The organism is Pseudoalteromonas sp. ASV78 (assembly GCF_047806705.1).
In the GTDB taxonomy this organism is placed as follows: domain Bacteria; phylum Pseudomonadota; class Gammaproteobacteria; order Enterobacterales; family Alteromonadaceae; genus Pseudoalteromonas; species Pseudoalteromonas prydzensis_A.
The window spans coordinates 3,473,357-3,531,027 of record NZ_JBLOPA010000001.1 but is presented as its reverse complement, the minus strand read 5'-3'; the positions used below and the strand labels follow the sequence as shown (position 1 = coordinate 3,531,027).

Annotated in this window: 44 protein-coding genes and 1 tRNA gene (1 of these 45 cut by a window edge); 2 read left to right on the top strand and 43 right to left on the bottom strand. The window is 37.9% G+C overall.

Going from position 1 to position 57,671, the window contains the following annotated elements; genetic code table 11:
- Positions 1–405 precede the first annotated feature (405 nt).
- The gene (locus tag ACMVDV_RS16045) at positions 406–1,785 is read left to right on the top strand and encodes an MBL fold metallo-hydrolase RNA specificity domain-containing protein (protein ID WP_416158788.1); all 1,380 of its coding nucleotides are present in this window, start codon (positions 406–408) and stop codon (positions 1,783–1,785) included.
- Positions 1,786–2,018: 233 nt separating this feature from the next.
- Here ACMVDV_RS16045 and ACMVDV_RS16040 read toward each other — a convergent pair whose 3' ends face one another.
- The 38 genes from ACMVDV_RS16040 to ACMVDV_RS15855 form a co-directional block, all read right to left on the bottom strand.
- Entirely contained in the window at positions 2,019–3,608 is a 1,590-nt protein-coding gene (locus tag ACMVDV_RS16040; RefSeq protein WP_416158787.1) for a hypothetical protein, read from the bottom strand.
- 241 nt (positions 3,609–3,849) lie between these two features.
- Positions 3,850–6,006 (bottom strand): YjbH domain-containing protein, encoded by a 2,157-nt coding sequence (locus ACMVDV_RS16035; protein ID WP_416158786.1) that lies wholly within the window; start codon positions 6,004–6,006, stop codon positions 3,850–3,852.
- Between the two features lie 472 nt (positions 6,007–6,478).
- The gene (gene galU / locus ACMVDV_RS16030) at positions 6,479–7,390 is read right to left on the bottom strand and encodes a UTP--glucose-1-phosphate uridylyltransferase GalU (protein WP_416158785.1); all 912 of its coding nucleotides are present in this window, start codon (positions 7,388–7,390) and stop codon (positions 6,479–6,481) included.
- A 584-nt stretch (positions 7,391–7,974) separates the two neighbouring features.
- A complete protein-coding gene (locus ACMVDV_RS16025; RefSeq protein WP_416158784.1) occupies positions 7,975–8,979 on the bottom strand; it encodes an NAD-dependent epimerase in 1,005 nt (334 codons plus the stop codon).
- Between the two features lie 313 nt (positions 8,980–9,292).
- Positions 9,293–10,459 (bottom strand): nucleotide sugar dehydrogenase, encoded by a 1,167-nt coding sequence (locus ACMVDV_RS16020; RefSeq protein WP_416158783.1) that lies wholly within the window; start codon positions 10,457–10,459, stop codon positions 9,293–9,295.
- A 659-nt stretch (positions 10,460–11,118) separates the two neighbouring features.
- Positions 11,119–13,074 carry a polysaccharide biosynthesis protein gene (locus ACMVDV_RS16015; RefSeq protein WP_416158782.1) on the bottom strand — a complete coding sequence of 652 codons (1,956 nt, stop codon included), beginning with the start codon at positions 13,072–13,074 and terminating at the stop codon, positions 11,119–11,121.
- A 268-nt stretch (positions 13,075–13,342) separates the two neighbouring features.
- Complete coding sequence (locus ACMVDV_RS16010) at positions 13,343–13,726, bottom strand: four helix bundle protein (RefSeq protein WP_416158781.1); 384 nt, start codon at positions 13,724–13,726, stop codon at positions 13,343–13,345.
- Positions 13,727–13,889: 163 nt separating this feature from the next.
- A complete protein-coding gene (locus ACMVDV_RS16005) occupies positions 13,890–15,065 on the bottom strand; it encodes a DegT/DnrJ/EryC1/StrS family aminotransferase (protein WP_416158780.1) in 1,176 nt (391 codons plus the stop codon).
- A 39-nt stretch (positions 15,066–15,104) separates the two neighbouring features.
- Positions 15,105–15,731: an acetyltransferase gene (locus ACMVDV_RS16000; protein ID WP_416158779.1), complete on the bottom strand. Its 627-nt coding sequence runs from the start codon at positions 15,729–15,731 to the stop codon at positions 15,105–15,107.
- On the bottom strand, positions 15,724–16,320 hold the full coding sequence (locus tag ACMVDV_RS15995; RefSeq protein WP_416158778.1) for a sugar transferase: 597 nt from the start codon (positions 16,318–16,320) through the stop codon (positions 15,724–15,726). The genes ACMVDV_RS16000 and ACMVDV_RS15995 overlap by 8 nt, the downstream gene beginning before the upstream one ends.
- On the bottom strand, positions 16,317–17,474 hold the full coding sequence (locus ACMVDV_RS15990; protein WP_416158777.1) for a glycosyltransferase family 4 protein: 1,158 nt from the start codon (positions 17,472–17,474) through the stop codon (positions 16,317–16,319). The genes ACMVDV_RS15995 and ACMVDV_RS15990 overlap by 4 nt, the downstream gene beginning before the upstream one ends.
- A 38-nt stretch (positions 17,475–17,512) precedes the next feature.
- Positions 17,513–18,514 carry a glycosyltransferase family 4 protein gene (locus ACMVDV_RS15985; RefSeq protein ID WP_416159105.1) on the bottom strand — a complete coding sequence of 334 codons (1,002 nt, stop codon included), beginning with the start codon at positions 18,512–18,514 and terminating at the stop codon, positions 17,513–17,515.
- Between the two features lie 89 nt (positions 18,515–18,603).
- A complete protein-coding gene (locus ACMVDV_RS15980; protein ID WP_416158776.1) occupies positions 18,604–19,539 on the bottom strand; it encodes a hypothetical protein in 936 nt (311 codons plus the stop codon).
- Positions 19,490–20,863: a lipopolysaccharide biosynthesis protein gene (locus ACMVDV_RS15975; protein ID WP_416158775.1), complete on the bottom strand. Its 1,374-nt coding sequence runs from the start codon at positions 20,861–20,863 to the stop codon at positions 19,490–19,492. Before ACMVDV_RS15975 ends, ACMVDV_RS15980 begins: the two co-directional genes overlap by 50 nt.
- Positions 20,856–22,097: an O-antigen polymerase gene (locus tag ACMVDV_RS15970; protein ID WP_416158774.1), complete on the bottom strand. Its 1,242-nt coding sequence runs from the start codon at positions 22,095–22,097 to the stop codon at positions 20,856–20,858. Before ACMVDV_RS15970 ends, ACMVDV_RS15975 begins: the two co-directional genes overlap by 8 nt.
- 173 nt (positions 22,098–22,270) lie before the next feature.
- Entirely contained in the window at positions 22,271–23,512 is a 1,242-nt protein-coding gene (locus ACMVDV_RS15965; protein WP_416158773.1) for a nucleotide sugar dehydrogenase, read from the bottom strand.
- 743 nt (positions 23,513–24,255) lie between these two features.
- The gene (locus ACMVDV_RS15960) at positions 24,256–26,490 is read right to left on the bottom strand and encodes a polysaccharide biosynthesis tyrosine autokinase (RefSeq protein WP_416158772.1); all 2,235 of its coding nucleotides are present in this window, start codon (positions 26,488–26,490) and stop codon (positions 24,256–24,258) included.
- A 14-nt stretch (positions 26,491–26,504) separates the two neighbouring features.
- Entirely contained in the window at positions 26,505–26,939 is a 435-nt protein-coding gene (locus tag ACMVDV_RS15955) for a low molecular weight protein-tyrosine-phosphatase (protein WP_416158771.1), read from the bottom strand.
- An 8-nt stretch (positions 26,940–26,947) separates the two neighbouring features.
- Entirely contained in the window at positions 26,948–28,066 is a 1,119-nt protein-coding gene (locus ACMVDV_RS15950; RefSeq protein ID WP_416158770.1) for a polysaccharide export protein, read from the bottom strand.
- A 1,057-nt stretch (positions 28,067–29,123) separates the two neighbouring features.
- On the bottom strand, positions 29,124–29,612 hold the full coding sequence (gene rfaH / locus ACMVDV_RS15945; protein WP_416158769.1) for a transcription/translation regulatory transformer protein RfaH: 489 nt from the start codon (positions 29,610–29,612) through the stop codon (positions 29,124–29,126).
- Positions 29,613–29,764: 152 nt separating this feature from the next.
- Positions 29,765–31,171 (bottom strand): phosphomannomutase, encoded by a 1,407-nt coding sequence (locus ACMVDV_RS15940; protein WP_416158768.1) that lies wholly within the window; start codon positions 31,169–31,171, stop codon positions 29,765–29,767.
- Positions 31,172–31,174: 3 nt separating this feature from the next.
- Positions 31,175–32,587, bottom strand: coding sequence for a mannose-1-phosphate guanylyltransferase/mannose-6-phosphate isomerase (locus ACMVDV_RS15935; RefSeq protein ID WP_416158767.1), 1,413 nt, complete (start codon positions 32,585–32,587; stop codon positions 31,175–31,177).
- A gap of 99 nt (positions 32,588–32,686) precedes the next feature.
- A complete protein-coding gene (locus ACMVDV_RS15930) occupies positions 32,687–33,286 on the bottom strand; it encodes an acyltransferase (RefSeq protein ID WP_416158766.1) in 600 nt (199 codons plus the stop codon).
- Positions 33,268–33,780, bottom strand: coding sequence for an acyltransferase (locus ACMVDV_RS15925; protein WP_416158765.1), 513 nt, complete (start codon positions 33,778–33,780; stop codon positions 33,268–33,270). Before ACMVDV_RS15925 ends, ACMVDV_RS15930 begins: the two co-directional genes overlap by 19 nt.
- Positions 33,781–33,812: 32 nt before the next feature.
- Complete coding sequence (locus tag ACMVDV_RS15920; RefSeq protein ID WP_416158764.1) at positions 33,813–34,637, bottom strand: NAD-dependent epimerase/dehydratase family protein; 825 nt, start codon at positions 34,635–34,637, stop codon at positions 33,813–33,815.
- A gap of 3 nt (positions 34,638–34,640) precedes the next feature.
- Entirely contained in the window at positions 34,641–35,195 is a 555-nt protein-coding gene (gene rfbC, locus ACMVDV_RS15915; RefSeq protein ID WP_416158763.1) for a dTDP-4-dehydrorhamnose 3,5-epimerase, read from the bottom strand.
- An 8-nt stretch (positions 35,196–35,203) separates the two neighbouring features.
- Entirely contained in the window at positions 35,204–36,067 is an 864-nt protein-coding gene (gene rfbA / locus ACMVDV_RS15910; RefSeq protein ID WP_416158762.1) for a glucose-1-phosphate thymidylyltransferase RfbA, read from the bottom strand.
- 2 nt (positions 36,068–36,069) lie between these two features.
- Positions 36,070–37,134, bottom strand: coding sequence for a dTDP-glucose 4,6-dehydratase (gene rfbB, locus ACMVDV_RS15905; protein ID WP_416158761.1), 1,065 nt, complete (start codon positions 37,132–37,134; stop codon positions 36,070–36,072).
- Position 37,135: 1 nt separating this feature from the next.
- Positions 37,136–38,149 (bottom strand): glycosyltransferase, encoded by a 1,014-nt coding sequence (locus tag ACMVDV_RS15900; RefSeq protein ID WP_416158760.1) that lies wholly within the window; start codon positions 38,147–38,149, stop codon positions 37,136–37,138.
- On the bottom strand, positions 38,146–39,342 hold the full coding sequence (locus ACMVDV_RS15895) for an O-antigen ligase family protein (protein ID WP_416158759.1): 1,197 nt from the start codon (positions 39,340–39,342) through the stop codon (positions 38,146–38,148). The genes ACMVDV_RS15900 and ACMVDV_RS15895 overlap by 4 nt, the downstream gene beginning before the upstream one ends.
- Positions 39,339–40,292: a hypothetical protein gene (locus tag ACMVDV_RS15890; RefSeq protein ID WP_416158758.1), complete on the bottom strand. Its 954-nt coding sequence runs from the start codon at positions 40,290–40,292 to the stop codon at positions 39,339–39,341. The genes ACMVDV_RS15895 and ACMVDV_RS15890 overlap by 4 nt, the downstream gene beginning before the upstream one ends.
- Before the next feature lie 101 nt (positions 40,293–40,393).
- Complete coding sequence (locus tag ACMVDV_RS15885) at positions 40,394–41,869, bottom strand: oligosaccharide flippase family protein (RefSeq protein WP_416158757.1); 1,476 nt, start codon at positions 41,867–41,869, stop codon at positions 40,394–40,396.
- 1 nt (position 41,870) lies between these two features.
- Positions 41,871–42,974 carry a glycosyltransferase family 4 protein gene (locus ACMVDV_RS15880; RefSeq protein WP_416158756.1) on the bottom strand — a complete coding sequence of 368 codons (1,104 nt, stop codon included), beginning with the start codon at positions 42,972–42,974 and terminating at the stop codon, positions 41,871–41,873.
- On the bottom strand, positions 42,974–43,981 hold the full coding sequence (locus tag ACMVDV_RS15875; protein ID WP_416158755.1) for an exopolysaccharide biosynthesis polyprenyl glycosylphosphotransferase: 1,008 nt from the start codon (positions 43,979–43,981) through the stop codon (positions 42,974–42,976). The genes ACMVDV_RS15880 and ACMVDV_RS15875 overlap by 1 nt, the downstream gene beginning before the upstream one ends.
- A gap of 85 nt (positions 43,982–44,066) precedes the next feature.
- The gene (locus tag ACMVDV_RS15870) at positions 44,067–45,035 is read right to left on the bottom strand and encodes a Wzz/FepE/Etk N-terminal domain-containing protein (RefSeq protein WP_416158754.1); all 969 of its coding nucleotides are present in this window, start codon (positions 45,033–45,035) and stop codon (positions 44,067–44,069) included.
- A gap of 54 nt (positions 45,036–45,089) precedes the next feature.
- Entirely contained in the window at positions 45,090–47,759 is a 2,670-nt protein-coding gene (locus tag ACMVDV_RS15865) for an SLBB domain-containing protein (RefSeq protein ID WP_416159104.1), read from the bottom strand.
- Positions 47,760–47,884: 125 nt separating this feature from the next.
- A complete protein-coding gene (locus tag ACMVDV_RS15860) occupies positions 47,885–48,661 on the bottom strand; it encodes a DUF481 domain-containing protein (protein ID WP_416158753.1) in 777 nt (258 codons plus the stop codon).
- A 32-nt stretch (positions 48,662–48,693) separates the two neighbouring features.
- Positions 48,694–49,512: a mechanosensitive ion channel family protein gene (locus ACMVDV_RS15855; protein ID WP_416158752.1), complete on the bottom strand. Its 819-nt coding sequence runs from the start codon at positions 49,510–49,512 to the stop codon at positions 48,694–48,696.
- Positions 49,513–49,794: 282 nt separating this feature from the next.
- On the opposite strand from ACMVDV_RS15855, the gene ACMVDV_RS15850 reads away from it, so the two are divergent.
- Positions 49,795–49,870 (top strand) — tRNA-His (locus ACMVDV_RS15850).
- Positions 49,871–50,501: 631 nt separating this feature from the next.
- Here the strand turns inward: ACMVDV_RS15850 and nagP are convergent.
- The 5 genes from nagP to hscA all read right to left on the bottom strand — a co-directional run.
- Positions 50,502–51,797, bottom strand: a complete 1,296-nt coding sequence (nagP, locus tag ACMVDV_RS15845; RefSeq protein ID WP_416158751.1) for an N-acetylglucosamine MFS transporter NagP — start codon at positions 51,795–51,797, stop codon at positions 50,502–50,504.
- Positions 51,798–52,053: 256 nt separating this feature from the next.
- Positions 52,054–54,702 carry a family 20 glycosylhydrolase gene (locus tag ACMVDV_RS15840; protein WP_416158750.1) on the bottom strand — a complete coding sequence of 883 codons (2,649 nt, stop codon included), beginning with the start codon at positions 54,700–54,702 and terminating at the stop codon, positions 52,054–52,056.
- A gap of 301 nt (positions 54,703–55,003) precedes the next feature.
- A complete protein-coding gene (locus tag ACMVDV_RS15835) occupies positions 55,004–56,431 on the bottom strand; it encodes an NAD-dependent succinate-semialdehyde dehydrogenase (RefSeq protein WP_416158749.1) in 1,428 nt (475 codons plus the stop codon).
- A 178-nt stretch (positions 56,432–56,609) separates the two neighbouring features.
- On the bottom strand, positions 56,610–56,948 hold the full coding sequence (gene fdx, locus ACMVDV_RS15830) for an ISC system 2Fe-2S type ferredoxin (RefSeq protein WP_016710654.1): 339 nt from the start codon (positions 56,946–56,948) through the stop codon (positions 56,610–56,612).
- An 11-nt stretch (positions 56,949–56,959) separates the two neighbouring features.
- Positions 56,960–57,671, bottom strand: the 3' portion of a protein-coding gene (gene hscA, locus ACMVDV_RS15825) for a Fe-S protein assembly chaperone HscA (protein ID WP_416158748.1). The gene runs 1,151 nt beyond the window's last position; 712 of the gene's 1,863 nt are visible here — the last part of the coding sequence; the start codon falls outside the window, past its right edge — the gene reads right to left on this strand; the stop codon is at positions 56,960–56,962.

The window sequence follows — 57,671 nt, the reverse complement described above, 5'->3', positions numbered from 1 at the left end:
CACAGCACCTCGCGCAGCTCTTGGTATTTAACCAACCTCAATCGACGACGTAGGAAATGGCTTTAGCCATGAATTTTATAAACCGCGCAGCATAAAGCCGCGCCTACGCAAATCCAAACACCCATGTTAACCCGTAGGCGCGAGTTTACCTCGCGCAATATTATGTTCACCACAGAGGCGCTTCGCGCTACACCGAGAAATAAAAGGCTAAAGATTAGCTCCACCTGAAATCTAACATCTATAATCTAACGTCTAAATACAACAGCGCGTATAAAGCCGCGCCTCCCCTAGTACCTAAAACCTAGCACCTAGTCACTTCCCTAATACCTTTAACCTTTTAATTTTGATACTTTTATCCTAACCTTGTTGCTAATTTATATAATTTTAAATATAGCAGGATCAACTATGAGAATTATCCACCATGGAGCGGTGAATGGCGTTACAGGCTCTTGCCATCAACTAGATTATGACCAACACTCGTCGGTGTTGATTGACTGCGGGTTATTTCAAGGTGAAGACGCAGGGCCAAGCTTAGCTATCGACTTTGATATATCGACCGTCACCGCGCTTATCGTTACACATTGTCATATTGACCACGTTGGCCGCATACCTTACTTATTTGCAGCTGGTTTCGCTGGCGCTATTTTTACTTCAAAGGCATCGGCAAGTCTATTGCCACTTGTGATTGAAGATGCACTTAAAGTTGGCGTCACGCGGGATCAAAAAATCATCAATGCTTGCTTAAGTTTACTCGCAAAACGTATTGTCGCTATCGAATTTAATTGTTGGTTTAATCTACCCACCACCAACAAAAAACCAACGGCTAAAGCACGCTTGCAACGCGCTGGGCATATTTTAGGCTCAGCTTATGTTGAAATCGATATAGTAACTAAAGCTAACAAGGAAAATCCCCATCGAGTGGTGTTTTCTGGTGACTTAGGAGCACCGCATACGCCATTATTACCGTCACCAAAAGCGCCTTATAAAGCGGATACTCTGGTGATTGAATCAACCTATGGTGATAAAAACCATCAGGGCCGCAAAGAACGCACCCAAACACTGAAAAAAGTAATTGAAAAAGCAGTGGCCGATAATGGCGTGGTATTAGTGCCGGCATTTAGCATTGGCCGCACGCAAGAATTACTTTATGAGCTAGAGCAAATAATTCACAACGCAGCTAAAAACTCACCTTGGCACAGTTTAGAAGTTATTGTAGATTCCCCCATGGCGGCAAACTTCACTACTGAATATCGTAATTTCAAAGCACTGTGGGATGATGAAGCTAAAAAACGTCTAGCCAAAGGCCGTCACCCATTAAACTTTACACAGCTGCATACAATTGATAGCCACAAAGAGCATATCGCCGTGATTAATTATTTAAGCAACCGCAAGCAACCAGCAATTATCCTTGCAGCCAGCGGCATGTGCACCGGCGGACGAATTGTTAATTACCTAGAGCGATTTTTACCTGATGAAACTACCGACGTTATTTTTGTTGGCTACCAAGGCCGCGGCACGCTTGGCCGCGATATTCAAACCTATGGACCAAATAATGGTTATGTGCATATTAATGACCGCAAAATCACCATCAACGCCGCAGTTCACACCATTAGTGGCTACAGTGCCCACGCAGATCAAACTGGGTTAATAAAATTTGTAACGGGTATGCGTAAAAAGCCAAACTTGATAAAAATAGTGCACGGCGATGATGATGCAAAGCAGGCATTAGCGCAGAAGTATCGAGAGGTACTAGGAGAGGGAGTTAAAATTGAAATTGGGGAATAAGTTTTAAGTTTTAAGTTTTAAGTTTTAAGTTTTAAGTTTTAAGTTTTAAGTTTTAAGTTTTAAGTTTTAAGTTTTAAGTTTTAAGTTTTAAGTTTTAAGAAATTATTTATTACATCATTAGTTACTTCAAGTTCAACGGACTAAGTTTTGTCAAATTACATGTAATTTGACTCATAAAAAAAGCCGCATAAATGCGGCTTTTAGGCTTAATCCCTATAAGGAACTAACAAAAATTAGTTACCGCCAGTACCACCAGTACCGCCAGTGCTTGTAGGACAAGTAAACTGGAATTCTTGGGTTAATGCGTCAGCATTTGCATCTTCGATAGTGAATGTGTTGTCACCATTAAGAGGTAAACCACGGAAGTTAACTGTCACTTCGTAGTTCTCACCTTCGCGTAGGTTAGTAAGCTGGAAGTTACCATCTGCATCTTTAAGAGCAGCCTTGATACCCTTACCAGCGCGGCGATATTTAACAGTTGAGTTACTCACATCCACTGCAACATCAGTATCGTTAGCACACACACCTGATAAAGTTAATTCTTTATTTACTAAGGTAAAAGGTGCAGTAACAGTAACATCTGTAGTACCACAAATATTAACTTCTGTTTGCGAATCATACCATACACCACCTTCACGGTCCGATACTTTCACACGAGCAGTTGCACCAGCATAAATACCAAATCGCGTAGCTTGATTAGCTTTAATGAATGTGCGTGTAGTAGATCCAGGAGGTAGAATGCCCGATAGTGAACCATCACTTGATATTGCGGTGTATAGCAAACCACCTGCAGGAACAGTTCCAGTCACATTAGTAGCAATATCACTAGCGCACACAGCTGCATTACGAGTTACTGCAAACCAAGTTAAGTGATCAGTGTCAAAGCTTACAGTGCCAGTACCTTGAGTTACAGCAAAGCTATCTTGAGCCCACTCACCAGTGTCTTCATTGAATGAACTAACAGCTAAAGTTTCACCAGCAGCTAAATCTGTAGGAGCAGCAAGCGTTACACTTAGTGTATCACCAGCGAACTTCTTAACTGGAGTTTCACCAACTAGCAGGTTGATATCAGCTAAAGCAACAGGAACAGCAACATTTGTACTAGTGTTATTAGCATTTAAGCCTTCAGGAATAACGGCACCTTTAGTTGGTGACGCAGGATCCGTACCTAAAACACTTAGCGTTACAGAATCACCAGTAATCGCCTCACCCGCTGCATTTTGTAAAGTAATACCGCTAGGTAAAGTTGCAGTGGCAAGAGATGTTCCACCTGTAGGTGTAGCATCAGCAGAGATTGCAGCAGTAGTTGTTGAACCACTGATAGCAGTAGACGTTTCAGTATCAGCAGCTAAGCCTTCTGCGTCTGTACCAGTAAGTACAAATTGAGCTGTTAAAACATCAAAGTCATCTTCATTAGATAGATCAAGATTGAATGCTTTAGTAGAATAGCCAGCGGCAGAGACAATTGCAGTTACATTTGTAGTTGCTGAGCCATTCTTAAGAGTAACAATGAAACCACCTTCTTCAGCAGTATCTATTGTTTGCGCATCCTCACCGTTAACATCAACAATATTAGTTGATGGCGCGCCACCTTCCAAAAACTTAACAGTCGCACCGTCAATTACATTCGCTTCACTATCAACAACAGAGCCACTTACAACAAATGTAAGCGCAACTGGCGCTTCAGGTGGAACAACTACTTCAGGATCAGGCCCTGGTCCAGGTGGTGCATAATCGTTACCATCGTCGTCACTAAAACAACCAGATAGAGCAAATACAGAAGCTATAGACAATGCTAATAGCGATTTTTTGTTAGTAAACATAGGGAGTCCTTTTATTCCTTTATATAAACAATCAATAAATAAATAAGGTTTTTTATACTCGTTACAATATTAGCGGTTACTTTAGAAAAGTATAGCCATAACGCAACAAAAAAGAGCAAAAAAACAACATTTTTTACTTTTTGCCAAAAATAGAGCTAAGCGCTCTATAGTAATTAATCAGTTCGTTACATAATATAGACTAACTACATATTTGTACAATAGTTAGTCTAATAAAAATTTGTTACCGATATTTTAAATACACTTCTTTTAACCTTGGTAGATGTTTATAAACGTAATCGCTCGATAAGCGACCTTGGTTAAAGAATGTTTTATCTAGGTCAACCGTTGAACTTGGTGCGTATAACTGGTTAAACACTAATCGGTTTTTTGAGTTACCCACTTGAGTACTAATACTATGGCGATAAGCCTCAGTGCCTCTAACTTGCCCAAAGCGAGTAACAGACATATCTTTTCGTGGTGATAATGGAATACTAAACGCTGCGCCGGCTTTTTGAGCGCTAGAATCTTCGTAAAAAACAGCGAGGTAGCTATCGCCAAACCAAAAACGAGATTCTAACTTGTAACCACTGTCTTCATACCAAAAATCACCAGCTTGGGCATGCAAGGTAATATCTTGTTCTACCCAGTTATATTGATAATTAAACATTTGGTAACTGCGGCTGCCGCGGTAATCTTGGTACTGGAAGGAGCCAAATTTAAAGCTTACTTTATGTCGACCCGCTTCACTTAACCAAGCTGTTTCATTACTAATACCTTGGTAATCATAAAAATCTTTGATATAGCCAACTTGGGTTTGGTTGTAAAAACCAAACGGTAGCTCAAAAGTTTGGTAAAACAAAGCGCGATCAAACTGAGTTTCTTTCCGGTAGTTTTTAAACGGTTTATTTTCAGCGTAATCATCACTGTTGGCAACGTTAACTTGGCCACCTAAAATAACGCCGCCGCCCTGCCATAAAGGCACCTCTAAATCGGCTCTAATTGCAACAGAATAATCAAATACTCCAAGCTCAGTTGCATAGGTATTACTTATGGTTGGCGCTATCGTTAAACGCGGCTTAAAGTATGGCGAGTTAGCATCTGTCGTTCCTACCCAAACCAAACCATTTGGCTCTAGAGCTGCCCCTTGGGTAATTAATAAATCAGGCGAAATATTGTTAGTAATAAATTCTTTGTAATTATCAACGGTACCAACAACATTAAGTAATGCTAAATCATATTTGTTCAGTTGTACGCTAAATTCAACACCCTCAAGTGTTATTAGCTCAGCAACACGCCCTAACGCCAATCCTAAGGCATCAATATCGTTACGGTTAAAAATTGAGTTTTCAAATTTAACAAATAACTGATTATTATGGTTAAAGGCAACATTAACATTTTCAAAACCATCTTCCACTAATGCTAACTTCAAGTTAACAGATTGAGAATTCAACTGGCTTAATTCAGCTTGTTGCCCTGTATTATTTGTAATCTTTGCAGTAGTACCTACTTCAGGCTTAACGGTAGGTAAAGTGTAATCATTTCGCGTTTGTATTTTTACAGCATCAGGATTAATAGATGCCGCGGTTTTAGTTGCAACAGGTCCATTAGCAGTATTATTTTGCACATCGGGTGCAGCTTTAACGGGCTGCTGGTAACCTACCTCATCACTCAGTGGTAAGGTAAAGTTGATACCCCAATAATTGCTGGTATCTTCAGAAAATTCAGTATTGCTATAAAAACGGCTGGTTAGAGTAATTTCACCAATATCATATAACCACTCTTTTGGTATGGTTAGTCGCGCTGCTGCATTAACAGCCTCAGAGTCGTATTCAGTGAGTACACTAAACCATTTAAACGGTTGCCATTCAATACCTGCAAAAGCACCGTCCATCTGGCCAGTAATACGATCGCTTGACCCAACCCCCGCACTAAATCTAAAATCCCACCACTCTTTTGAGGCAACAGCGTAAATTGTTTTATAGTTATTTGCCGCGCCACCAATATCTTTCATACCAATAGCAACACTCAACCAATCTTTTGGTATGTAAGGTAGTTGGTATTTAGCATTAAAGGATAAATCACGAATTTGGCCTCTACCCTCAGAATAAAATAAATTATCGTGGATAGAGTTAGATCCAACTTGGCCACTAACTTCAAGGCCTGTAAACAAGCCGGCTGAAAAGATGAAGTTATGACCATCAATATACTCTCGGCCACGCAAGTCAAGTTGGTTATTGTAACCAACATCTACCACGCCAGCATCCATTACTTCAGCATTAGGAGTGTTAACCAACCCGGTATAACCTGCGAAAGACTGGAAATGCTTTACCTCATCAGCGGCAACAGGCAAGCTCAATGCAGCAGCACAACTTAAAAACAACGTATTCAATTTAGGCATGGTGTGATCCGAGTTAGTATTATTAAATCCATCAATTCCTAGGTTCTAGGTTCTAGGTTCTAGGTTCTAGGTTCTAGGTTCTAGGTTCTAGGTTCTAGGTTCTAGGGCAAAGTTTAAAGGGGAAAGGTGAAAGTTACAAGAATTTAGGTTTTAACATTTATCAACTATAAATTAAAACACCAATCCTAACCGCGCGGCACAACTCCGCTAACAAGACTATTTTGCACAAAGAGAAGACAATGAGGGTAAATGAGAAAACATACCTATTTATATCTTCCTCTAAAGCGCAGCGCCTCTTAACCTCTTTGTGAATAGATCGCTAAAAAAGATTACCACCGAGAAGACATTAAAACCACGCGGCATAAAGCCGCGCCTACAATAAGCCCAAGCACCAATGCTACCTCGCGCAGGTTTAGGGGCTAAGTGTTCCCCGCAGCCCGACGCCCATAGCCCGCAGCTCTTAACCTAAATCTTACACTGCCTTTAAATGGCTTGGTTTGTTAGGGTTTACTAACTCTGTTACAAAACTTGTAAAGTCAGTGCCTAAGTTTTCATCGCGCATGCTGTATTCAACAATCGCTTTTAAATAACCTAATTTATCGCCACAGTCATGGGCGCGGCCACTCATGTGAAATGCCTCAACCGTTTCAATTTTCATCAGCATATCAATAGCGTCAGTTAATTGAATTTCACCACCGGCACCAACAGGAGTTTTACTAAGTAATTGCCAAATAGTTTTTGAAAGTACATAGCGGCCAACTACAGCTAAGTTTGATGGCGCGTCACCAACACTTGGTTTTTCAACCATAGTTTTAATTTTCGCACTTTCACCAGCTGTAATTACAGCACCATCGATATCCGCAATACCATATTTACTAACATCTTGCTCTGGCACTGGTTCAAGCATAATTTGGCTAGCTGATGTTGCTTTAAAACGTGTAATCATCGCAGCTAAGTTTTCGGTTTTTTGGTTCGCTGTATATGCATCAAGGATTACATCGGGTAATAAAACTACAAAATCATCATCACCAATGATTGGCTTAGCACACAATACAGCATGGCCTAAACCTTTAGCTTCACCTTGGCGCACATGTAAAATAGTTACATCAGGCGGGCAAATAGAGCGTACTTCATCAAGTAACTTACGTTTTACGCGTTTTTCCAGTGTTGCCTCAAGCTCAAAGCTAGTATCAAAGTGATTTTCAATCGCATTTTTAGAACTGTGAGTTACAAGTACTATTTCTTTAATACCCGCCGCAACACACTCATTAACGATATATTGAATAAGTGGCTTATCAACCAAAGGGAGCATTTCTTTTGGAATAGCTTTAGTCATTGGCAACATACGTGTACCAAGACCCGCAACAGGGATAACAGCTTTCATAATTAGTCCTTTATTTAATGTTTAATCAATTAGTTCCAATCTAACAGCACAAAGCTTTATAGGGAGTGAATGAGGGGGCTTCGGGCTTCGGGCTTCGGGCTTCGGGCTTCGGGCTTCGGGCTTCGGCAAAATTATAAACACTAGTTGCAAAAAGAAAAGAGAAAGCCGCGGGCGACGGGTTTCGAGCTTCGTGCTATGAAAACACCTAGCTTCTAGTCACTTCCCTAGAATCTTCCCCCTCTAAAGCGCAGCGTCTCTTAACCTCTTTGTGAACCAAGTCACTTAAAAACCATTTTGCACAAAGAGAAGACAAATGCAGCGGGCTTCGAGCCACGGGCTAATTGCACCTAGAACCTAGTTTCTTCCCTAAAACCTAGAACCTTTAAAACATTTCGCGGCTGAAGCCGGCTCCTACGATAAATTTAAACCCTGTAGGAAATGGCTTTAACCATGAATTTAATAAACCGCGCGGCATAAATTTAAACTCCGATGCCAACCCGTAGCCGTAGACCGGAGTTTACCTCGCGCAGCTCTTAGCTATATTGGTCAAAGCCCACGGCTCTTATATCTAACGTCTTTATCTTTTAATTATAAAAATCTTTATACCAGTCGATTAGGTTTTTAACACCAAGCTCAACGCCTACGGCTGGTTTATAACCTGTTGCTGCAAATAAGTCTTGCGTATCAGCATAGGTTTTATAAACGTCACCAGCTTGCATTTCACGGAAGTTCTTTTTAGCTTCAATACCTAACGCAGACTCAATAGATGAAATAAATTCCATTAAATTAATAGGGCTTCCGTGACCAATATTATAAACCTTAAATGGTGCCGAGCTTGTTGCTGGTGAACCAGTTTCAACTTTCCAATCAGCATTAGCTGCAGGTACAACATCGGCAGCTCTAACTACCCCCTCAACAATATCGTCAATATAGGTAAAATCACGCCACATATCGCCATTGTTATTAATATCAATGGTCTCACCAGCAAGTATTTTTTTTGTAAAAATGTAAGGTGCCATATCTGGGCGACCCCAAGGGCCATAAACTGTAAAAAAGCGTAAGCCAGTTGTTGGTAAGTTATATAAATGCGAATAACTGTGTGCCATTAACTCATTGGCTTTTTTAGTTGCAGCATAAAACGATACAGGATGATCAACACTATCCGTAGTTTCAAATGGTGTTTTTTCATTCAACCCATAAACAGAGCTAGATGATGCATAAACCAAATGTTTAACCTTGTTATGACGACAACCTTCAAGAACATTTAAATGACCAACTAAGTTTGAATCTGCGTAAGCGTCAGGGTTCTCTATCGAATAACGTACACCAGCTTGTGCAGCTAAATGGATAACTCGGTCAAACTGCTCTTCTTTAAAAAGTGCAGTCATCAAAGAGCGATCAGCAATATCCATTTTGATAAAAGTAAAATCGTTATGGTTTTCAAATTGGGCCAAGCGAGCAAATTTTAAGTTTACATCGTAATAATCATTTAAATTATCAATACCTACTACAGTATGATTAGCTGCTAATAGTTTTTGACATGTGGCTGCTCCTATAAAGCCTGCAGCGCCCGTTACTAAATACTTCATATTAATCCTTTTGAAAATAGGGTCTAGGGTCTAGGTTCTAGGTTCTAGGTTCTAGGTTCTAGGTTCTAGGTTCTAGGTTCTAGGTTCTAGGTTCTAGGTTCTAGGTTCTAGGTTCTAGGTTCTAGGTTCTAGGTTCTAGGTTCTAGGTTCTAGGTTCTAGGTTCTAGGTTCTAGGTTCTAGGTTCTAGGTTCTAGGTTCTAGGTTCTAGGTTCTACAAAAATTGCAAACAACAATATATGTGTCAAGCTTAGCTATAGCCTAGTACCTAGTCACTTCCCTAGCACCTAATTCCTTTAACCTTTGACCTCTATTTTAATCACTACCAAATAAATCACGAGTATAAACTTTATCTGCAACATCAAGTAATTCATCAGCCATACGATTAGACACAATCACATCAGCCAATTCTTTAAATTCATTAAAATCTTTGATAACGCGTGAGTTAAAAAATGCTTCGTCGCTTAAAGTCGGCTCGTAAATAACAACTTCAATCCCTTTCGCTTTTATACGCTTCATAATACCTTGGATTGCGGATGCTCTAAAATTATCTGAACCTGTTTTCATAACTAAGCGATACACACCAACTATTTTAGGGTTACGCTTAATAATTGAATCGGCAATAAAATCTTTACGGGTAGTGTTAGCATCAACAATGGCACCAATCATATTATTTGGCACATCTTTGTAATTAGCTAACAACTGCTTGGTATCCTTAGGTAAACAATAACCGCCATAGCCAAATGAAGGATTATTATAATGGTTACCTATACGTGGGTCTAAACTTACCCCTTGAATAATCTGCTTCGCGTTTAAACCATGGCTTTCGGCATAGCTATCAAGCTCATTAAAGTAAGCAACACGCATTGCTAGGTAAGTATTTGAGAATAACTTGATTGCTTCAGCTTCTGTTGAGTCAGTAAACAGAATCTCAATATTTTGCTTTATCGCACCTTGCGCAAGCAAGTTAGCAAACGTTTTAGCACGTTCACTTTGCTCCCCTACAATAATGCGAGATGGATACAAATTATCATGCAATGCTTTACCTTCACGTAAAAATTCTGGCGAAAATATTACATTATCAGTGCCAAACTTTTCTTTAACCGACTGCGTATATCCAACTGGTACGGTTGATTTAATAACCATGGTAGCCATTGGGTTAATTTTCATTACATCTTTAATAACCGACTCAACACTATTGGTATTAAAATAATTAGTAACCGGGTCATAATCTGTAGGTGTAGCAATAATGATAAATTCAGCGCCAACCAGTGCTGACTCTTTATTTGTGGTCGCGGTAAAATTTAATTGTTTATTTTGTAAAAAATCACTTATTTCAACGTCAACAATCGGTGATTGTTTATCTTTTAAAAGCGCAACTTTATTTTCATCAATATCAAGAGCTACAACATCATTGTGTTGCGCAAGTAATATTCCATTAGACAGGCCTACATAACCTGTACCTACTACAGCAATTTTCATTTTAATATTCCAATACATCTCAACTAAGGCATTTTAACACAAAGAGGAATGAATGAGAGAAAATGTGGAAATGGCTTTATGTAGGAGTTCTCTTACTACAGCCCTTACGTTTAGGCAATCTAAACCGCACAGCGTAAAGCCCCGCCTACGCTTTAAAATATAGGTGCTAGGTTTTTGGCTCTAGATCCTAGTCACTTACCTAGCTCTTACAACCTCTGTGGTAAATAAATCACTTAAAAACAAGTTTACCACCGAGAGCACAGAGGCGCCTCCCGCTACACCGAGAAGGTAAAGTTAAGCCTAACCCCAGTCAATTCCCTAGCCCCTAGTCACTTCCCTAGTACCTTCAACCTTTAATTTCTTCCTCTGTGAACTTAGTGCCCTCCGTGGTGAATAAATCACTTAAAAACCATTTGCACAAAGAGAAGTGAATGAGTGTAAATGAGAGGAAAAAATGCCACGGACTTCGAGCAACGAGTACCCAATACCTTCCCTAGCACCTTTAACCTCTAAAGCGCAGCGCCCTCTTAACCTCTTTGTGAATAAATTACTTAAACAATTTTTACCACCGAGAGCACCGAGGCGCTTCGCGCTACACCGAAAAAGTAAAGTTAAGTCTACAACCTGTGTTTTTAGAACCTAGAACCTTTAACCTTCCTCTAACCCTTCAAATTAACTACATTCGCTTGAGGCTGATTCTCAAGCTGTGCACCTTTTTTAGCATTCCATACCAAATCACAAATACCATCGGTAGGGTTAAAGCCAGTTGGGGCATCAAGTAATAGTTGGCGTATCATTTCGTGGTCAAAATTATGGCAAGCAATATCAAAGGCTTCTAAAAACACATTTAGTTCTGGTAATGGGAGCATAGCTTCATTTGCAGTCATAATACGCTCGTGCGGTGTTTCACCCACGTTATCGCCGATTAATAGCTCTTCATAAAGTTTTTCGCCGGGCCGCAAGCCTGTACATTTTATTTCAATATCACCATGAGGATTGTTTTCGTCTTTAACCTCAAAACCGGACAAACGTACCATTTTACTAGCAAGGTCTTTAATTTTTACCGAATCCCCCATATCAAGCACAAATACATCGCCGCCTTTACCCATGGAACCGGCTTGAATAACCAATTGTGCAGCCTCGGGAATAGTCATAAAAAAACGGGTAATATCAGGGTGAGTCAGGGTAATTGGCCCACCCTCTTTGATTTGTCTGCGGAATAACGGCACCACAGAGCCACTTGAGCCCAACACATTACCAAAACGCACCATACAAAAACGCGTACGGTGCCCTTTACCTTTGGTTTGCGCTAAACCCTGTAGCACAAGCTCTGCCATACGTTTAGTTGCGCCCATTACATTGGTAGGGCGTACAGCTTTATCTGTTGAAATTAATACAAAAGTTTCAACCCTAGCATTTACCGCGGCTTTGGCAGCGTAATAAGTACCAAATACGTTATTACGAACACCTTCAACCACGTTGTGCTCAACTAAAGGCACATGTTTATAAGCAGCAGCGTGATAAACCGTTTGTACACCAAACGCCATCATCACTGTTTCAATACGGTTAATGCGCTGTACAGAACCCATAATAGGGATTAATTCTAACTCGATAGCATTGTGAGTTATATATTCACATAGCTCTTTTTCAATTGAATATAAACCAAATTCAGATATTTCAAATAACACTAATTTTTTAGGTTTTTGCCTAACAATTTGACGGCAAAGCTCTGAACCAATAGAACCACCGGCGCCAGTCACCATGACTATTTTACCAGTAATGTTGGCAGCCATTAGCTCGGGTTTTGGTGTTACAGGATCGCGGCCTAATAGATCTTCAATTTCAACTTCTCTAAATTCAGAAAGCTGTGCTTTCCCCTCTACTACATCAGCCATACCAGGGATAGATAACACTTTAATTGTGAGCGGTTCTAGTTGGGCGAGTACTTCTTTACGGCGCGCGCGGCTGGCACTTGGTAGTGCTAACAATACTTTAGTAACTTTGCCTTTATTAATAAGTTCATAAATATCTTTAAAGTTTATTACCGGAATCCCTTGCACGATCGAACCTTGCTTGGTTACATCGTCATCAATAAAAGCACGAACATAATATTCAGGCCCCGCACCAAGCGCAGTTGCAAGCTGCCTACCTGCAGAACCTGCGCCATAAATAATAACCGACTCTTTATTAGCAGTAGTAAGTTTACCTATCATTGCACGTACCAAAATACGTGCTCCACCCACAGTAAGTAAGCACAGCCAAGCAAAAATAAAAGGCATAGTACGGGGGATTTCAATACCCATAAAAAAGGCAAGCAACACCAAACTAACAGTTGTGATAAAAGTGCCTAAAACAATAGCCCACAACGCTTGCGAGTTCATATAGCGCAATACGGCACGATATAAACCAAGATTAATAAATGCGAAAAGGCTAGTAGGTACTAACAAGGCAAGTAACAACCAATTATCGGCTTTGCTAAATGGCGCTAAACTATCTAAGCGAACGATTAAGGCAAGCCAAAAGGCTGAAATAATAAATAACGAATCAATAAATAAGGTAATAGCGCGTTTTGTTGCGCGCGATGCATTTAATATAGAGCGAATGTAATTATCCACAACAAGTTCCCTTTTTTTGCATTCGACGTAATGCAGATTGTATTAAAATTTTGCTCATAGCAGTGGCACCATGCTATCAGGCGAACCTGACAGCAAGCTTAACGATTGTTAAAATTTTATGAATTATAGCTGATAACCCCATTCGCTGCCACAAACTAATACATAATCATTAATCATTGTTTTTAAATGTAATTATTGCTAGGAGCTAGGAGCTAGGAGCTAGGAGCTAGGAGCTAGGAGCTAGGAGCTAGGAGCTAGGAGCTAGGAGCTAGGAGCTACCAATATCATAATCAGGCTCTAGCTCTTTAACAAAGCCCTTTCTGCGCTTTATTAACGCCGCGATCATTGCTGCAACTTCTTTTGTTTCAGCAACTAACTTTAAGCCCTCATCTTTAGCTATAAAACCTATTTCTATTCCAATATAAAGTTGCGTAACTAACTCACCAGCAGAGCCTTTAGCATAATATAAAAACCGAGATTCATCGTTTGCAGTTTCGCGCTCTATCCCCTCCGCTATATTAGAGGGGATAGAAACGGCTGAACGCGTAACCTGATCTTTAAACCCAAAATCCTTACAATCTTTAGTAACTTTATAAATATCACAAGCTAACCGAGAAGCTCTTTTCCAAACATCCAGTTTTTCAAATTGCATAAAACTTCCCTCTTTAGTTTCCTAGTCCCTAGTCACTTCCCTAGCATCTAGTCACTGCCCTAGTCTCTTCCCTAGAACCTGTTACTTACCCTAGAACCTGTTTTTTCCCTAGCACCTAGTGTCTTCCTAGAACCTGTTTCTTACCCTAGAACCTAGTTACCTTTTACTTACTCGCTAACTGAAAAACTTCTTTCATTACCTCTGTTGTTTTTGCAATTTCTGCAACAGTAAGTGTAGGGTGAACCAAAAACATAAGTGATGTTTCGCCAAGTTCCACAGCATTAGGCAGGCGTTTTTCAGGGCGCCAAGGGGTGTTATCAAAGGCTTTTTCTAAGTAAACCTCTGAACAGCTCCCCTGAAAACAAGGGACACCTCGTTCAACAATTTCGTTAATAATACGGTCACGATCCCAACCGTTAGCTAATTGTTCAGGCTTAATAAACATATAATGTTTGTATTCTGCGTGTTCAATGTAGTTAGGAACCTCAACTAAACGAATACAGCTAAAGCTAGCAGCAGCTTGATCAAGTTGTGCACCATAGGCTTGGCGTTTTGCTGTCCAATCGTTCATGCGGGTTAATTGAATACGACCAAGTACCGCTTGCATTTCAGTCATACGCCAGTTAGTACCAAAGCTTTCGTGTAACCATCTAAACCCTGGTGGGTGTTCGCGGTTATAAATTGCATCAAAGCTTTTACCGTGGTCTTTATAACTCCACATTTTTGACCATAACTCTTTTGAGTTAGTGGTTACCATGCCGCCTTCGCCGCCAGTGGTCATAATTTTATCTTGGCAAAAACTCCATGCGCCAATGTGGCCAATACTACCAACCGATTTACCTTTATATTTTGCACCATGAGCTTGTGCGCAATCTTCAATTACATAAAAGCCATGTTCTTTACTGAGTGCCATTATGTCGTCCATTTCAGCAGGCATACCCGCTAAGTGTACAACAATAACGGCTTTCGTTTTTGGTGTAAGTACCGCTTTAATACTGGCCGCAGTAATCGCTTGGCTATTTAAATCAACATCAGCAAATACAGGCGCAGCACCCGCAGTAACAATACTTGAGGCAGACGCTAAAAAAGTTCGCGGCGTAGTAATTACTTCATCACCCGCCCCTATATTTAACGCTTTAAGCGCTATATCAAGCGCTAAAGTGCCATTACCAAGTGCGATTGCGTACTCGCTATCTGCCCAAGAGGCAAATTCTTTTTCAAATTCGCGACCTTCAATGCCAGTCCAGTAATTAACTTTATTTGACAAAACTACGCGGCTTACAGCATCGGCCTCATCAGTAGTGAAGCTAGGCCAAGGAGAAAATGGGGTGTTTAACATGATGTTCCTATTAATCTTATATAGAAAATGAGATAAAAATTATGCTTTACTTGCTTTTGCAATTGCAGGAGAACCAAACGCAGTTACATTATCAGGTATATTTTTTAAAACTGTACTACCAGCACCAATCAAACAATTGTTACCAATTGACACTAACTGTTTTACTTGGCTACCAATACCAACCCAGCTTTTACTACCAACTGTAACTCCACCAGCTAAAGCCACATTCGGGCAAATATGGGTAAAGTCACTAATAATACAATCATGCTCAACAACTGCAGCTGTGTTGATAATACAACCAACACCAATTTTCGCAAATGCATTAATAACAGCACCAGCAAAAATAACTGTCCCTTCGGCTATTGCAGCGTATTGACTAATAACTGCGGTTGGGTGAATTAATGAAATAAGGCTAAAGCCATGTTGCTGCAATAACAATGCTTTGTCTTTTCGTATTGTATTATTACCAATGGCTATAACAACGCTCATATTATTATTTAAAGCAACTAAGTCAGCACATGTACCCTGTATTGGCCAATGCTCAATGTGGGTTTTACTTGGGTAGACATCATCATAAAATTTAACAACAAAGCCAAGCTGCTCGGCAATATCGGCAATAACCTTACCATGCCCGCTTGCGCCAACTATGGCTAACTCTTTAGTCATTATTAGAACCTTTAAACGGATCAATCGTTACATGCCCGTCAGCACTGATGCCTTCACGAACAAAAACTTTTTTAACCGTGAGTAATAATATTTTGAAGTCGAGCAAAAAACTTTGGTTATCAACATACCAAACATCAAATTTAAACTTTTGCTCCCAGCTAATTGCATTACGACCATTTACTTGTGCCCAACCAGTAATTCCAGGTCGTACATTATGGCGACGCGCTTGTTGTTTATTATAAAGCGGTAAATATTGCACAAGCAGTGGCCTTGGCCCTACTAAGCTCATATCCCCTTTTAACACATTAAACAAACCGGGTAGTTCATCTAAACTTGTAGAGCGTAAAAAAGCACCAAACTTAGTCATACGCTCATTATCTGGCAGTAAGTTACCCTGCTTATCTTTGCCATCGAGCATGGTTCTAAACTTCATCATTTTAAAAATTTTACCATTCAAACCAGGGCGGTCTTGAGTAAATAAAATAGGCGAGCCCAATTTAAAATGAATAAGCACAGCAACAATAATAATTACTGGTAATAAAGTGAGTATTGCACATAGAACTACTAAAAAATCAAAAAGGCGTTTCATTCAGCTTCTACCTCAATCACTGAGAGTAACTCTTCGAATAGCCTCTCTCTGTTATATTCATTCTGCCCAAGAGTTAATGAAGCCTCGCAAGCCTCATTATACCGCTCTTCAGAGAACAAAAAACCTCTTAAAGTATAAAAATCATCTACTGTTGGATCGTTACTGATTGCAAGTCCACATTTAGATCTTTCTATTAACTCTTTAATCCAACCATCATGATTAATTAATAATGGTGTTCCTGCAGCGAAAGCATCAAAAACTTTATTCGCAGAATTTGCATAGAGAGCGTCTATTGGTAAAACAGTAGAAGTTGCCATATCAAAGGTACTATGCACAAATGAAAGTTGATTTTTGTTTACACTAGGTAAAAAATAAAGCTTCTTATCTAATACCGAAAGCTCCTTAGCATATTCTTTTAACTCACCTTCCTCTTTACCTTGACCAATAATAACAAATCCAATTTCACCATCTGAAAATGAAGATAGCTTAATAAAGCTACGTAGATTATTAACTAAGCCAAAGGCTCCAGTATAAAAAACAACTTTTTTGTGATTTTCTTTAATTTTATTCAGTTTTCGTAAAAATACATCATTACTAGGTAATGACAAATTAAACAAATGACAATCAGCTGCATTAGTGATCACAGTAACAGTGGCGTTACCACATCGCTCAAGTACGCTATTTTTCATATCTGGTGAAAGAGCAACTATATGTTCTGCATTTTTGTAAGCCAGCTTTTCTAGTAGAAAGGCAACTTGTATTAAAACTTTGTTTTTAATTATACCTAAAGCTATTGGAACTTCAGGCCAAACATCTCTTACCTCAAAAACATAAGGCTTTCTCTTAACTAATTTATATATAAGAGCTGGTATAGCAACGGTTAATGGGGTACTAGTGACAAAAAGCTTATCACTCTTCAAGGTGCATATATGAATACTCGCAAGTACTAAAAACTTAATAAAAGCCCAAAGGCGCTTTAAAAACCCATAACTATTGTCATATTTAACCGATACCCAGTGCACCTCAAAACCATCTAACTTCTCAACTTTCCAACCAGAAAATTTATTCTCATTATCAGATGTAATCATTACAACTTCATGTCCTGAAACTGCAAGTCGCTTTGCAAATTCGTAAGAACGAATTCCACCATTCATAGAGGGCTTTTTAAAGTACTGATGTAAATATAATAATTTCATTTGTAAATATCGCTATTGTACTTCGAAGCAATGCTTGACCAGGAAAAACCTTCTGCAGGATTAACATCAAATGGGCCTAATCCAAGTGGGAAGAAACTTAAAGTTTTAGTTATCGCGTGGGTAATTGACTCAATGTCATTTGGATCTGATCTGAAACCATAATCACCATCGTTAAAATAACCATCAACACCTTGCCCTTGGCTATAAATTATAGGTAAGCATTGAGAAATAGCTTCTATATAAACCAACCCAAAAGTCTCACTTTTTGAGACCATTACAAATAAATTAGACATTCTAAGGTAATCTAATATGCACTCTTTACTTAAATGACCTAAAAAAGAAACCCTTGCTTTTATTTTAGGATCAATTTCACCATAAACATTAACGTAATCTCGATAAGTACAACCAATAATGTAGAATAGAGCATCACTTTGTTTATTTGCTCTAAAAAAAGCAATGATTGCATTTTTAATATTTTTATTTCTAAAAGCTGCACCTACATAAACACCTTTTACAACTCCGTCATCTACTCTTTCGCTCTGGTTTAAGACTTTCTTTAAAAAATATTCATCAACTCCATTTGGAATAGTTATTAGCTTGTCATCAAATTCATCACCAAAGTAAGACTTGAATAATACCCTGTGCGTGGGAGAGATAAATATAACTTTACAGGCTTTACGTAAAGCAAGCTTTGCAAGCCATTTATAGTGCCAAAAAAATTTAAACCCTAAATTAACATCAGTCCCTCTTACTGTTAGTATCAATTTTTTATCGAATATAATAGAGAATAAATAAGCGCAAATACCATCTGAAAAAATAGTATGCGCATGCACAAAGGTGATTTCATTTACAAACTTTTTCAAGCATCTTATAGCAGAAGTAAGGACTAGACACAATTTCAATAAAAAACTAAGCCGAGTAAATATACTTAATACATTACTATGTATTATGTTGTCAGCGTCCTCATTTACCTTCCTTAACCTAAATTGCTGAGGCACAAATATTATTTGTTCTCGAACGAGGTTGCTAAATAGATTTTCGAAAACTCTAGAGCTATGGTAATAAGAACAAAAATGAAGAATTTTCACTATTTAACCCCATCTATATTTTCAATTAATCTGGTAACCAAGATACTTTCATCAAGTGTATTATTGACCCAAGTTACTGCGCTGTCATTTATATTTATGTCGCCTGATAAATAGCTTCTTTTTAATTTAACTATGTTGTTTAATACATCTTGGAAATCAGGCCTTACATTAATTGTATGCTCATGGGGAAAAGTGTAAATAACATAGCAACCATTGGCTAATGCTTCTCTAACAGTTCCGCCCATCGCATCATGTTCAACAACCCTTAAGACCACGATGCTTTCAGCATAAAGTTTTGTTGTATCAGTAACCCAACCCAAAAACGTTAGATTTTTTAGATGCTCTTTAACCCACCCCCCATTACCACCCATTACTTTAAAGGCTACATCTGGTAACGCTTTTGCCAATTGGATCACTGTTTCGCCATGATAATTACTATAATTAGAGTCTGGTATATAAGTTAACACTTCAAACTTTTCCCGTTTTCTAAAAGAGCACGGCTTTTTTAAATCCACAGGAAAGGGAAGAAACTTAGCACTAATACCAATACTCTCTAACTCATCTACTAGCCATGGCGCAGCTGTAATATGTGAAAACCTCTTACCAGCAAATACTTTTAACATAGAAGAGCTATAAAAAGAGCTTTCAACTGCTTTTTGTGTTCTTTGAATGTCAGAGCCTGTCCAATAAACAACAACTTTTTTATTTTTTATTAATGAAAAGGCAAAACAGTATAAATCTAGTAAAATGCAATGTAGTTTTAAGATACCTACTCTGTAACCTACACGAATTAAAGTATCACTTTTAAAATGAAGAAGCTTAAACACAGCCGAAAGTGATACGTACTCTAAGTAATTAGATTGTATACCAAAGCGGTTAAAACTATCAGAAAGCCATTTTGGCCAATTTTTTGAACCTATTATAAAATATGACATGATAAAACCAGATAAAGTATATAACAACGTTTAAAGAAGAGATTAATAGTAGATGATGCTTTTCCAAACCGTAAAAAAAAGAAGTGATAGACACAGAAAAAAGCAGTAGACACTTTAAAAAGCATCTAATAAATATAAAAATAGATACATCAAAATAATACAAAATACGCCAAAGAGTACTAAAATAAAGCAGTGATGTCAAAAGAACGTATGCCTTAAGAGTAATAAATTCATCAGAAAATAAAAGCCCTAAACAAATGGCTAAAACTTTAATTCCAATATCTAAAAAAGTTATACACAACCCTGTCTTTTGCTTATTACAATAAAAAAGCATTGAAGATAATGGTGTAACAAAAGCCCAAAACATCATAACTAAAGATAACAATCTACCCACTGAGCCAATCTCTTGCCAAGTACTTCCAAACAAGGTTGTAAAAAGTAAGTCGGCGTTAACGAATACATATAAGTACACAGCGACTGACATAATTGTAATGTGTTTGAGGTATAAAACTAATATATTTTTTGACTCACCTTTAGATTTACAGTTATTTACTTCACTTAATAATGTATCACTAATAGGTTTAGATACTAAAGAAACAGGCATAGAGAGCGTTTTAAAAACGAAAAAATACATAGCTACAAAGTAAGCAGATAAATAGAAATTAAATAGAAAAACGTTTAAGTGTATTGCAAGTGCCCCTAACAAGGCAGTAAGAAAAAACACTTTATATTTATTAAGTAGCTCTATTGTAAATATTAAATCACTATTTATAGCGCTTTCATCCCTTAGATAATCAAAACTACTCGGCTTAACAAAATAGATAAAAAAAATGGCTAAAACAATCAGCCTCGAAAATATTTCAATCCAAATTAATTGTTCACTAATATTAATAAAGTAGGAAAGAAACACTAAGGCAAAAAAAACACCACCTTGGCCAAGCCTGGAAAAAAAAACTAAATTCAAATGGTTTTTTTTCAAAGACAAGTAATAAAAAAAGCTACTAACAGAAACTATCCAGCCAGAGAGAACACTGTATACATATACATTTGAAGCAAAAAAAATGGTAGCAATAAGGATAATACTAAATATTACACTCGATAATACAACACCACCAAAAAAAAGAGATTTATAATTTTTTACCTGTAACAGATGCAAATCAAGTCTGCCAGTAAAAAAAATGGCCAAGACGCTAAACAAAGAAACAAAAAATATATAGTTGCCAAGTGCCTCTTCTGAAAATAGTCTTGATATAACAGGCATAGTCAAAAATTGAACTAAAGCTAGAAACGCACTCCCTCCTAATAACTTTAAAACTTTATTCATAAACCGGCTTTTTAGGTAAAATAGCTGTTATAATTAGCCCCATGAATACATAGATTACAGGTATAATCACCAACCAAAGTGCGTTTGACAAGGCTGCCGATTCCACTTTTGGAACTATAAAAAAGAACCTGAACAATAAAGCTGAATATATAATCAGAGCAATGTAAGTTCCCTTCGTAAAACAAAGTTTATAAATCAAGGAAAATACACCTCCTAAAAAGAAAGAAGCAAAAACTCCTACAACAGGGCCAAAGTTCGCGTATAACTCTCCCATAATAGTAGGTGGGATACCTCCTACATTTGATGGATACCACTTGTCACTTATAGAGTGACCGAGATACTCAATCTCCACGTTAGGTATAAACGCATAACTCCAGTAAATAAATGATTCACCATAAAGGTAATCTTCATAATTACCATAATAAAAAATAACCGTTGATAGAGCAGGAATATTTGGGATATTTCCTTTACCAATAATTAAGTGCGCAACATCTCCAAGTAAAGTACCTATGCTAGCAAGCCACTCAGTCATACCCCAACCACCAGAGTCTATATATGATTGGTTGCTTGCTATTCTCAAAACATACAAAGAGACGCAAAGAAAAGTACCAATTGATACTGCAAATGGTAAATAATTGATAAATTTATTTCTTAATTGCTCTGTGGATAAAAAATAAAAGAAAACAAAAACAGTTGCCATAGTAGAAAGCGTATTAAAAATACGCCCTGTTGATATAAATAACATAAACGTGAAGAAACACATCAAATAAAAAGAGAGCCCGAGGCTAACATTAATTCTCTTTGCTTTAATTATGTATAAAAACACAGCACCTAGTAAAAACTGATAACCTAAAATAGTATAACCATCAATATCATCAGCTCTATGATTTCTTGCACCAAAATCTAGTAATAATTGAAATACATTCCCGCTGTTATAACTAATACTATTGTAAATAAAATTCACAGCCCCAAGAGCAATACCTGCGTAGATCAAGATTGACAATACTCTAGAGTCTATATTTCTTATTACCCCTTCATTAAAATTAATTTTTACCTTATGACTTCCTCTTACATAGAAGTATCCAATGGAAAATAATAAATATGAAAATATCAAGTATACTAATGAGTAATTGAGAAGGTTAATAGCATCACCTTCATTAAATAAATTGTGCTCAGCAAACTCAAATCTTGTAGAAATTAGATATATTGAATTAACGGATAACAAACTAAACATTGCAGAGAACCATACCCAAGGCTCAAAAGGACATAGGCTTTTTCGGTATATAACGTAAAACTTGAAAACCAAAAAATTTAAAGTTATCGTTAAAAATATGGGCAGGGAATACGCCGCATTTCCTAGAAAAAAAAGTGGAAGCAGCGTAAAGCAAAACAGCAAAACAGCCATAATTATAAAGTGAGACCTTTAAAATCATACAAATATTTACCGTCAGGTAACTTCAAACAAATATCAATTAATTCTGAATGCCCAACGGCAAGAATAAAAGAGTCATATTCGTTCACATTAAATGTTTCTAATATGTTAACTTCATATTCTTTATATACATCCTCAGAATCTGCCCATGGGTCAATTATCTCTACACTTAATGACAAGTCAGTTAAAGCTAAGTACAAATCGTATACCTTGGTATTCCTTATATCTGGGCAGTTTTCTTTAAAAGTAAAACCTAGCAAAGCAACTTTACAATCAACTGGGTTTATTTTCTTTTTAATTAATTTCTTTAAAAAATCCTGTGCAATATAAGTTGGCATAAAGTCGTTAATTTCACGGGCTTTACGCATTAAATCTGGAACATAGCCTGATGTTTGTGATTTATGAAGTAAATAGTATGGATCAACACCTATACAGTGACCACCAACCAGACCTGGTTGTAGCTTCATGAAGTTCCATTTTGTTCCTGCAGCCTCTATTACTTCTTTAGTGTTAATTCCCAGTTTTTCAAATATCTGATGTAACTCATTCACTAAAGCAATATTAACGTCACGCTGAACATTTTCAATCACTTTTGACGCTTCCGCTACCTTTATTGAACTTGCTTTATGTGTACCAGCAATAATAATTGATTTATAAAGTTGATCTACTTTCTCAGCAATTTCAGGAGTAGATCCTGAAGTTACTTTTAAGATATTAGTTACACGTCGTTCTTTATCACCTGGGTTAATACGCTCTGGTGAATAGCCGGCAAAAAAGTCTTGATTAAACTTAAGGCCTGACACTCGTTCAACTACAGGCAAGCATTCTTCTTCTGTCGCACCTGGGTATACAGTTGACTCATAAATAATAATGTCGCCCTTTTTAACCACTTTACCTAGCATTTCGCTGGCTTTAATAAGCGGCGTTAAATCAGGTTGTTTATGTTCATCAATAGGGGTTGGTACGGTGACAATATACACATTACAGCTTTCAAGGTCTGATACTGTACAAGAATAATTTAAATGCGGAGATTCTTTAAGCTCTTCGTCGCTTACTTCAAGTGTAGAATCGTGGCCCGATTGTAGTTGCGCAATTCGGCCTTGATTTATATCGAAACCTAAAACCGGGAATTTTTTACCGAATTCAACTGCTAATGGGAGGCCTACGTAGCCTAAACCTATGATGCCAATCTTTAGGTCCGTTAATGAATCGTGCATTTTTAATACTCTCTTGATGTTAAATTTAAATTACTATCAGCTATCAGCTATCAGCTATCAGCTATCAGCTATCAGCTATCAGCTATCAGCTATCAGCTATCAGGGTAACGCTACTGTGTTGCATTACGGTGTCAAATTTTAGGTTCTAGGTTAATCAGTTTTAAGGTAGAAGGTTAAAGTCTTTCGCGGCTAAAGCCCGCTCCTACGTTTTAAGACATAGGTGCTAGATTTTAGGATCTAGGTCCTAGCTCCTTTTGCCTTTCACCTAGTACCTTTAATCTTCGAGCCCTCTGTGGTGAACCTTCCTATTTTTCGGGCTAAAGCCCGACCAACATAAACCATTTACACAAAAATAAGTGAGCGAGGGTAAACGAGAAGAGATTAACGTATGCTTTACAACTTCTCTTAACGCAATGCCGCTCTTAGCTTATTTGTGTATATTCTTAATTACAACTGCGCGGCATAAAGCTTCGCTTACATTTGAAACCAAAGGTTTTAGGTTTTAGGTTTTAGCCCCTAGGTCCTAGTTACTAAATAACTTAAACCTTTCGCGGCTAAAGCCGACTCCTACGTTTTAAGACATAGGTGCGAGGTTTTAGGTTCTAGTCACTATCCTAGAACCTTTTACCTTTTTGTCGCGATATAAAATCGCTGCTACGTTTGAAACCAAAGGCGCTAGGAGCTAGAACCTAGTTCCTTTAATCTTTTACCTTTTTGTCGCGGGGTAAACCCGCTGCTACTTTTTATTTATCACTTTTATATTCGTAGTTGTAGTAACCGTAATAGCCGTAGGCATTACTGGCTTTTTTAACCACACCGTTGAACACTACACCTTTAACGTCAGTGCCGTTTTGTTCAAAGCGGTTACGGGTCAGCTCTATTTCTTTAATATGGTTTTGGCCAAAGCGGGTTACTAACAAGGTAGTACCGGTGTGGGCGCTAACAATTGCTGGGTCGGTTACCGCTAAAATAGGTGGCGTATCTACAATTACTATATCGTATGCTGCGCTTACCTCTGCAACTAACTTACTAAAGTTGCTGTGCATTAATAGCTCTGATGGATTTGGTGGTATTTGCCCGCGGGTAATTACGCTTAACCCGTCAACTGCGGTTGGCTTAGTTACTTGTTCAAGGTTTAACCGCCCTGATAAGTAATCACTTAGGCCATCGTCCCATTTTATGCCAAACTGGGTTTGTAGGTAACCTTTTCGCATATCGGCATCGATGATCAGTACTTTTTTACCACTTTGTGCCAATACCGCCGCTAAATTAACTGATACAAATGATTTACCTACACCTGGGCTTGGGCCTGAAATGGCAATTAGGTTATTTTTAGCTTCCATCATCGCAAAGTGTAGGCTAGTACGTAAGCTGCGCAAAGCCTCAATTGATAAATCGGCTGGGTTATCAAGGGCTAATATTGATTTAGCTTTATTATTACCTTTACGGGCTTTACCAAACCCAGTGAGTTTTTCTTGATAATCTGAATACGGGACGCTGGCGTAAACAGGTAGGCCAATTGCTTCAATGTCGTTGGCATCTTCAACGCCTTTATGCATGGCTTTTTGTACCAATACAATGGCCACAGCTAACATGCCACCCAGCATTGTCGCCATCACCACAATTAAGGCTTTTTTAGGCTTCACTGGCTTTGAAGTATTAACCTCGGCGTAGTCAATAACGCGTACATTACCAACAGTGCCAGCGCGTACTATATCGAGCTCTTGGGTTTTGCTAAGTAGTAACGTATAAATTTGGTTGCTTACTTCAACATCGCGCCTTAAACGCAGCAGCTCTTGTTGCGTCTCTGGTAGGTTACCTACCTCGCCAACTAGTGCTTTTTTCTGCTCATTAACCGCACTAATTTGCTCAATTAAACCTTGGTAACTTGGGTGGTCTTTTTTAAACTTACGGCCTAATTCTAAGCGTTTTAGCTCAAGTTCTTGTAGTTTAGTTTCAAGCTTAACTACTTGCTCAAGCACTCCCTGAGTTTCAAGGGTAATATTGATTGACTGACGCTGTATTTGGTAGTCGTTAAAGCGTTGCTCGGCAAATTCTAGCTGCTTTTTGATCTCTGGTAGCTGTACTTCTAAAAACTCAAGGGATTTTTGCGCTTCAGCACTGTTGCGCTCAACATTACGGCGTACATAAATACCCGCTACTTTATCGAGTACTTTTTCAGCGTAATGTGGTTTTTCGCTTTGCAGGCTTAAATTAATAATGCCTGAGTCTTTACCCTTTTCACTGGCGCCAATAGCAGCTTGTAAATCTAAAATGGTATTTAGGCGGTCTTTACGTAGTATTGTAAACTCAGTTCCCACACGGGCATTTAAACTACGAACTGTTAAGTTAAATTTACCATTGGTGAGTTCTTGGCCAACTTTACCTGTTAATATTTGCTCGCCTTCGCCATTTAATAACGATAGATTATTATTTTCTTCAGCTATTAATGTAAACCCTGTACCAATCGCAGAACGTGGTACATCAAACCTAAATACATCAATACTTTCACCACCCCATGCGTATGAACTAGCACCAAAGCTAGGCTCTGCTAATTCACCTGCATTCATCGGGCTGAAATTACGAAACGCACGACTACCAATAAGTGGGAATAATTTTGGCTCAGCTATTACATCAAGCTTTAATGTATCAACCGCTTCACCAATTACTGAACGTGATTTAAGTAGCTCAATTTCTGTAACTGCGGCTGAGGTACTTTCAAACATACCTGCCATGTCATCAAAACCAGGGACTGAGCCGCCACTTTCTTCAACTTGGATCATGGCCGTCGCTTGGTATACCGGGGTCGAAAACACCGCGTAAATTACACCAATAGCCATAAATGCTGCTGTTAAGGCAATTATAAAATATTTACGATCAATTAATGCGCCTAACAGCGCCATTAAATCTATTTCTTGGCTTGCTTGTGTTTCATTATTTTGTTTGTTTGCTGCTAACGCAGTGGGCTGAGCATTCATGTACTAGCCTATCCTTATAAATACTTTTGCCAAGCGCTACAGGCGCTGTCGATTAATGCATAAACGTGTTCAAACGCTTCAAGACTCTGCCTATATGGATCTGGCACTTCTTTATCGCCCAACCATTTACCGAGTAAAAAGGTTTTACCGCGTGCTTCTGGGTAGCGACTACAAAGGTCAGTTAAGTGGCGTTGTTCCATCACTAAAATAACACTATTTTGTGCAACTAGACTTGATGTTAACTGCCTAGCTTTATGCTCCTCCATAGTGATACCGTGCGGCGCCGCAACTTGCTTTGCAGTTGCATCAGCAGCTTTACCTTCAAGAGCCGTTAAACCAGCCGAAGATACTTTAATATTTTTACCCACTAATTTACTTTTTAATACGTATTCAGCTGTTGGGCTGCGGCAAATATTACCTGCACACACCACTAAGATAGAATCAAACATCGTAATCCTTAGTTTGTTGCAGCTAGGTCATCAATTGAATCAACCGTCGCGATTGACGGTAGTAATAAGCTTATTACGCGGTTCCAACGAGCAAGTGGTGCTGATGTTACATATACAATATCATGCGGTTGTAGTTCAAATTGCTCGGCTAATACTAACGCTGCTACATTTTTTGCATGCAACTGATATACATCGGCAATTACACCGTCGGTTTCTAAATTACGTTTACGTAGTACAAACACACCATTTGCATCGGCGGTGTTTTCGTTTAAACCACCAGCATCGCTAAGCGCTTGCGCCAAGTTTAAACCGTAACGATTAACCCCCACTGTACCTGCGCGTTTAACATCGCCCAATACAAACACTTTTTGTAAATCATTACGATTTACGTGCACTATATCGCCGTGTTGTAGTAAACGATTTTGTGAAATATCACCATGGGCATAAAAGTCATCAAGTTTAATAATTTCGGTTTTATCACCACGGGTAAAAGTAACGGTACGCCAATCAGCCGCCGCGGTTAAACCACCGGCTTGGTTTAAGGCATCAATCAATGTAAGTGGAGTTTCAGTTACTGGGTACACACCTGGTTTGGTAACCTCACCTGTTACGTATGCTTTTTGGCTTCTAAAACCAACAATTTTTATATCAACTTGCGGATCTTCAATTACGCGACTTAAACGCTTAACTAACTCTGCATGTATCTGTTGTACAGTTTTACCTGCTGCTTGAATATTTGGTGCATAGGCATAGGTAATTGTACCGTCTGCTTGCACACGGAAACCGTCAAATTCAGCGGTACGCTGAACAGCTGCTGGTATGGTTAATTCTGGATGATCCCATACACCAATGGTAAGTACGTCACCTACTCCGAGTTTGTATTCATAATCACTAACATTTAAACCATCAAGGCTCGAAGGTGGCTTCGTTTTTTTACGCGCTTGGTTTTGCAGGCTAATTAAAGATGAGTCAATAATTTGAATATTTACTTTTTCAAGGTCTTGTTCTAGGTTTTTTGTTTGTTCACCCGATTCGATTCCTTCGAAATGGCTACCGGGGATGATTGTACAACCTGTCATTGTTAGCAACGTGAGTGATGCTACAAGTGTTTTACAGCTTAGCGCCATTGTTAATTCCCAAATAATATTAAATTCTAAAACTTTCAGCTTATTTTAAATAATTTGCTGTTATTTTTGCTGGCTAATTAAAGCATGGCTACCCTTGCTTCGCAAGGTTGACTGCACGTTTAGTGTGCAAGCAGTTAACTTTTTTGTTAATTTAGTGTTCTAGGTTCTAGGTTCTAGGTTCTAGGTTCTAGGTTCTAGGTTCTAGGTTCTAGGTTCTAGGTTCTAGGTTCTAGGTTCTAGGTTCTAGGTTCTAGGTTCTAGGTTCTAGGTTCTAGGTTCTAGGTTCTAGGTTCTAGGTTCTAGGTTCTAGGTTCTAGGTTCTAGGTTCATCAATATTGTAATTAGGCTCTGTCTCTTTAATACAACCTTTTCTGATTTTAATTAATGACGCTAGCATCGCTGCAACCTCTTTCGCTTCAGTGGCAAGCCACTCGCCTACATGTGATTAATTAAACACCGAGAATAACCTTAACCCCGTAGGCGTTAAGCTTGCTGACACACAAACACCGCACTGTATTTAAAACACGGTGGAAAGCCACTCACCTATGTTAAGGCTCTAGCACCTAGTCACTTCCCTAGAACCTATCTCTTTAGACACGCTTCCGCCCCTAGGTTGCAGTTCCTACGTTCTGGTCAGTTTAATTCAAATTGTAAAATTCAGGTTCTAGGTTCATCAGTTTTAACGCAAAAGATGAAAGGTCAAATCTTTCGCGGCTAAAGCCGATTCCTACGATAAATTTAAATCCTGTAGGAAATGGCTTTAGCCATGAATTTTATAAACAGCGCGGTATAAAGCTCCACCTACACTTTAAAACATAGGTGCTAGGTTTTAGGCTCTAGGTCCTAGTCACTTACCTAGCACCTAGTACCTTTGTCTTCCTAGCACCTTTAATCTTTCTTTTTCTCTTAAGCGCAGCGCCTCTTAACCTCTTTGTGAATAAATCACTTAAAATCTTTCGCGGCTAAAGCCGGCTCCTACATTTGGAACCACAGGTACTAGGTTTTAGGAGCTAGATCCTAGTACCTTTGTTTTCCTAGTGCCTTTAACCTTTAACTTTTAACCTACTTTTCTTACGTCGCAGTTATCTACGCTCATTTCTATTTGTTTATTGAGTAGGTTGACTAACAATATACTGCGCATGTCGCCCTCAGGCTCTTTAAATATTGCTTGTACGTCTTTAAATGAACCATTATTTAGGCACACTAAATCACCGGGTTGCGGTAAATTATTACTATCTTGAGCTAGCTCGAAATTTTTTAATTCTTTGATAAGTTGTGCAGGTACTAATTGATACGATGCACCATACGACACAAAACCACTGATACCACGGGTATTTTTTACCGCAGCAAAGTTGCCTGTGTGGGGATTTAAGCGAACAAATAAATAATTAGGAAACACAGCAGATTGTTTAACAATACGACGACCGTTAATTAGCTGTTGTTTTTGTAGCTGAGGAAAAAAAGCTTCAATCCCTTGGTTTTGCAAATTAACTTGGGCGCGTGCTTCTTGCCTCGATTTACAAAATAATAAGTACCAACTATCCATATCAATCCCTAAAATAGTGACTTTTCGTCTAAGAAACGCAGATTCTTATTTCAGACGCGGGGGATTATACGTGCTACTTTAGGGTAGTGTCTATAAAAACCCCATTAAAACTTTTCAAGTTTAATGGGGTTCTAAAGATATTATAGCGATTATTAAAAAACAAATATTAATTGAAGTACTTTATTCACAATATTAACAGCAGAGAGTTGCTTATCGCTTTCTACATAACACCTTAATTCTGGTGCATTTCCTGACGGGCGAAGATGAATTATGTCCCCATTAGTGAATGTTACTCTGAGTCCATCAATAGTGTTTACGCTTGCAACAGCGCTATACCCTAATAATGCAAAAAGCGCCAATGGGTCTGCCGTTAAAGTGTGAATTAACTTATCACTTTTATCTCTTGAAAAGTTTTGTAGGCGATCACTTGCAGTATATCTTGCTGGCAATTGTGCAACCAACTCTGATACTGCGCTTTTTTGTGTTAGCACTGCAAATGCTGGCAGCAGCGCATCTCTCGTAGGTAAAGCTTTTAATGTACCATTGCCAACTTCCATATCTGTCGCAAGTAAATACCCACCATTTGCTTCAAAACCTGCCACACTAGCATTGCACTCTGCTAGTCTTTCAAATTCAGCAATCACATAAGGTGAACCAATTTTTGTTCGAGTGACTGATTTAAAGCTGCTAGATTCTTCGATTGCTGTATTGCAACTAACAGGAATAGCTAAAGCCTCAACCTGTAATAATTGACTGCAAAGCAATCCTAAAACATCACCGCGCAACCAATTGCCTTTCTCATCGGCAATTAATGGACGGTCACCATCACCATCAGTGGAAAAAATAGCATCGAAACCATATAAAGAAGACCAATCCAGTGCTTTTTGCTGATCTGCCGCAGATACGGCTTCTGTATCTATGGGAACAAAAGTATCTGTTCGCTCAAGACTGGTAACTTCAGCCCCTAATAATTCAAATAATTGCTTATAAATATCGCGACCGGCACTTGAGTGCTCGTAGATACCTATTTTTTTCCCTTTTAAGGCATCAACACTAAATAAGTTTGAATAGCGTTTTATATACGCTTCAGTAGCACTGTTATCAATGTTTAGAGGCGCTAGCATAGATTCAATTGAGGTAAAGTTTGCAGGCGAACTAACAATTGCGAGTTCATCATCTTTGCTAATTTCGCCATCAGGTCGATAAAACTTTAAGCCATTGCGGTCAAATGGGATATGGCTACCAGTAACCATAATTGCTGGCATGCCATCTTGCATTGCTTTATATGCCAGCGCTGGTGTAGGGATAACTCCATAGTAAACAGCTTCAATATCAAACTGCTTTAATACAGCTGCGCACGCCTGGGCCATTAAATAGCTACTGGGTCGGTTATCTATTGCAATTGCTAAGCGGTTAAAGCTAGAGCCTGCTTTTACAGCATCCAAGAATGCGACTGTAAATGCAGCGCACACATCAGCTGAAAAGTCTTTAACTAAGCCTCTCGCTCCACTTGTTCCGAATGAAACACCACTTTGCGCAATAACTTGATTCGCTAGCATCGACTAATTATTCCCTATTCGGCCATAACGATCTTCAAACCGTACAATATCATCTTCACCTAAATATGAGCCCGACTGAACCTCAATAAGTTCTAGGTCAACTTTTCCGGGGTTTTCCAAGGCATGAACTGCAGTAATTGGAATATAAACCGACTCATTTTCTGTAACAAACTGTTCAGTATCATCAATTTGTACTTTAGCTGTACCAGAGACAACTATCCAATGCTCTGCTCTGTGATGATGCATTTGCACAGATAATTTGGCGCCAGGCTTTACAGTAATACGTTTAACTTGGAATCGCTCACCACTATCAACTGAGTCATACTTACCCCAAGGACGGTAAACCTCACGATGGAATGTAACTTCTGAGCGCTGCTCTGCTTTTAACTGGTTCACAATTGCTTTTACTTCTTGTGATTTATCTTTATGGGCAACTAAAACGGCGTCTTTAGTGTTAATAATAACTAAATTTTCTATCCCTACAGTGGCTATTAACTTATCTTCACCAAATACAAGGGTATTTTTAGTATCAACTGCTTTCACATCACCTGAAAATGCATTGCCATTTTCATCCTGCTTTGATACTTCCCAAAGTGCCGAAAAGCCACCTACATCACTCCAGCCTGCATCTAGGGGAACAACAACCGCATCACTTGTGTGTTCCATTACCGCGTAATCAATCGATTCATCTGGGCACGCTTCAAATGCCTCTCTATCTACCCTTACAAAATCTAAATCGCTATTTTGCATTTGCATCGCGTTTGCGCACGCTTCATAAATATCAGGGCGATATGTCTTCAGCTCATCTAAATAACGACTCGCTTTAAATAAAAACATCCCGCTATTCCAATAATACTCACCACTTTCTATATATTGCTTGGCTGTAGCTGAGTCCGGCTTTTCTACGAAAGCATCAACAACAAAACCGGTATCTAGTGCCAAGCCACGTTTGATATATCCATACCCTGTTTCTGGCTTATCTCCAACAATACCAAAAGTCACCAATTTACCATGCTCAGCAAGTTCAGTAGCTTCTATTACAGCTCGGTGAAAAGCCTGCTGATCTTCAATAACATGGTCAGCGGCTAAAACAAGTAGCAGCGGATCTTGGTTATTCTCTAACGCTTTAAATGCTGCTAAAGCAATAGCTGGGGCAGTGTTACGCCCTACAGGCTCTAAAAATATTCCACTGTGTTCAACGTCTAATTGGCGTAATTGTTCAGCTGCAATAAAGCGATGTTCTTCGTTGCAAATCAGCATAGCTGGATTGTGGTCAATACCATTTAGTCTGCCGATTGTCTGCTGTAGCATTGTTTGGTTACCAATAAGTTTTAAAAACTGTTTTGGGTAGTTTCCTCTAGAAAGAGGCCATAAACGAGTACCGGAACCACCGGCCATAATTACTGGTAAAATCATATAAGTCCTATATGTAGCAATATCTTAAATTTTCGATGCTATTTATGTAGTTACAAGTCATGTTCTTAATAAATGAGAATGATATAAGTACAACTTGCTTTAAATTCTAACCCAAGCTTGTTCTTCAAAATCATATTTTTTTATGACTTTGGCTGGATTTCCAGCTACCACTGAATAGTCTGGGATATTTTTAGTTACAACCGAGTTGGCACCAATAATACAGTTTCGTCCTACACTAACCCCAGGTGCAATATGAGCCCCAAAACCTATAAATGTTGAATCGCCAATACTAACAGGAAATGGGTCATGTGAAATTCGCTCACCAATTTTTTGCTCGTTATGTATATCCTCATAAGGGTGAACCACATCAACTATTGAACAATGCCCAGCTATTGAGACATTATTACCTATCTTAATAGAGATGTGCCCAATGATGTGTACATTTTGTTCTATATTGACATTATTACCGATTGAAATTACGAGATCTTTGGCTGGCTGTACTACCTCTAACCTTAACCCTTTTCTTAGTGAGCAATTTTTACCAATGGTAATATGTTGAGTATTAGCTAGTAGGTATGGTTTATATATCGTTGTTTTTTTCCCAATACTTTGGAAGAAAAAACTATAAAAGACCCTAGTTATAATTCTGCTGAGTAATTTTTTTAATAAATTTAGAGCATTCATGATACTTTTAGCCATTCCTTAGTTTCAAGGCAAAAGGTTTTGATCAGCTTTGCAGGATTTCCTGAAATCATGCTGTAATCTGGGAAAGATTTTGTAACTATCGATCCTGCACCAATGACACAATGCTTACCTATTTTTATTCCAGGTAAAATTGTCACGCCAAACCCAACGAATGAACTTTCTCCGATAAACACTGGGCCTTTATCCGTCCATGCCTGCTCCATAATTGGACCTTTTAAAGGATCTAAACCATGGGCTAAAGTAGAAATGTATACATAGTCACTCAACACAACATTTTTAGAAAGGTGGATTCCTGATGCTGTATGTAAGTTAAAATAGCGTCCGATATATACATTGTCTTCAATTTTAATTTTATCTAAATAAACTCCACTTATATTTGTAGTGATGAATGTACCACCGAAATGAAGATTTGCACTAGGAGCTATTTCTACCTTACTTTTATTAAAATACTTATACCTAATATTAGCCAGAAGCTTTCGAATATTCATTATACACCTTATAGACATTCTGATTAAGTTACTTAGCTTTGCGTAGTAAGCACCTTTTTAAAATTAGTAATCATTTGCGTCAAATCAGTTAAAACATTACAAGGCTCAAAACTAAACTCACTTTTAATAGCTGTAATATCTATCTCAGAAAACTTATCAGTACACTCATTTTCATGCCAAATCACAGAACAACCAGTTTCTAATTCAAGTAACTTTGCGATTTCCAGAGCTGATGTATTTTCACCGGAGGCAATGTTATAAATAATTTTTGACGGACTAGGCTTCTCCGCTATTTTACAAGTTATGTCTGCAACATCAGTGACAGATACATAGTCTTTGGCGTATTCCGGTGTGACAAACATATCTACTTTACCGTGATTTAACGCATTTCGTGTTATTGCGGGTAAAAACAAAGGACTATCTAAAGCAACCCCATAGACATTGCTTGGTCTAATAATATAAACGTTACGGCCGCTTTTCTTACAAAGCTCTTCAGCAGTTAACTTAGTTAGATTAAACAACCTGCGGCTATCATCATAACTTACTGTTAAATTTGAATTTTCATTACTTTCAATTTGATTCATATAAACACGTGTTGATGAAATATAAAGTAATTTTTCAAATTTTGATTTCTGTAAAATATTTGCTAAAAGGGATAAATTGGCTTCAAATACTGAAAAAGGAGCATTTTGGCAATCTCCGCTTCCTGCACAATATATTACGATGCCTAGCTCTTTAGTAAATATAGAGGAATCCCCTCTTTGAGGTATGAACACTTCATGGTTTTTAGCTTTTAATTGCTGAACAATCTCACTACCAATAAAACCTCTGCCGCCAAAAATTGTATATAAAGACATTAATTAGTTCCAACCATTAATTAGAAAAGCTTTAATTTCTTCAAGTCTGGGTTGCTCTTGATCCTTTTTAGAGAGTGATGGATTCTGTATTGGCCAAGGAATATTTAATGACGCATCATTCCATAATATTCCACTCTCATCTGTAGGATCATAGTAGTCAGTACATTTATATTGAAAATCAGCTGTATCACTCAATACACAAAAACCGTGAGCGAAACCTGGTGGTACATAAAATTGTAGTTTGTTCTCACTTGTAAGAATTATATGCTCAAACTGCCCAAACGTTTCTGAATTTGGCCTAAGGTCTACAGCAACATCAAATACCTCTCCGCTGGTGACTGTTACAAGCTTTCCTTGTTGTTTAACTTTTTGAAAATGCAATCCACGAAGCACCCCTTTAGTGGATCTTGAACGATTATCTTGAACAAAGTCTTCTTTAATCCCAGCCAACTTATAGCGTTCTGACTGAAATGTTTCATAAAAAAAACCTCGTTCATCTCCAAAAACTTTTGGTTCTATAATAAGTAAATCTTTGATTTTAGTTTTAATAACATTCATATTTAAATCTATTTAGTTATATTTAAAAGGTACTGTCCGTAGCCAGTTTTGGCTAAACTACGGCCTATTTCTTTAACTTTCTCTTTAGTTAACCATTGGTTATGTAAAGCGATTTCTTCTAAACAAGCAATTTTGAAACCTTGCCTTTTTTCGACTGTTTGAACAAACTGCGATGCCTCTAGAAGAGAGTCATGAGTGCCCGTATCTAGCCAAGCAAAGCCTCGGCCTAATTGCTCTACTTTTAACCGCCCCCTTTCCAGGTACGCTTGATTTATCGAAGTTATTTCAAGCTCACCACGTTCCGAAGGTTTTATTGTTTTTGCAAGTTCAACTACGGAGTTATCGTAAAAATATAAACCAGTTACAGCCCAGTTTGATTTTGGAATTGTAGGCTTTTCTTCGATAGAAATAGCACTAAAATCCTCATCAAACTCTACAACACCAAAACGCTCTGGATCCATTACCTTGTAACCAAAAACCGTTGCTCCAGAAAGGTTGTCACGCGCATGAATAAGTTGTTTACCAAATGATTGACCAAAAAAAATGTTATCCCCTAAAGCCAAACATACATTGTCAGTACCAATAAAATCCTCACCAATAATGAAAGCTTGCGCTAAACCATCTGGGCTTGGTTGTAATGCATATTCTAAATTGATACCAAACTGACTCCCATCATCAAGAAGACGCTTAAATCCATCGCAATCCTCAGGCGTTGTAATTATTAAAATATCTTTAATACCTGCTAGCATCAATACCGATAATGGATAGTAGATCATTGGTTTATCAAATATAGGTAGCAATTGCTTTGATATCCCCTTTGTAATTGGGTGTAATCGAGTGCCAGAACCTCCGGCTAATATAATCCCTTTCATAGCTATGCTCCTTTGCCTAATCTTTCTAATGAGTATGAGCCATCTAATACTCTTTCCCACCATTTCGTGTTATTTAAATACCACTTTACAGTCTTGCGTAAACCTGACTCAAAAGTTTCTTCTGGTTTCCATCCTAAATCATTTTCAATTTTTGTTGCATCAATTGCATATCGAACGTCATGACCAGGCCTATCTACCACAAAAGTAATTAAATCTTGATACTGCTCAACACCAGCTGGCTTTTCAGGTACTAACTCTTCGAGTAAATTGCATATTGTTTTCACAACATCAATGTTGGCTTTTTCGTTATGACCACCGATGTTATAGGTTTCACCTATCGCGCCATTGGTTAGTACTTTATAAAGAGCTCGTGCGTGATCTTCAACGTAAAGCCAATCTCTAATTTGCAGACCATCACCATATACGGGAAGCTCTTTACCTTTTAATGCGTTTAAAATTACGAGCGGGATTAACTTTTCAGGGAAATGATACGGACCATAATTATTCGAACAATTAGTAATAATTGTAGGTAAACCATAAGTTCGCTGCCAAGCTCTTACTAAGTGGTCGCTTGAAGCCTTGGAGGCCGAATATGGTGAGCTTGGTGCATATGGAGTTTTTTCAGTAAATAGATCATTGGGCCCCTCTAAATCTCCAAAAACTTCATCTGTAGAAATGTGATGAAAGCGAAAACTTTGCTTTTCAATATCACCTAGAGAGCCCCAATAATTACGTGCTGACTCTAATAGCTGGTAAGTACCAATAATATTCGTTTCAATAAAGTCAGAAGGACCATCAATTGAACGATCGACATGGCTTTCTGCCGCAAGGTGCATAACCGCATCAGGTTGGTATTTATCGAATAAAATATCAATGTTTTCACGATCACAAATATCTACTTGCTCAAAAAAATACCTCTCACTTAGTTCAATACTTGACAGTGATTCAGTGTTTCCAGCATAAGTTAACTTGTCTACATTTATTACAGTATCTGAAGTATTCTCAATAATATGACGCACTAATGCTGAGCCAATAAACCCCGCACCACCAGTAATTAGTATTTTCATTTTAATCTCTATCCCCTTTTGAAATTAAGTTTATTAAACAACTACTTAAACTTAATTCATTAAACTTTGTTAAATCACCTATATGATTCGTTTCTTTTATAGAACACTCCTGTAAAGCTTTGTTTAATACGCTTTTCAGCTCAGCTGCGTCATCAGCTGAGTACTGTAAATTAGTGAAACTTTGAAGCTCTTTAAATGGAGGTATATCTGACGTGACAACATACAAATCAGCGGCAAAGTACTCTAAGACAGGAATGCCAAAGCCTTCATAAACTGAAGGGAAAACACCAATATCTGCACTTTTCATACTATAATAAAGCTCATAATCAGTTTCGACATCTGTACGAACTGTAACATTTAAACTCTGTTCTTTAATAACTTTATGTACATTAGCTAACTCTCCAAAATCCCGCCCTATTAAAAGCAAAGAACTTGACTTCGGTAGCGCCTCAATCAGCTGGACATGTCTTTTATGTTTTGCAAAGCTAGACACGTAAACAAAGTCGTACTTTTTCGTTGGTGTTAATTTATCTAAAAGCTCTAAATTTGACTGTCTAATACCGTTGTAAATAATAGTGATACGGTTTGCTTTGACTCCACATAACTTAATAAGTTGATCTTTAGTATACTCGGATACACTAATTATGTTTTTCGCCCGCTTAGAAAAATATGTATAGAGAATCCTCTTACCTCGGCCACGCTGAGCTTTAATATCGAAAGCTTTCAGATCATGAATAGTTAGATATACATTTTTAAGAAACACTGGTGCAACAATTACTTCTGTCACCACTTTATGACCTTGCCAGATAAAAAATAGAATATGAAAAAAATAAAAAATACGATTTAGTATTGGTATTTTTATCAATATAGATAACAACTTATTACTTTCAAGCTCTGCTTTGCTATAAAAGCGTGATTTTACATCATGCTGTTCAAGCCCTGACATTAAAAATTCAATACGCCTAGTTGCACCTGTGTTAAAACCCTTTTCATACGGGTTATAAAAAATTATCATTCTAATTTCTCTGTAAATACATATCTCTTTAACCCAATAAAAAAGATAAGTGGTAGGTAAAAGTGGGGGTAAAAATAATTTGGTATAGAAAGAAGCCAAAAATTTACCGCTAATGTAGTCACAATGACAGCCCAGCCATAACTAGATAGTAAGTATTTTGTGTTAGGGATAGATAATCTCATCAAAATTGAAATGATTGGGTAATTTATAAACAAGAAAAAACATAAAAGCCCTAACAGACCAACATCTCTTAATAAGTTTAAATAGGCATTAATTGCTGGCTCTACATACATATATTGGTAACTTCCAGGTCCATATCCAAACAGGATATTAAGTATACTTCCATCCAAGAATAAATTTATGCTATCGAGGTAACTGTCAAAGCGCCCTGTTAATGAGCCTGATGCCACCTTAAATTTGTAAATATCCATTAGCTTTTCTATTATTATTGGCGACGCTATAAGCACAGCTAACGAAATAACGATCAAAAGCGGAACTTTGAATTTACGCTCCAATTGAAATAATAAGAATGGGAAAATCAATAACATTAATACAATAACCCCACCAACACTAGCTGACATACCTAATGAAATAAAAAACAACCCTGTTATAATTTTCTTATTTTTTGGATTACAATAACTATACAAAAAAGGAAAAACGACCGTTAAATATGAAGCGAAATGTCCTGACTCTTCAAAAGTACTACGAGCACGATATAATATCTGAAAAAAAAGTGGTGAGTAATCTGTAACATCAGGCCTAGGAATTTTATTAACAATCGTTACACTCGAAAAATTTAAAGTTAAAAACTCGAAAATACAAAAGCAGCATACAAATATAAAACTATATAGAAGAGGTTTAAATAATACATTTATGCTTTTTCCAGCCAAGCCTCTAGCAGGGATTAATACAAATGCAAAGAACACAAATAGCAATGAAATAGCATGAGCATATACAAAACTGTATTTAACAAAAACAGAGTAGTATAAGGATATAACTCCACAAAATAACGAACCAAGTATTAATAATGTATATGGTTCTACTTTAAATAAATAATTACTAGTAACAAATGGTTTTGCAAAGTGGTAACTCGAAAATAAAATCAACGATAGCACTGGAATCGTTATGACTGAACTAATATTAAAGGCGCTTGTAAATGGCAAAGCAAAAAAATACAAAGCAAGCAATTTCACTTTAATACACACTCAAGCCAATTTTTTAATGAGTACCGCTCAATACCTGTAGACTTTACAGGTTCAAAAAGTTTAACCTTTTCAGGTAATTCAATACATTCCCTATCAATATGTATATATTGATCTTTAAATTCAGGAAGCTTATCAATTTGACTATTAGTTGTTACAAGTAAACGACCTGTTGATAAAGTCTCAAAAGTCCTCATAGTAAAACCTGTTTGCTTAATATTCTCAATATCAAGTACACTACGAGACTTTGCATTTAGACTCACAACCTCCTCACGTGTTAAAATATCAAACTTAACATCATTTCTAGAAACAACTAGATTAGAGAATAATTTAAGCTTAATAAAATCTAATGGTGATATATAAAGATGAAAATAGTACTTTATATTTTTTAGTTTACACTGCTCTTCAATTTCCTTTAACACTTTATATCTTTCATTATTAAATGAGCCGACATAAATTATGTCGTATTTAATTTCACTATTTAAATAATCAAACTCATATTCTTGACCATAGAACAATGGTATATATTCCAAATCCATTTTTTCACTATCATTAAAATCAAATGTTTTAACTGAGTCAAAGTGATCAAAAATTCGCATAAAGTTTGTTACCTTCACCGAATCCCACTGATAAAGGATTTTTCTCATATGTGGGTTTTTAGCAGTTAATTTAGTTAAGAACTTCTCACTAATCACTTCACCTCTAATACAAAGCATTTCATCATACTCTCCATCTAAAACATTTAGATAATTACAAAAATACCAATCATAGAAATAGCGCATCAAAAACTCTGGAGAAAAACGCTTAATTAATGAGTACACCCAGCGACGCGGTCTTTCTTTGATACTAACTACTTCATATCCTTTTGATAAAAGTTCGGTCTCAATTTTTTCTTTATAATCATAAAAGTCAGGGCATATTAATAATATATTTTTTGACATATCAATCCAATTCATCTTACATTTTTGAGTAAATAAAAATCGCCCACTGCAGAAAAATTAAAAATTCAACAGATTAAGCATGAACCACTTACAGGAACCAACTAGCCCCTTCTAAATTTTTGAAGCAATTTAGAATATAGATCGCCAAAATATAGGTTTAGGACCATTCCAATGAAATAAATAGCTAAAGGAATTGAAAAAAGAATAACATCTGAGCTGTAAGTCAATCTCAAGTAGAGTACAGCTACTAAAGGGCTAATAAGCAATACGTTAAGAAGTACTGTCTTTTTAGTGGCTAGAACAAAGTTTAATTTCTTCCTTTTCAAGTGTTCTATAAATATATATATACTTCCAATAGAAATTGCCATTACATATGAAACTACTATTCCATAAAACCCAAATAAACTACCAAGCGCTATAGATAAAACTAAATTGCTTATTGAAATAATAAATTGACCAATTAAATTTATAGTTACTTTGTTATCAGCTAGATTAGCAAAATAAAAAGGTGATATTGGTATGTTCATTATCATACCGATTACCAATAAAAGAAGCGTATAAATAAACACGTTACTCACTTCACCAAGCCAAAGATAAGAAATTAATGGTGATATAGAGAATAACCCTGAAAAAATTATTATGCTCATTGGCATTAATATTTTGAAGGTGTCGTAAGTTAATTCAGAAGAACTGTTTGTTTTTTCAGATACATTCATTTTAGAAATAATAGGAACTAACAGCTGACACCCATTGATTGCTAACATTCGAACTTGCGATACTAATTTTGAAGCCATTTCATAAAACACGACTAGTTTTACATCTGCATAATAACCAATGAGTATTTTAACTAAATTATCCCCAAATATTGATAGTACAGAGATTAATTGTATGTTTACCGATATTTTGAACATTAGTTTGAAATGTTTTAATGAAAAATAATGTGGAAGAAAAAAATAAACCTTACTTTTTTTCATTAAGTAAATTGATGCTAGTAAAAACATGAATAATGCTTGCATTAAGTGCGCAAGAATTAAGCCTGGAAGTCCTAAGAAGCTTGATAAAACTAAAGAAAGAACCGCATAAATAATTACACTAATTATTGTCACTTTTGCTCTTAAATGAGCATCCCCCCAGCCATCTAAAGAGTACAACAAAGAGTTACCGACAGCTGTAACAACAAAAGATGGTAGCGCGTATACTATTAACTCATTAGCAATATTTAATTGTCCAGCATCAAAAAGGCTACCTGCAAAAGCTGTGAAAACTAAAAATATCAGTGCTGCAATTACTAAGCCGAAGATTAAAACAGAATAAAATGCCGTACCTAGCACTTTATTTATGTCTTCAGAAAGGTTCTTAGCTATGGATTCTGAGATAAACTTGGGCATAACCGTAGCTAAACCAAAATCAGCTAGCTTAGCCGCTCCGGATATAGACATAACTAATGCCCAAATGCTTGCTAATTCAGCTCCAAAAGTAACAAGAACATATTTATATACAACAAATAGAGTTATTGCATTAACTAAAACCCCGCTAAGAATAAAAGCAAGGTTTTTTGAATTATTGCTCTGGGGCATATTACTTTAATGCCTCAAAGTAAACTTTAAGAGTTTTTTGATACATAGATTCAAAAGTGAAGTTTTTAACGAAATCCGAGCGGTTTACTCCCCCCATCTCTCTTCGTTTTTCACTAGATTCTAGTAGGATTGATAATTTTTCCGTTAAACTTTTAATGCATCCTTTTGGTATTAAATACCCATTAACTCCATCTTTAATGGCTTCATTAACACCACCAACATCAGAAGCTATTACGGGTAATGAACTTCTCATTGCTTCTAATATTGATCGAGGAAAACCTTCCCAATTAGCTATAAGTAAAAAGATATCCATTTGGAATAATAACTGATCAACATCATCTCTTTCTCCTAGAAATGAAATTCTATTTGATAACCCAAGCTCTTCAACTGTTTTTTTATTTTCTTCCAATAACGGACCTTTACCAACCAAACTTAAGTGCCAATTATAATGTTGGAGGCGAGATAATGATTGATAAAGAGTGAAATGATCTTTTTGTTCACTAAAACGAGCTACCATGATTAAGTTAATAGTATCCGAATTAGTGTGAGCTTTATTTTGTACCAAATTACTCACATCATACATACCATTATGGATAACTACCTGCTTATTATCAGAAGCAACTTTATAGTCTAAAGCTAGCTTTTTATCTTGCTCAGATACTGTGATAATTCTATTTGCAAAGCTTGAAAAGAAACGTTCTATTTTGATATATTTCTTTTTTTCTCTTTCACAAACACCATTTGCAAATGCCCAACCATGGGCTGTAAACAGAACTTTAATATTTAATATTCGACATGCTATACGGCCTAGAATACCTGCTTTTGATGAGTGTAAAGAAACAATATCAGGTCTAATATGCTTTAATAATCTGGCTAGTCGAATCAACGCTTTCGAGTCTTTTGTTATCGAAATTTTTCTTTGGAGATCTTCTATAACATGAACTTCAACTCCCATGGCAATTAAGTGGTCTGTAAGTAAACCTTTCTCGCCTGTTATAACAACTGGTATATGCCCGTCTTTAAGTAGGTTTTTTGACAAATCACGTATATGTATCTGTGCACCACCAATCTCATCAGCTTTTGTAATTACATAGCAAACTTTCATTAACGACCCAAACCAAATAAAACTGTTTTTACTGTTAAAAGAAGAATTTTCAAATCAAGCAGAAGCGAGTGATGTTTGATGTAGTGAATATCATACTTATGTTTCCAAACAGCATCCTCTAACGAAGCACCATAAGGGTAACGTACTTGTGCAAGGCCAGTCACACCTGGCTTTACTGCATGTCGAAAGCGGTAATATGGAATGTTTTTTTCAAGGTCTTTTATAAACACTTCCCTTTCAGGTCGAGGACCAACTATAGACATTTCCCCTTTTATAATATTAATTATTTGGGGCAATTCATCTATACGAGTTTTCCTAATAAAACGGCCAACCTTCGTTATTCTGCTATCATTTTCAGTGGCCCACTGAGCCCCTTTCTCTTCAGCATTGGTAAACATTGAGCGAAACTTATAGACATAATACTCTTGGTTATATTGTCCAGTACGTTTTTGTTTATAAAATACAGGCCCTTTACTTTCAAGTTTAATGCATAGGATAGTTAAAAGTAAAAATGGCAGCGTAACTAAAAAAAGTAGTCCTGCAGAAATAATATCTACAACCCTCTTTGCTAATTGGGTTCTTTTTGTAGATAAAATAGAAAAAGCTTTCTGATGAAGAAAATAGCTACTATGAAGTAATTTTACTTCTGTATAACAAAGCCTTTCATCTAAGTAGCTAACCAAAGGCTCAACCCAAGCACCACATTCTGTAGCATTTATTAAAAACTTTCTTTGTACACCGGTTAGATATGCACTTTGATAATGACAGATCACCATTTTACTAAAGTCACGAATGCTGTAATCATTAATCACAATATCGAATGAGTAATCAGCAACAACATCACCAATCTTCGCAGCCTGTTCCATTGGGCAATACACGTAGATAACACCTTGCTTAAAAGCTTCTTTTTTTGATTTAAAGCTTTCTTGTATTTTAAAAGACAAGAAGTCTAACTCTTCTTCAAAGCTTTGCTGCTCTTTGCTTATTGAAGTAACTTTGAGGCTCATAAAGCGCTCACCCTCATAATTAATAATAATAACATATTAGCTATCTAACTACTCTAAATCGAAACTTAGCCCTGTTAACTGGCTCTCAAGAATTCTTCACTCTTAAGCTTTTAAATAAAACAAAAAGAACACCTACAATTAATCCAAAAACACCGCCTAAAATACACATAATTGCCCGTTTCGGCTTTATCTTTTCTTCAGGAATAAGTGCTGGATCTATTGTTTTAAAAACATATTCATCTCTTACATTGGCAAACATGATCGTTTTTGCTTGCTCTTCAATTAAAGAGTAAAGAACACTCTTAATATCTGCAACATTTGTTAATTCAAGCTGTTTCTTTAAAAATTCAGTGCTTTTTTTTGCCTCGCTGACGTCAAGCTCTTTCATTTCGTTATTAATATCTTTTACTAGCCAGTTAACCCACTGTTGGGCAATATATGGGGATACATGCTCAATTGATATTCGAATCATGCCTGTTTCCTCATCTATATAAATATAGAAAATATTGCGAAATTCTTTATATGCTTCTTGTAATGAAGGTATTTTTTTGAGTGGTGCACTAACATTCCGAACCCACTGATTTGTATTAACATCATAAATATCTTCATCATAACTTAAAACATTAGTCCCCATATCCCAGCCATCTGCTGCCATAAGCTCTAATAATATATTGTGGCGTTCTATAAAATCAAAAATGAAGCGCCTTGACTTAACGACCTCAACAGCTAACTGTATTTTACTTACGCTGCCCGCACCGCCCAAATTAATTCCTGCAATGCTCGCTAACCCACCAAATTGTCCAGCCAATGCAGCTAATCCCCCTCCACTCTGTTCTGAATCAGCTGGTGCCAATAAAACCTCTGACTGATATATATTTGGCTGATTGATAGCATATAAGGTTGCAGAAATAGTAAAAGTTATAATGCTAATAAACACAGCTAATTTTGATTGCCAAACCACTCCAACCAATAAACGGAGATCTACATCACCATTAATAAAGCTACTTTTAAATTTTCGATTTAAATTCAAGGGACTTTCTATTTTATCTGACATTAATAATTTGTCTCAAACTTTTATATCTAACAAACAAGTGGCAACAATCACAATTTAAATACTACTAATCGCAGCAACTGCTACACCAAGTTGATAAACGATCTGTGTAACGGTACTCCACAGCGTGAGGTTGTCCATATAATTTGAATTAAGCGGCACTACTATTGTGTCACCGGCTTCAATTAGCTGAGAATCATTAACAGCAAACCAGCTACCACTATCTGGAATTTTAACTGAACCGTTTGCTTTAATAATGTAAATCCGTTCATCATCCGCACGCTCTTTTAAACCACCACTTAGGGCTATATAATCTTCAAAGCTGGTTCCTGGTTTATATAAATGCGATGTGGCGTAGTTTACTTCGCCGATTACACTAATAGAGTCACGTTTACTTGGCACATATAAAGTGTCACCGTCTTGCAGTACTAGGCGTTGTTTGTCTTCAACGATTAAAGGAAGATCAATAACGAGTCGACCAACCGCCTCTACATTAGCTAAATCATTGAGTAACTTATTCATCTCATCATACGAAAGTGAATTACTACCGACCGAATTTTCAAAACTCTTCTGTGCTATATCTCTGCGTAATTCTTCAGATAACTTAGCGAGTTGCTGTTGTTCTTGTTTACGAATTGACTCTCGAGTGAAAATAGCTGCTTTTTCTTCAGCAAACTCTGAAAACCCACCGGCACGCTCTAGTAGGTTAGTTAATGTTTCACCACGACGAATTGTATACGTTCCTGGAAATTTAACTTCACCTTTTAGCTCAACCTTTACATTTTCTTGCCAGTTAGGGATTGAGAATACATTTAAACTGTCTTTACTACGAAGGATGCGATTATCATCAGACTCTCCAAGTATAGCTTTATGTAAATTAAACTTAATATGCTCTACTTTTGATGCATCACCAGCTAATATACGGGTAATTTCAGCTTGCTCTGTATAAGCAGATTCAAGTAGGCCACCGGCTGCGATAATAAGATCATTGACCTCACTACCTATCGTTAATGGATAAATCCCTGGATAAGTAACATGACCATTTATCTCTACCAGTTGCATTGCTTGTCTAACATTTGCTTGCAGTTTTAACTTTGCGATAACCGGCTTTAGTAGGTTATTACGACTAAACAGAGCATAATCTTCAGGCTTTAGTTTTTGTTCTTCTTTTTCAGCTTTGCGTTTTGAGATTTCCGCAATAGTTAAGTTCGAATTATCGTTTAGTTGTAATTCCATATCATCTGTAGCAACACCAATGTATTTTTCAAACTCTTTCTTTTGGTATTTATGCCATTGCTGAACTTTCACCTGCTGCGCTTGTTGTTCTTCGGTGAGGGCCATATTTTTTAAAGCTAACTCTTCAGCTTCTTTTTCTTCGTAACGACTAAAAACTAATAGTTTATCATTTGTTTTTAACTCAAAATCATGTGCAGTTGCTTTTACAATAGCTTGCGCTATGTCGAATTGACGCACTTCAATATCACCTGAAATATTAATTTCACGCACTAATAAAGCGTAACTAAGGTCAGCTTGTGGTAACAAATCACCACGCACTGAAGTAAATACATCGGAAATACGCTTACCTTGATGCCATTGATAATTACCTGGTCGTGCAACAGCACCAATTACACTAATTGAGTTTTGATACTGTAAGCTTACAGGATTAAAGCGAATTCGATCGCCATCGCGCGGGATATAAGCTATTTCTTTGCCGCTAAAGTCTACTGATAAAATTTCTTTCGTATTGTAATTATTAAAACGCTCTACAATTGCTTTTTGTGCATACGCTTCAGGCTTCAAGCCACCGGCCATTTTTAATATATCTTGCGCGTTTTCATTATTTTTTAACTCAAAGATAGCTGGGCGCTTCACTAACCCCTCAACGGCTACTTGTGAACCAACTGATGGAATAAATACCACATCACCAGGCTTTAAAATAATATCATTGCGGCTATCGCCTTTGATCAGTAAGTCATAAAGATCAAAGTTTGCAACGACTTTACCTGCGCGCTTCACTTGAATATTACGCAACGATGCAATTTCTGATACACCACCACTGATAAACAGTGCATGCGACACAGTTGTTAGAGACGATACGCTGTAACTACCTGGCTTATGCGCTTCACCCAATACTAAGATACGCATACTGCGTAATTGTCCTAACGATACAAACGCTTTTACGCCTATAACTTCTTGTTCAACTTTGGCTTTAATAAGTTCTTTTATTTCGCCGAATGTAAGCCCAGCAACTTCAACAGGGCTTAAATTAGGGATATTAATTCGGCCTTCTCGGTCCACATTAACTTCATAGCTTTCGCTTTCTTTGCCATAAAAATTAATTTTTAATTGATCACCACGGCCAATTAAATATGTTTCTGGTACTGCCGCGTTTTCACTTGGCATAAATGTAGTTGGTTCGCCAGAAAATAACTCGTAGCCAAATGGTTTTATTTCGTCTAATTGCGGCTTAAAGCGTTCTTCGTCTGTTAACTCAGGCTCTTCTTGTAATTGGCGGGGCTGAATTGTAGGCTCATCTTCTTTTATTGAGCTTGATGATGATTTACCTGTAATTGTGGATAAATCGACACCATACTGTTTTGCTAACGCTTCTTGTTGCGCCTTAGGAAGCTTTTTAAATTGCTCAATCTGCGCCGCACTCGGTGTAAATGCAAATGCAGATGCAGTTGTTAACAGTAAAAATGTTATTAAAAATCGTTTAAAAAGCATCACAAGTAGGTTTATCCCAAGAACTACAGCCAAAAGATTGGCTATTCTACATTATTTCACTACAAATAAAAAAGGGACTTTCGTCCCTTTATTTCACTTAAATGTCACTAAACAGGGCTAAACTGTTAAAAACTGTAAACCAGTGTCAGCGACGTTTCAGTGTCTGTGCTTTCTTTATCATCAGCAACATCTGAGTTGTTGGTGATGTTGTAAGCAACTTTCATTTGTAATGAACCGTTGATCTTAGCTAACAGTGCAGTTTCTGAGCGGGTTTTAGTGTTGGTATCACCATATTCAACGGCAACTAACTGAGTAAACTTCGCGTTATCTGAAATCTGCCAATTATAATCAAGCTTACCTAAGGCAATAACTTCACCTTCACGCTCACCGGCTAAAGAGTTACCATTTTCATCTACTTCACTACTTGTATCAGGGTATTGAAAGTACTTATAACCAGGACCAATTTCAGCATTTAGCCACATGTCAGCACGATCTAACAGACGCTGACCATAACCAGCTGAAATAACCGACTCGCTGCGATAAGCGCCAAAGTAATCTGAAACATGTGAGCCATAGATATATAAATGAGCATGATCTTCATTTAATTTATAGTTACCTTGCGCTGATAACGAATATTTTTCGTTAGTACGTTGGGTTTCTTTTATACCAGCATCATTTTCAACGTCGTCTTCTTTATAAAGACCGTTAATTTTATACTCGTTGTTCCAGCTTTCTAAGTTATGTAACGCTTTGATGCCACCTTTAAGGGTGGTTGTTTCAGTGTTACCGCTGGTGATAATTGCACCTAGCTCACTGGTAACTTCCCATGTCCTAGCGTCTTCTGCGAATGCGTTAGTTGTAGCCGACACTGCAACTAAAATTGATAAAAGCTTTAATTTCATTAAAAAATAACCTTTGTTACTTGTATGGTTGATTAATCTTGCTTGTGCAAATGAACATCCATTTGCGGGAATGGGATGGTAATATCAGCATCATCTAATGAAATTTTAATATTTTCCATTAGATCAAAATACGTTGGCCAGTAATCGGTAGAATTAACCCAAGGACGTACCACAAAGTTAACGCTTGAATCAGCCAATTCTAATACTGCGACTGTATATGCTGGATCTTTTAAAATGCGCGACTCATTGTCTAGTACTGATTTAAGAACTTCTTTTGCCTTACGTAAGTCGGCATCGTAGCCAACACCTATAACTAAATCGATACGACGTGTTGATTCGCGCGAATAGTTAATAATTGAGTCCGACATAATTTTAGAGTTTGGCATGATGATAACTTTGTTATCTGGTGTGCGTAATTCAGTAGAGAATATTTCGATCTTCTTAACTGTACCAGCTTTACCGCCAGCTTCGACATAATCACCCGATTTGAAAGGGCGAAGTAAGATAATAAGTACGCCAGATGCAAAGTTAGAAAGTGAGCCTTGCAATGCTAAACCAACAGCTAAACCAGCAGCACCTAAAATTGCAATAAATGAAGTTGTTTCAATGCCAATTTGCGAAAGCGCCATTAAGATAGTTGCCATAAATACGATGGCGTAAACAATGCTTGATACGAAAGAACCTACAGCCTTGTCTACTTTCTTTTTGTCGAATGCTTTCTCAGTTAGGTTAGAACAAAATTTTGCAACACGACCACCCAATAAAAAGATCACTAATGCAATTACAGCTTGGATGCCGTAATGAATGATCAAACCTGAGTTTTCGTTTATCCAGTTAAGTATTGTATCCATTATCACTCCTGATATTCAGTATTAAGCAGTTTGCTGGCTAAATTATATCTGATTTCAATTTATTTTTTCATTAATTTATGTATTAAAATGTTAAACAAAGCTTTTAGTATTGGCTTTGTTTAACCTTACCTGATTAAAAAATGATTTTAAAACCCCCTCAGTGACCATTTTATAAACAAAAATTAAAAAAATTAAATTATTTTCATTTTTTTTGCTGTTAACCCTTCACAACATTTATTATTTTATGTATTATCCGCGCCACACCAAACAAGGTGTGTTGTGGCGGTTGTAGCTCAGTTGGTAGAGCCCCGGATTGTGATTCCGGTTGTCGCGGGTTCAAGCCCCGTCAATCGCCCCATCTTTTCCCTTCTTAGTAATTCCTAATTTAAAGTTTTTATTTTCTAATTCTTCACTGTAACAAATAGATTTGACTCCTTATAAAGCTTCATAATTTAAATATTAAAACATACGCTTCATAGCTAAAGCTATTTCCTACGCGTATACCTCGTAGGAGCGACTTTAGTCGCGAAGTTTGGTTGTGAATGTACAGTGCAGAAAAATACATAGCTACAGCGCGAATCCATACCATTCATGGCTGAAGCCATTTCCTACAAGATAATATGCACCTACACACCTGTAGGAGAGCGCTTAGCTCCGATTAGCGTACCCTCGCTAACTTTACTCTCGCCAGCTCGCAAGCTGCTTTCTTGCAGACAAAAAAATGCCACCTTTCGGTGGCATTACACACGGGATTATTTCTACATTATAGAAATTCTTTTCAAAAATTAGGTTCTAGGTTCTAGGTTCTAGGTTCTAGGTTCTAGGTTCTAGGTTCTAGGTTCTAGGTTCTAGGTTCTAGGTTCTAGGTTCTAGGTTCTAGGTTCTAGGTTCTAGGTTCTACAAAACAGTATTGAGCCATTTACTTTACTGTCAAAAATGTTTTAGCTTTATTCCTAGCACCTTTGTCTTCCTAGTATCTAGGAAGTTATCTATTTCCAGCTCTTCATCTTATGCCCTTTAACAGCATAGAAAAGAATGAATAAATAACAAGGTAACATGACGATATAAGCGCCTTGTTGTGCTTCAGCTGAATCAACGCCGCCACTTGCTAGGCCCCAGAATAATGGTCCAAATGCACCACCGGCAATACCCATGACTAATAAGCCCGAGCCAACACTGGTTAATTTACCTAAACCAGATAACGCCAGCGGCCATACAGCAGGCCATACAATCGCATTGGCAAATCCTAGCACAGCTATCATCAATAGTGTATCAGGTAATTGCACTTCTAAGCCCAGTGCAGTTGCGACAACCACTGAACTTGTATCACTAAACACGACTGCAAGTGTTAACACACAACCTAATATTGCTGATGCACTTAATGCTGCTTGCTGCGAAATAACACGCGGAATAAGCACAATACCTAAAATATAACCTAGTACCATACAGCTCATGGTATACGACGTCATTACACTGTATTTTTCAATACCTAGCGATAACGCAAACGTGCCAATTGTGTCACCAGCGATAACCTCTACGGCTACATATACAAACAATGCGGCTACACCTAGCGCTAGGCTTGGATGTGCAAGTGCCGCTTTAACCTGCCCTTTAGCACCTTGCTCTTCGTCATCAATTAACTCTGGTACTGGCATCTTAGTTACTGCAAAACCAAGTGCACCAATAAATAAAGCCATGCCTAAATAAGGGTAAATAAGGCTGTTTGCCATTGAATCTATTTCAGCTTGCGATAAGTCTTTACCAACCAAGCCGGTAAAGTCACTTAAAATTAAAGCGGTAAATACGATTGGTGCAATTACACCTGCGCCTTTATTTAGTATGCCCATAATACTAACGCGTGCTGCGGCTGATTCTTCAGGCCCAATGCGTACTACATAAGGATTAACTGCAGTTTGTAGTAATGTTTGCCCTGCGCCCATCACTAATTGTGCAAATAAAAATAGCGCAAACACTTGAGTTTTAGCCGCAGGAATAAACAATAGACCTGCAACCATCATAGTTGCCATACCAATAGCCATACCATTTTTGTAACCGACTTTACGGATGATCATCGCCGATGGTACTGCAGTAAACGTTACCGCTATGTAAAACGAGAATAAAATCAGCGATGCCTGAAATGGGCTCAACTGCAATACTTGCTTTAAGTAAGGCATGAGTGAACCATTCAACCAGGTTGCAAAACCTAGAATGAAGAATAACGTGGCGACTATGGCCATGGGTATAAAATTACTTTGTTTATTTGTTTTTGACACAGTGGCTTCCATAAAACTTCTTCTTGTTGCGAGCTATCGTTATAATTATTTATTTCAATTAAGTTTATCTAGACTTAAAGCGACGATTAGCGTTGCTGCATTATGTTACATATTGGCGAGAAATTAACAACACTCTCGCAACAAAAATGACAGCGCTGCCATAAAACTTTACGTTAATTGCAGCCATATTACTAGTAACTATTTATTTTACAACGGTACAAAAAAGGGCCTATTAGGCCCTTTCAAAACAAATTTTATTACTAATATATTAATTTATATGAGTAATTCTACTTTTCAATTGGCTATTTAAGCTGCTGCGTAATGCCACAGACTGCTGTTCAGAAACACTGATCGGAGCTGTATACTGCTGCCAAGTCGCGCCATCATCTAAACTATACTCAGTATTTAAATAGGCAAAAGGTGTATTAACTTCAAGCTTCCCCTTGTTGATCACACCTCCAGGTACCGGTAAATGCAAGTTAACACCCGCATTGGCCAGTTTAGTTAGCTCTTTTAGGCCAACGGCTGCTGAAAATTGCGCCCAGTCCTGTTCTTGGTTTTTACGATCAACCTGCTCGCCTTCCCACGGGGCTTTGTGCCAAGCACGCTCGGCAACAGATAAAATACGTGGGAAGATCATTGCTAATACTTGATCTTCGGTTCGAATAGTTTCAGACCATACCTGCCCTTGCATACCAAGAATGTTTTCTGGCTTTTCAAGCTTTGGTAATGGCCGGCCAACTAAAGCTTCAAGGTTATCTATCGGCTCGCGAGTACGGGTGTAATCAGCATTTGCATAGACATCATCTGGCATATAATTAAATGCTTTTTGCGTGTCTGTGTAACGCGTTGCCCAATAATAACCACGTTCTTCCGGGTGAGCTTCATAAGGGTGGTCAAAGTATAAGTGCGTACCATGCGATAATATCACTTGATAACCAGCATTCGCTAAACGGTAAGCTCTATCTGCTACGCCCCACTCCCAAATGTTATCCCAGACGTTTGCTGTAAAGGTTTTATTAGGAAATTCATCGCGCTTAAATGGGTTGGTGCGGTCATACATTAAACCATCTTCCCATGCACCTGGCGAAATGCCGCGTTTTTCAAGTAATTTAGCAACACGTTGGGTAAAGTATGGTTTTAAATCTGCAGCCCCCGCCACGCCATTGTTTGGATCGGCAAACATTGCTTGGCAGATTGGCGAATCAACCCATGAACCTGCGCCCACTTCATCACCACCAAAATGTAAATTAGTTAGCTGTACACCAGCTTCACGATACATTTGCTGTAACTCGTAGGTTACCTTATCTAAAAAGGCATAAGTTGAGTCCATACATACATTCATCGAGTTATCTTTATAGTTTTGCACTGTCATATACACTGATGTGTCTTTAGGGTCGCTCAATAAATATTGCGTTGCACCGCTAATATCAACTTGTTGTGTTTCTTTTGTGGTGTGCTTTTTATTAACTAAATTATTTTTAGCGCTGCGCTGCGCTGCGTCAGCAAGCTTATGATAACGTGCTTCCATCGCTTTAATTGAGGCCCGTGCGTGGCCTGGGCCTTCAATTTCAGGAATGATTTGAACATGGCGGTCTTTGGCAAACTTTAATAGCTCAACAAACTCTGCTCGGCTTAAATAGCCGTTACCAGAGCCTGACTTAAATGGCCCAGTACCTAGTTGCGTCAAGAGACACTCTCTTTCTTCAAGGTCAAAGCAGCGATAACCACCAATATCGGTAAGTTCAGGTAATCCCGGAATTTCTAACCGCCAGCCTTCATCTTCTGAAAAATGCCAATGCAGTTTATTCATTTTATAGCGCGCCATTTGCTCGACAAGTTTGAACATAGCGTCTTTACCGTGGTAGTTACGGCCATTGTCGTAATGCATACCACGCCAGCCATAGCGTGGGCTATCTTCAAGCTCCAGTTGTGGGACCTCTACTGCACCTTGGCTATTTGCCGGCAGTAAATTAAGCAAACTTTGCATGGCGTAAAACACCCCCGCATTATCACTACCAACAATTTCAATACGTTCGTCATCAATCTCTAAGGTGTAACTCTCAGATTTTCCTGCGGCCAACTGCGGATTTACTTTTAAGCTGATCAGTTTTTGTTTCGCTACTTTTATATGCTCAGGCTGGGCTTTTAACATTAGGCCATAATCATCTTGCAAGTCTTGCATAAAGACCATGACTTCATTTTTTAGCTGACCTTGGAAACTAATTTGCCAGCTGCTATCAAGTGTTGCTGTACCGCGATTAAACTCTACTTTTTGTGGCTTTGGGATGATCCGTTTCAGTGCATCTTGTTTTGATACTTTGCTAGTAGTTGCTTGATTACGCTCAAAACGGATTTCGGGGGTGATCAACACCGTTAAGTCTTTAGGCTCATTATAACGGCGCAGTTGATTTTCACGCTCGAACGGTGCCACAAATTGGGTCATGTCTTCGCTGTCGGTATTTGCAAAAATAGCCGGTTTATTATCACCTGATACAAAGAACGCACGCGGCATAAAATCGCTGTAAGCCACAATAAAAGCTTGTGCATCAAATTCAAGCTCTAGATTTTTACCTGCTGCAAGCCCGTTAAAGTTTTTTGTTGGAGTAATACGATGTAAATCACCATTTACGTGTTCAATATTTAAACCGGCAACAAGCTCAGTGCTGATTTTACGCACCGAGTGAATATACAACTGCCAATCGCTTTCGCCAGCAGGAAGTGCAACATCAGATTGATTGTTTAGTGTAATTTTTCCTAAAAAACCGGCGTCTTTATTATGAAAGTTATCAACTACGGCAAATGTCAGGGTGGTGTCTTTGGCAAAGTTATTCACATCGGTTTGCGAAAACTGCGCCTGCGCCAATAACGGCATCATCGCGATCAAACTTGCTAAAGTTCGCTGTTTAAAATCCATTGCTCTCTCCTCGTTGTATATTCTAAGACTACGCATTTCCCCCCACGTAATCTGTTATTTATTATTATTTATTCACCTCCATCATATAAAAGATAAAATGACAGCGCTATCATTAATTGAAATAAAAGCTATCAGCTATCAGCTATCAGCTATCAGCTATCAGCTATCAGCTATCAGCTATCAGCTATCAGCTATCAGCTATCAGCTAAAAATTAAAAACCGCACTTGTGTTTAGTCAAGTACGGTTTTTATTTATGTCTAAAACTGACGGCTGACGGCTGACGGCTAAAAGCTTCTGGCTTTAAATTTTCATACACACATATTTTTCTTCGAGGTATTCGTCTAGCCCTTGATGGCCGCCTTCGCGGCCAAGGCCTGACTGTTTTACGCCACCAAATGGCGCTACTGGATTTGAAATCAAACCTTCATTTATGCCGACCATGCCATATTCTAACGCTTCGCTTACACGGTATATTTGTTTGATATCTTGGCTATAAAAATAAGCAGCGAGGCCGAAGGGTACATCGTTTGCCATCGCGAGTACTTCGGTTTCGTCATCAAAAGCAATAATACTGGCAACGGGACCAAATACTTCTTGGTGGTAAATATCCATTTCAGCAGTTACACCGGTTAAAATCACCGGAGCATAATAATTACCACTCAGTTCAGCGCTAACGCCAACACGCTTCGCACCTTTTGCGATTGCATCTGCAACTAACTGTTGCACTTTTTGCTTGGCTTGTGGGTAAATCAGTGGACCGATATCACTGTCTTTTGCAAAACCGTTAGCAACTTTTAATGCTGCCACTTTCTCTGCCAGTTTTTCAAGCACCTTATCAAGTACGCTGCGCTGTACAAAAATACGGTTAGCCGCAACACAAGTTTGCCCGCCATTTCTAAATTTAGCGCCCATTAAACCGCTTACAGCTTCATCTAAATCAGCATTAGCAAAAATAATAAACGGTGCATTACCGCCAAGCTCCATCGACGTTCGCTTAATACTCGGGGCACATTGCGCTAGTAATTGCTTACCTACTCCCGTTGAACCGGTAAATGTAAACTTACGTACCACTTCTGATCCAGTGAGCAATTCGCCAACCATTTTGGCGTTTTCAGATACCAGCACATTAAATGCACCTTTTTCAAAGCCAGCTTGATCAGCTAAATAGGCTAACGCGAGTGCGCACAAAGGAGTATGTTCCGAAGGTTTTAGTACAAAGCTACATCCTGCGGCATAAGCTGGCGCAACTTTACGCGTGACCATAGCAACCGGGAAATTCCATGGGGTTATGCCTGCAACCACACCAATGGGCTGTTTAAAACTAGTTAAACGGTGGTTGTCATCAGTGGCGGGGATCACATCGCCATAACTGCGTTTGGCTTGCTCGGCGTACCATTTAATAAAGCCTGCGCCATACTCAACTTCACCCAGCGCTTCTTTAAGTGGTTTACCTTGCTCTTTGGTCATTAATTCTGCAAGCGCTTGTTTATGCTGCATAACCAGTTCAAACCAGCGCATTAATACATTACTACGCGTTGTGGCATTGCTGGATTTGAGTTTAATAAATGCGCCGTGAGCGGCGTTGATAGCTTGTTTTACACCTGCTTGGTCAATATCACTGACCGAGGTAATGCTTTGTGCTGTAGCGGGGTCGATTATATCAAAATGACTAGCGGTCGAGTAAAACTCACCGTTAATGAATGAATCAGTAAATATAAGATGTGACATAGAAATCCCTCCGATGTGTAACTATCAGCTATCAGCTATCAGCTATCAGCTATCAGCTATCAGCTATCAGCTATCAGCTTAAAATAAAAAAACCATGCTTGTTAAGTCAAGCATGGTTTTATCTCTATACTGACGGCTGACGGCTGACGGCTGACGGCTCAAAGCTTACTGCTTTAAATCAATGCTCTTCATTAACGATATTGAGGTTATACTTTGGTATTTCAACTATTAAGTCCTCATCACGGATGATTGCTTGGCAACCAAGGCGTGATTCTGGCTCTAAGCCCCATGCTTTATCTAGCATGTCGTCTTCAAGTTCGTCGCTTTCGTCAAGTGAGTCAAACCCTTCACGGATCACCAAGTGACACGTAGTACAAGCACATGACTTTTCACACGCATGGGGAATGCTAATACCGTTTTTAAGTGCTACATCAAGAACTGTTTCACCGCTTGGTGCGTCAATTGCAGCGCCGTCAGGACATAATTCCGGATGGGGAAGAAAAATAATTTGTGGCATTCTAACCTCTTTTAAACGTTGTCTACTGACTGCCCTTGCAGTGCTTTTTTGATCGATGCATCCATTCTTAACTCAGCAAATTTACTACTGGCGTTATCAACTTTTTCAATGGCTGCTTTTATTTCATTTGGCTCGGTGGCTATCTCGCGCACTGTAACTAGTTTAGCAATTTCTGCATTCAAGTTAGTTAATTCATGTTCATCGAGTAAAGCGCTATCGGTTGCAAGTGATGCATAAAGCGCTTCAATAACACGCAGTGCTTCAACTTGCTGCTCTTTGAGCATGCGCGCTTGCATATCACCTTTAGCGTTAGTCATCGACTCTTTAAGCATATTGGCTACTTGGTCATCCGATAAGCCAAACGATGGTTTAACTTGAATTTCAGCTTGTACACCCGTTGATTTTTCCATTGCCGATACACTCAGTAAGCCATCCGCATCGACTTTAAAGGTCACCCGAATATGCGCCGCACCCGCAGCCATTGGTGGAATACCTTTTAAGCTAAATTTAGCCAATGAACGGCAATCATCAACCAGCTCACGTTCGCCTTGCAATACATGCAACGACATCGCTGTTTGACCATCTTTAAAAGTAGTAAATTCTTGCGCACGCGCCACAGGAATAGTGGTATTACGTGGAATAATTTTCTCAACCAAGCCGCCCATGGTCTCAAGGCCAAGCGACAGTGGTAAAACATCAAGTAATAACATGTCGGAATCAGGC

Excerpts from the sequence above, each read along its gene's own strand:
- ACMVDV_RS15975 (WP_416158775.1), bottom strand. The coding sequence starts at position 20,863 with ATGAATAAAGTTTTAAAGTTATTAGGAGGGAGTGCGTTTCTAGCTTTA.
- rfbB (WP_416158761.1), bottom strand. The coding sequence starts at position 37,134 with ATGAAAATACTAATTACTGGTGGTGCGGGGTTTATTGGCTCAGCATTA.
- ACMVDV_RS15835 (WP_416158749.1), bottom strand. The coding sequence starts at position 56,431 with ATGTCACATCTTATATTTACTGATTCATTCATTAACGGTGAGTTTTAC.
- ACMVDV_RS16005 (WP_416158780.1), bottom strand. The coding sequence starts at position 15,065 with ATGTTAAACACCCCATTTTCTCCTTGGCCTAGCTTCACTACTGATGAG.
- ACMVDV_RS15940 (WP_416158768.1), bottom strand. The coding sequence starts at position 31,171 with ATGCTAGCGAATCAAGTTATTGCGCAAAGTGGTGTTTCATTCGGAACA.
- ACMVDV_RS15935 (WP_416158767.1), bottom strand. The coding sequence starts at position 32,587 with ATGATTTTACCAGTAATTATGGCCGGTGGTTCCGGTACTCGTTTATGG.
- ACMVDV_RS15965 (WP_416158773.1), bottom strand. The coding sequence starts at position 23,512 with ATGCACGATTCATTAACGGACCTAAAGATTGGCATCATAGGTTTAGGC.
- ACMVDV_RS15900 (WP_416158760.1), bottom strand. The coding sequence starts at position 38,149 with ATGATAATTTTTTATAACCCGTATGAAAAGGGTTTTAACACAGGTGCA.
- ACMVDV_RS15970 (WP_416158774.1), bottom strand. The coding sequence starts at position 22,097 with ATGTTTAGTTTGTTATCCGTTAATTCAATATATCTAATTTCTACAAGA.
- ACMVDV_RS15890 (WP_416158758.1), bottom strand. The coding sequence starts at position 40,292 with ATGTCAAAAAATATATTATTAATATGCCCTGACTTTTATGATTATAAA.
- ACMVDV_RS16035 (WP_416158786.1), bottom strand. The coding sequence starts at position 6,006 with ATGCCTAAATTGAATACGTTGTTTTTAAGTTGTGCTGCTGCATTGAGC.
- ACMVDV_RS16040 (WP_416158787.1), bottom strand. The coding sequence starts at position 3,608 with ATGTTTACTAACAAAAAATCGCTATTAGCATTGTCTATAGCTTCTGTA.
- ACMVDV_RS15840 (WP_416158750.1), bottom strand. The coding sequence starts at position 54,702 with ATGGATTTTAAACAGCGAACTTTAGCAAGTTTGATCGCGATGATGCCG.
- ACMVDV_RS15865 (WP_416159104.1), bottom strand. The coding sequence starts at position 47,759 with ATGCTTTTTAAACGATTTTTAATAACATTTTTACTGTTAACAACTGCA.
- ACMVDV_RS16020 (WP_416158783.1), bottom strand. The coding sequence starts at position 10,459 with ATGAAAATTGCTGTAGTAGGTACAGGTTATGTAGGCCTGTCTAATGGA.
- ACMVDV_RS15960 (WP_416158772.1), bottom strand. The coding sequence starts at position 26,490 with ATGAATGCTCAGCCCACTGCGTTAGCAGCAAACAAACAAAATAATGAA.
- ACMVDV_RS16010 (WP_416158781.1), bottom strand. The coding sequence starts at position 13,726 with ATGCAATTTGAAAAACTGGATGTTTGGAAAAGAGCTTCTCGGTTAGCT.
- ACMVDV_RS16000 (WP_416158779.1), bottom strand. The coding sequence starts at position 15,731 with ATGACTAAAGAGTTAGCCATAGTTGGCGCAAGCGGGCATGGTAAGGTT.
- ACMVDV_RS15880 (WP_416158756.1), bottom strand. The coding sequence starts at position 42,974 with ATGAAAGTTTGCTATGTAATTACAAAAGCTGATGAGATTGGTGGTGCA.
- rfaH (WP_416158769.1), bottom strand. The coding sequence starts at position 29,612 with ATGGATAGTTGGTACTTATTATTTTGTAAATCGAGGCAAGAAGCACGC.
- ACMVDV_RS15885 (WP_416158757.1), bottom strand. The coding sequence starts at position 41,869 with ATGCCCCAGAGCAATAATTCAAAAAACCTTGCTTTTATTCTTAGCGGG.
- ACMVDV_RS15925 (WP_416158765.1), bottom strand. The coding sequence starts at position 33,780 with ATGAATATTCGAAAGCTTCTGGCTAATATTAGGTATAAGTATTTTAAT.
- galU (WP_416158785.1), bottom strand. The coding sequence starts at position 7,390 with ATGAAAGCTGTTATCCCTGTTGCGGGTCTTGGTACACGTATGTTGCCA.
- ACMVDV_RS15955 (WP_416158771.1), bottom strand. The coding sequence starts at position 26,939 with ATGTTTGATTCTATCTTAGTGGTGTGTGCAGGTAATATTTGCCGCAGC.
- ACMVDV_RS15920 (WP_416158764.1), bottom strand. The coding sequence starts at position 34,637 with ATGTCTTTATATACAATTTTTGGCGGCAGAGGTTTTATTGGTAGTGAG.
- ACMVDV_RS15855 (WP_416158752.1), bottom strand. The coding sequence starts at position 49,512 with ATGGATACAATACTTAACTGGATAAACGAAAACTCAGGTTTGATCATT.
- ACMVDV_RS15930 (WP_416158766.1), bottom strand. The coding sequence starts at position 33,286 with ATGGCTAAAAGTATCATGAATGCTCTAAATTTATTAAAAAAATTACTC.
- ACMVDV_RS15990 (WP_416158777.1), bottom strand. The coding sequence starts at position 17,474 with ATGAATGGTGGAATTCGTTCTTACGAATTTGCAAAGCGACTTGCAGTT.
- ACMVDV_RS15980 (WP_416158776.1), bottom strand. The coding sequence starts at position 19,539 with ATGTCATATTTTATAATAGGTTCAAAAAATTGGCCAAAATGGCTTTCT.
- ACMVDV_RS16025 (WP_416158784.1), bottom strand. The coding sequence starts at position 8,979 with ATGAAGTATTTAGTAACGGGCGCTGCAGGCTTTATAGGAGCAGCCACA.
- nagP (WP_416158751.1), bottom strand. The coding sequence starts at position 51,797 with ATGGAAGCCACTGTGTCAAAAACAAATAAACAAAGTAATTTTATACCC.
- fdx (WP_016710654.1), bottom strand. The coding sequence starts at position 56,948 with ATGCCACAAATTATTTTTCTTCCCCATCCGGAATTATGTCCTGACGGC.
- rfbC (WP_416158763.1), bottom strand. The coding sequence starts at position 35,195 with ATGAATGTTATTAAAACTAAAATCAAAGATTTACTTATTATAGAACCA.
- ACMVDV_RS16045 (WP_416158788.1), top strand. The coding sequence starts at position 406 with ATGAGAATTATCCACCATGGAGCGGTGAATGGCGTTACAGGCTCTTGC.
- ACMVDV_RS15950 (WP_416158770.1), bottom strand. The coding sequence starts at position 28,066 with ATGGCGCTAAGCTGTAAAACACTTGTAGCATCACTCACGTTGCTAACA.
- ACMVDV_RS15860 (WP_416158753.1), bottom strand. The coding sequence starts at position 48,661 with ATGAAATTAAAGCTTTTATCAATTTTAGTTGCAGTGTCGGCTACAACT.
- ACMVDV_RS15995 (WP_416158778.1), bottom strand. The coding sequence starts at position 16,320 with ATGAAACGCCTTTTTGATTTTTTAGTAGTTCTATGTGCAATACTCACT.
- ACMVDV_RS15870 (WP_416158754.1), bottom strand. The coding sequence starts at position 45,035 with ATGTCAGATAAAATAGAAAGTCCCTTGAATTTAAATCGAAAATTTAAA.
- rfbA (WP_416158762.1), bottom strand. The coding sequence starts at position 36,067 with ATGAAAGGGATTATATTAGCCGGAGGTTCTGGCACTCGATTACACCCA.
- ACMVDV_RS15875 (WP_416158755.1), bottom strand. The coding sequence starts at position 43,981 with ATGAGCCTCAAAGTTACTTCAATAAGCAAAGAGCAGCAAAGCTTTGAA.